Below are 57,671 nucleotides of genomic sequence, written 5' to 3'. Positions count from 1 at the left end.
TTCGGCGATGGCGGCAACGCCGTCACCGGATACCCGAACGTCGAGTACCTTGCCGACCCGGCTGCCACGGAACGTGACGTCATTGTTCGGCGCGAGTCCGCCGGAACTCTTCAGCTCGACCCGGACCCGGTAGGTGCTCGGCAGTGGATTGATCCGCAGCACAGCCGCACCGAGATAAGACATGCCGAGAATCAGCACGACGATCAGACCGATATTCGCCACCGCGATCCGATGTCGAACCAGCCAGTGCCACAGTGGAATATTCATCGCCCACCGCCCTGCAACCGCCCGATGACCTTCTGGATCACCTCGGCCAGACTGCCGATGAATGCCGGTACATCGCCGATTTCCGGCCAGCGGCTACCCCCCGGATCGGTGAGCGCACCGATATCGAGATAAGAAACCGTGGCGGCGACCGCGAGCACCGGTCCGTCATAGCTGGCCATGACGTTGGGATAGATGGCGTGCAGCCCGTCCAGCGTCCCCGCCAGATTGTCGCCCATCTGGGTGAACCCGGACATCAGCCGCTGGATACTGTCGAACAGGCTCAGGAACTCCGGGCCGGTGGTGTCGGTGAAATCGCCGAGCGCGGACATGGTGACCGAGACCTTGGCGACGAGTTCGGCAATACTCCTGTTATTTTCGGCGACCAGTCCGATCAACGGTGGGAAAGTATCGGCAGCCGCACCCAATTCCGCCTTGCGTCTTGCCAGTTCGCCAGTGAGCACATTCAGTCCGGAGAGCAGGCTGTCGACGTCGGCGGTGCGTGCGTTGAGTGCCGCGAGCACATCGATCATTTCGGTGATCAGATGTGCCAGCTGTGGTGCGCGCCCGGCGAACATCGAATTCATCTCGGTGGTTATCCGGGCCACCTGATTGAGCCCACCGCCGTTGAGCAGCATGGAGATCGACATCATCAACTGTTCGACCGATGCGCCGGTACCGGTGTGGTCGGGGGCGATGGTGTCGCCGGGACGCAGCATTTCGGCGCTCTCCTGCTTGGCGGGCAGGGTCATGGCGACGAACATGTCACCGAGCGGAGTGGCCTGGCGCAGTTCGGCGGTGGTGCCGCGGGGCAGCTGAATATCTTGCCGAATCTGCATTTCCACATCGGCGAGAAAGTTCGTGGTGCTGATCTTGGAGACCATGCCGATTTCGGTGCCGCCTATCTTCACGTGTGCATTCGCGGGCAGGTTGAGTGCGTCCTTGAAAACGGCGTGCAACTCATAACCCGGTCCGCCGATGCCCGGCTTGGGCAGCGGCACATTGTCGACTGTCACGGCACACCCCGCCGAGGCGACAACAACGATGGCCGCGACGAACGCCGAACGCGCCGCCCTCATTTGGTGACCCCGAGCAGTGCGGCGGTCAACCCGAAGTCGGGGCCGAAGTCCTGGATCTTCCCGGTGCGGCAGCCGTCGAGGCGCAGCTGGATACGCTCGCAGAACAGCGAAAGCGCCTCGCCGTCCAGCACCGCTTTGTCCAGCAGACCGTGTAGGCGCAGTGCCCGGTTCTCGCGGCTCACGGCATTCGAGAAGTTTTCGAAGAAAAGCGGTGTCACATCGGTGATTTCGGTGAGCCCGCGGGCATTGGCCCGCATCTGCGCGGTCAATGTCGTGAATCGGGTGAGCGCACCGAGCAGTTGTTCGCGGTTCTGGCCGACCACGGTCGAGGTATTGGTGATGAAGTCGTTGAGCTGGGTGATCACCGCCTGCAAACCCGGCGCCTGCTCCCCCATCAGTTGCACGAGTTCGGTGAGCCGCCCGCTGAAATCCCTTACCGTCTGGTCGTTCTGGGCGATGATCTGGGTGATCTCATTGAGTTTGACGATGGTATTGGAGATCTGATCGCCATTGGCGAGAGTGACCTCGAATGCCGACGACAGATCGTCCAGCGTTTCGCGCAGCTTGTCGCCATTGCCGTTCAACAGCGGGAACAACACCCGGCTCGCCATCGGGCCGGTTTCGTTGTCGCCCTTCAAGGCCGCGCCGAGTTGATCGAAGGTTTCGAGAATGCGGTCGAGTTCGACCGGGGTACGGGTCCGGGCGAGCGGGATGTGCTGTCCGTCGGTCAGCACCGGACCATTGCCTTCGTATGCCGGGGCGAGTTCCACATGCCGATTGGTGATCAGCTGTGGTGAGACCAGCGCCGCCATGGCGTCGGCCGGAATGCGCACGCCCTTATCGATGGACATGGTGACTTCGACGTAACTGCCCTTGGGTGTCACGGTATCGACCCGGCCGACCGGAACACCGAGCACCGCAACGTCATTGCCCGCGTATAGACCGGCGACATTCTCGAAATCGGCACTGATCTGCAGATGTTCGCCGAGATAGTGATCGGGCAGTGCGGTGAGGCTGTCGGGTAGGAGCGAACAACCGGTCGCCGCCGTTACAGCGAGGCCGAGCACCATCGATTTCAGCAAGGTACCCATCTTCATCAATTGCACCCCTGTACGGCTTGGGCGAAGCACAGCCAGTTGTCCGGGAATACCCATGGCGCCCACACATCGCCGTACGGGCCATTGCCGAGGGCATTGTTGAACTGCCGCAGTGCGACCGGCATGATCTCGTAGAGCGAATCGAGGTTGTCCCGGTTCTTTTCCAAGCCCTCGGACATGGTGTTCAGACTCTGGATCAGCGGACCGAGCTGATTCTGGTTCTCCAGGCCCATGTCCTGCAGCAGCCGCGACAGGCTCGCGACATTGTCGAGCAATTGTTTCAGCAGGTTCTGCCGCAGTGCGACGGCATTTCCGATGGCCTCGCCGCGGGTCAGAAGCAGCAGCACGCTATTGCGGTTGTCGGAGGCCAGCTCGGCCACCTGATCCATGCTCTTCAGCAGTGTGTCCACCTCGTCGCGGCGATCATTGATCACCTTGGCCAGCGCGCCGATGCTGTTCAGCGCCTCGACGGTGAGCTGCGGAGAGTCGCCCATCTGCTGGCTGAGCACATCCAGTGACTGCCGCAGTTTCGCCGGATCCAGGCGTTCGATGCGCTCGAAGGACGATTTGTAGTTCGGATCCCGGATGACCTTGCCGAGGTTGTAGGGCACCGAGGTCTGCTGCAGCGGAATTCGGTTGTCCGGCAGTCCTTTTCCATTGCCCGGCACCAACTCGACGTGCAGCTTGCCGAGGATGGTCGTCATCTTGATGGCGGCCGAGGCATCCGGACCGAGTCGAAGATCCTTGCGCACCTTCAGATCCACGACGACCTTCGCACCGTCGAGTCGCACGGCACTCACCGAGCCGACCTCGATGCCGGAGACATCCACCGATGCTCCCGATCGCAGACCCGCCGCTTGCGCGAATTCGGCACGAATCGTCTTATCGCCGAGATGCGCCTGCGATAACGCACTCGAGCCGACCAGCAGCACGACGACCGAACCCGCCGCGAGCAGTCCCAGCCACAACAAGCGATTGCGCACCCGACCCACTGATGCCGTCATCGGCAGACCTCCGAATGAGAATTGCCGCCCACCTGCGAGAACAACCCGGGTGGCAGCAGCACGCCCCACAGCGAGACGTCCAGCGAGCAGATGTAGGCGTTGGCATATGCGCCGTAGCTGGTGAACCGGGCGAGACCATTGAGGACGGTCGGCAGCTCTACCGCCGCCTGATCCAAGGACGCACCATTGAGGGTCAGTAGGGCGACACCGCTGGTCGCATCGTTCTGTGCCCGAGCCAGATTCGGCTTCACCTGACCGATCAGGGTCGCCAGCGAATCCGTGGACTTTGCGACCGTATCAACCGAAGACTTCAGCGATTCACCCTGTGCGTAAAGAGATTCCACCAGCGAACGCGCCTGCGTGATCAGGGTTTCCAATTCGCCGCTGCGATTGGCCAGGCCCGCGATCACACTGCTGAGATTGCCGATGACATCGCCGAGAATCTTGTCGCGCTGACCGAAGGTGCCCGCGAGTTCGGCAGCCTGGGTAATCAGCGCACTGAGCGAGACGTTGTTGCCTTGCAGGGCCTGGATCAAGGTCTCCGACAGCGAATTGACCTGATCAGGTTGCAGCACACTGAACAGCGGTTCGAAACCCGACAGCAGCGATGACACATCGAATGACGGTTCGGTGCGCTCGACCGGAATCGCGGATCCGGCGGTCAGCACCGCGCCCTCGTCCTTGCCCGGAACCAGCGCGATATAGCGTTGGCCGATCAGATTCTGGTACCGCACCAGGGCTTTCGTCGTCGTGGTCAGCCGCTGATTGTTCTGGATACGGAAGTCCACGCGCGCCTTGTAGTCGCCGTCGAAATCGATGGCGTCGACCCGTCCGACCCGCACACCCGCCATCCGGATGTCATCGCCGACGCGCAGTCCGAGCACGTCGGTGAAAGTGGCCGAGTACGAGTCGGTATCGCCGGTCACCGAACGTTGCAGCGTCGACCAGATCGTGTACGTCAACAGCACCGCGACCACGGCGAACAGACTGAATCCGGCCAGTGCCTTCCCTGATTTCATGTACTCACCGCCCTTCATCCGGTGCGGTGTCGTACACGGTCACCGAACCACCGGCCAGTACCGGAGCCAAGAGCAGGTACTGCGCGGTGGTCGGCCGACCACCGACGATCGCCGCCGCGGCATCGAGTCCGCGCAGATCCGAATTCGGCTGGTCGGGTTGATCCGTGGCAGCGGCTGGCGCGGTGATACCCGGAATCATCGGCAGCCCCGGAATACTCGGCAGTCCGGGAATACTCGGTAGCCCCTGTGCCGGAGCAATGGGCGTCGGTCCCGCGGCGGCCAACCGCTGCGGCATCAGCTGCGGCGGAAACTCCTGCGGTGGTGCGACATCCGGCACCGTAGTGCCCCCACACCGCGGACCGGCCATGGTGCCGTAGTGCGGACAGTCCTTGGCCGTGTACTGCTGGAACGGTGTGAAGCTGACATCCATCTTCCACACCATCTGCCGGCTCGGTCCGAATCCGAAGGTCGTGCGCACTCGTTGCAGCGCGGCATTGAAGTTGGCGGCGGTATCCGGGATGGCCTGCGGATCCCTGGCCAGACCGCCGAACAGGCCGTCGAGTCCGACGACCAAGTCCTTCCCGGCGTCCGGATTACGTGCGAAAAGTGAATTGAGCGAGTCGACCGCGCCGCCGGCATTGGTCAGTAGCGCGACGAGGTTGTCGCGCCGCTCGGTGAGCGTGCGTGCGGTGGTCACCGAATCCGACAGCACGCCGACCAACTCCGGCGCCGAAACGCTCAGCGCCGTCGCGGCCCGGCCGAGGTTGCCGAGCAGATCGCCGATGCCGGGAGTCGCGTGTACCTGGGTGAGCCAGGTATCGAGACGTTCGATGGTGGAACCCGGCACGCGCGCGGTGGGATCGAGTGCGTCGGCGAGTGTCGCGAGCACCCGGCCCAGCTTCTCCGGCTGGATATGATCGAGCACATCGCGCAGCACGCTGAGCGTGGTCTGCAACTGCACGGTGCCTTCGCTGGTGTCCTCGGGAATCCGGGCCCCCGCCCGCAGGGTTTCGCTGGCGCGCCCGTTGTCGACGAGTTCGATGGCGGTCACGCCGAAGATATTGTTGGGGATCACCCGGGCTGTGACATTCGCCGGAATAAGGCTCGCCACAGCCGGTTTCAGATCCAGGGCCGCATCCTGACGTTCACCCTTGGCGACGACATCGACACCGGCCACGGTACCGACGACCATGCCGCGGAACTTCACATCCGCATGCGTCGGCAGCCCGTCACCGGAACTGGTGAGCACCGCGACAACCGAGATCTTGTCCTGGAAATAGCCGGTATAGCGCAGGCCGAGCAGGTACAGCAGCAATGCGGCCGCCGTGGTCATGGCTATTCCAGCGAGCGTGAGTTGCCGTGCGGTGGGTCCGCGCCCACTTGGATCGAGCAGCATCGCCACCTACCCCGAAATCCGGAATCCGGGGTCGATGCCCCAGATCGCAAGGGTCAGAAACAGATTCACGAACACCATGACGACAATCACCATCTTGATCGCGCGGCCGGCCGCATGGCCGACGCCTTCCGGACCACCGGTGGCGATGTAGCCGTAGTAGCACTGGATGAAGGTCGAAATGAGTACGAACACCACGACTTTGACGACCGAGAACAAGACATCGATACCGTTGAGGAACTGGAAGAAGTAGTGGTCGTAGGTCCCGGCGGAGGTGCCGCCGAGGAACAGCACGGACAGCTTCGTCATCAGATACGCAACGGCGAGACCGACGCTATAGAGCGGGACGATGGTCAATGTCGCGGCGATCATCCGCGTGGTCACCAGATACGGAAGTGGCCGGATGGCAATGGATTCCAGCGCATCGATCTCCTCGGAGATCCGCATCGCACCCAATTGCGCGGTGAATCGGCAGCCCGCCTGGATGGCGAAGGCCAAAGTCGCCAGGATCGGTCCGATTTCGCGCGTCGTCGCGAAACCGGAGATCGCGCCGGTCAGCGGATTCATGGTGAGCAGATTCAGCGCGGTGTAGGACTCCATGCCGACGGTGATCCCGCCGAATCCACACAGGATGATGACCACACCGACCGTGCCGCCGCCGACAATGAGCGAACCGTTGCCCCAGCCGACATCGGCGGTCAGCCGTAGCACTTCCTTGCGATAGTGCCTGAGCACGAAAGGAATTGCCGCCACCGCTTGGCAGAAGGTGATCGCCTGGTGGCCGAGCCGTCGGTTGGCCTGGACCGGCAAGCTGGTGACCGCGCCGACCGCGCGAAACGGCTTCAGCGCGGGCGGGGTGTATCGGGTGCCCATCTCAGATCACCTTCGCCGGGAAGAGCGTGTTGTAGATCTGGGTGATGATGATGTTCGTCGCGAACAGCATCAGCGCCGAATTGACCACCGCGGCGTTCACCGAGTTGGCGACCCCACCCGGACCGCCCTTGGTGTGCAGTCCGATATCGCAGGCGATGATCGCGGTCAGCGCACCGAAGATGGCCGCCTTGACCAGGGCGATCACCAGATCGTTCGCCACCGCGAAGGAGGCGAAAGTGCTGATGAACGAGCCTGCCGTACCGCCCTGGGCGTACACGTTGAACATATAGCCGGTGGCGAAGCCGACGAACACCACGAATCCGCACAGCAGGATGCTGACCAGTATCGCGGCCAGCAGTCGCGGCGCGACCAGTCTGCGCACCGGATCGACGCCCATCACCATCATCGCGTCGATCTCCTCGCGAATGGTGCGGGAGCCGAGATCGGCACAGATGGCCGAACCGACCGCGCCCGCGATCATCAGCGAAGTGACCAGCGGCGCACCCTGCCGAACGATGCCGAGACCGCTGACCGCGCCGATAAAGGTCGTCGCACCAACCTGATTCACCAGCGCGCCGACCTGGATCGACACGACAACGGCCACCGGGATCGCGACGAATACGGTCGGTGCGGCGGAAACGCTCGCCATGAACGCGCACTGCTTGATGAACTCGTGGAATGGGAAGCGGCGCACGAACATCGCGCGCAGCATCTCGATGAAGGCATCGCGCATGAGCCGAACCTGGCGCCCCAAGGTCTCCAGCGACCGCTGCGGATGCCGTTGCCACAGGCCCTTCAGATCTTCGACGGCCCGTTCCAGATCTGTTGGCTCAGTCGGTCTTTCGGAGAGTCGAGTACTCATGCCGACTCGCCGAGTTGATGCTGCAGCAGGACGAGGAGATAGCCGACCACGGCGATACCGGCGACGGCGGTGCTGAGCACGGCAAGCCAGAGCCCGAACCGCAGCACCGGATTGACTTTCATACGGCCCCCGAGGATCTTGACGCCGATCACCAAGATGTCGATGAGCCAAACCAAGATCATCATCAGGTCATGCACACATTCGAGAAGGTGAGCACCGGCCAGCACACGATCGAGCCGAGGAAGGATATGACCACGTCGATGCCGTGCATGCGGTGCAGATGACTGGTGTGGGTCAGCGTCCAGATGAGGCCGACGAGCCCGTATGGAATGGCGAGAATGATGATGGTGCCGAGGAATTCGGAGACCTTCATCTCGTAGCTGAATATTCGATCCAGCTTCTTGAGCATGCGCCTGTGTCCTTTCCCCCGCCGCCTGAGCGGCACAGCCGGACACCCGCCGGGGGCGAGGCATCGCTGCGGCGCGAGTGCGGCCGATCACGCTGCGATCGGTCGGGTATGGGTGCGTATGTTACGCATGATTCCGTTGGTTGCGGAAGAACTTTGCAACACTTAGGGCAAAGATTTCCGCTTAGCACGCTGTACAGCGCGCTACATATGGCTGATATACCATAGAATCTTCAGTAACATACTCCTCAACCCTTGGTATGCGCGCCTACACGTGGGGGCGCCGACGGTAGTCAAATGGCGGCGCACATTGCTGGCCTAGGCCGCCATTTGACTACGTTCGGCGAACAGCGGCCCGGCGGATTGCGTGACGGATGGGTTCGGTGAAGTGGGTGGGGTGGTGGTAGACGTCGGGGGCGGCGGCGTAGTAGATGGTCCAGCCGTCGGTGGTCAGCCAGTTGTGGCGGGGGTTGTCACGCAGTGCCGCCTCTTCGCCGGAATGCCAAGTAGCGCTGTCATATTCGAGGCCAATGCGCCACGGCCGCCAACCCAGGTCCAGGCGGCGTACGCCGTCCCGGGTCCACACCTCCACCTGCGGCTCGGGATGCGGCAGGCCCGCGTCGATGCACCGCAGTCGGGTGCGCGACTCCATCGGGGATTCGGCTCGGCAATCGGCCAGCTCGATCAATTCGGCTGCATGCCTGCAGCCGCGCCTGCCTGCGTGCTTTCCGATCTCATTCGCGAGTTCGGTCCGCGAAAGTCCATGACGCAGTGCCGTATCCAGGGTCGCCAAGGCATCCAGCCGCCGCAAAGTCCGAGCCAGATCGACCGCCGTCCGAGCTGCGTTCGTGGTCATCGTGCCTTCGATAGACACCAACAGGGCAGGGTCAGCCCGGTCACGGTGCACGATCAACTGCCGTGACCGCGACTCTTGTATGCCGAGCACGTGCGTAGGCTGATCATCGAGCACCGAAAACCCGTGCAGTTCCGCAGCGGTGTGATACGAGGCCGCGATGAAGGTCAAGCCCATCGAAAGCCGAGCCGCCTCCACCCGCAGCGCCGCCGACGGCGGGGTGACGGCCTCGCGGTACACGCCCTGGAAGACGCGCACCCACTCGCCGCGCTCCAGTCGAGCGCGGATTTCGGCGCGCGTGTACTCCGAGCAGGCCTGTCGCACAGTGAACACGCCGAACTGCCTACCCCGAAAGACCTCCACCCCTGACCGCATCCACCAAGCATTGACCAGCCGGTCCATGGCTCCCCCGCCCGAACCAGCACCTTTGCCAGCCCTGTGGACAACCTGCCCCCTGTGGATAGTTTTCGACGGTAGTCAAATGGCGGTTCGAATGCAGCCATGGGGCCACCATTTGACTGCGCTCGGCGGATCCGGCTACCGGATCGGGTAGCGACGGTCGATGATGTCGAACATGTTGGGTTGGGATGCTCGGTAGAGTTCGCGGTCGAGGAGTTTGAGTGGTTCCCAGAGGGGCATGGTGAAGCGGGGGGTGACGGTGGCCGGTCCGGCCGGCGAGCCGGAGGCGTGCAGGATGGCATTGGCGGCGAGGCGGCCGCCTTCGTTCGCGCCCTCCATACAGGCGACGTTCATGCCGGTCTTGATCCAGTCGCCTGCGAGGAAGAGGTTATCGATCGCGGTAGCGGCGTCGGGGCGGTCGGACCATGAGCCCGGATTTTGGATGAAAATGGAGTCGTCGTAGGCGATTTCGGCCGTGCCGGCGTCGGTGAGGGCCGGGTCGATCATCCAGGAGTGCAACATATCGTCGGCGAGCTGGATTTCGCCGTCGTCATTGATGTGCGCCTTGATCTGCGCCCAGGTTTCGCGGGCGATCTCCTCGGGGGTGCACTGCTTGGCGGTCTTGCGGTTGAAGGTGCCCGGCTCCTCCCATTCGGAAATGATGGCGGACAACACATCCTGGACACTGCCGTCGCCGTAGGTGGTCACTGGACGTCGCCAGAACTGGGCCTCGCTGATCGAGGTCAAGCCCCAGGGCGCATCGTTGTAGCCGACGTGCCCGTTGGCCAGATCGACACGTTTACGCAGGAAGAACTGGATGCCGACCATCCAGGCGGCCTGCAGGTTCCGGATGCGCTCGAGATTCGGATCGGCCGCCGCCATATCGTCGGTGAGTACGTCGGGGAACTTGTCGAGCGGGATTGCGGAGAGGTAGTAGTCGGCTTCCACCCGATGGCGCACACCGCCCTGGTCGGTCACGGTCGCCGAGGTGAGGTGCGAGCCATCGCTGTCGAAACCCGAAAGGCGCTGGCCGAGTTCGAAAGTCACGCCGATCGAGCGCAGATAGTCGATCCACGGATTGATCCACACCTCGCTGGTCGGGCCGTTGAGCACGCGGTCGTTGCCCTTGCCGTCGCTGTCGTTGTTCAGGTTCAACACCGACCACACGTACTCCTCACCGACCAGCCCGATCGAATGTGCGCTGCAGTTACGGGATTTGGTGGCGACGAGCTCGCGGATGAAGCCGTCGCCGAGGAAACGGTTGTATTCCGGGGACGAGTTGTCCAGGCGCGCGAAATCGGTCCAGGTCATCCGCTCCCACTGCCCCAACTTGCGCTCGGTGCTGCTGGAGACGTAGACGGCCAAGCGCTCCGCGGCGAAGACGGCTTCGTGCAGCGGCAGCCGGAACAGCGATTCGAAGACCGATGCGACGGAGTCGATGAATCCCTTGGGAGTCATCGGGAATTGCGAGAACGGCAGCGGGAACGGCAGGGGGACGGTGAGATTGCGCCGGTCCATGCCCGCGATCATGGCCGCATCGAGTCGGACCAGGTTGTCCCACACGCCGTTCGCATTGCCGGGGAAGGGGATTCGGCGCAGCGTATCGGGCAGATTGTGATAGAAGCCGAAGAAGCTGCGGAATCCGTGTTCGCCGGGTAGGTCGTCGGCGTAGATGCTGCGGGTCTTGCCGCCGAAAGCACCGAGCTTCTCGTACACCGTGACCGCGAAACCGCGTTCGGCTAGTTCGTGCGCGGCGGTCAGACCCGCCGGACCCGCACCGAAGATCGCCACGGACCGGCCCGGCTGGGCGCTCGCCCGACCGCCGGTGGGCGCCAATGTCATGGCGGCGGCGACACCACCGGCCACGGCGGCGTTCCTCATGAATGTTCGTCGCGACTGCTTGGTTCGCATGCTGAATCTCCCGACCATCCGGCCTGCCACGTCCATGTGGCCGCGCACAGGCGCCTGCGATGTCGCACGATGTTACTCATAATTCTTCACACAGGTGGGCAATTTCGGCGATGTGGTGGAAGACAGAAAATGGTGCATAGTATTCCAAGATCATCTCCCCACGACAGTTGCAGCGCCCCATGATGTTTCTACTGATTCTCCACAGGTGCGTAGGCCCGCGTGTAGATCCGCCCCCCAAGATTCACCTGATTTCGATGCGGCGAATCCAGGGCTTGCGTTGGAGTGTGCTCCAACTTTTAGAGTCGAGACATGGCTAAGACAGAGACCTCTACCAGCAATGATCGGTTCGAGCGCGGGTTGGCGCTGCTGCAGAAGATCGGCGGGCAGGAACGGCCCGCGGTATTGGACAGTCTGGCCGATATCGCGCCGGACCTGGGGCGGCTGACCGTCGAGTTCGGGTATGGCGACATTCTCTCGCGGCCGGGGTTGACGTTGCGGCAGCGGCAGCTGGCGACGGTGTCGGCGCTGGCTGCGATGGGAAATGCCGCGCCGCAGTTGCGATTCCACATCGACGGGGCGCTGAATGTGGGATGCACGCGGGAGGAAATCGTAGAGACGCTGATCCATGTCAGCGTGTATGCGGGGTTCCCTGCCGCGCTGAACGGACTGGGTGCGGCGCGCGAAGTGTTCGACGCCCGTACCGATCTCCCCGCACCGGCCGAACCGGCACCGGCACCGACCGGTGACCGGTTCGAGCGTGGGAGCGCCAAGCTCGCCGAGATCGACGGGCACGCAGGCGAACAGGTCATCGCCTCGCTGCGTGATATCGCACCGGATCTGGGGCGCTACATCATCGAGTACAGCTTCGGCGATATCTACTCGCGTGCCGGTCTCGATCTGAAGACCCGTGAGATGGTCACCGTGGCCGTGTGCACCGCGCTGGGCACGGCGGCACCGCAACTGGGCGTGCACATTCACGGCCTGCTGAATGTCGGCGGCACCGAGACCGAGGTCGTCGAAATCATCACGCAGATGGCGGGTTACGCCGGATTCCCGGCCGCACTCAACGGAATCACAGTGGCACGCACGGTTTTCGCGGAGCGCTCGGGCGACTGACCAAGGCCTTTCGGCCCATCCCGGTGCGGCGCTCTCTGCGGATAAGCGCCGCACCGGAACCCCCATCAGGGCCGCGGGTTACCTCTCGGCAGTGCGCCGGAAGCAGTGCGCGGAGGCGGCCAGATATTGGCGGCAGCGGGCACCGTGTCCAGCATGAACGGAGAGGATGAAACGAGCCCGGTCGTCACTGAGACCCACCGGCTCTTGATTGCAATCGCGGCTCTGCACCAGCCACAATTCCCGGATATCCGAATGCAAGACGTCCATTGTTCACCTCCGCCGAAGAGTTAAGTGCACCCGGCACCGGCAGCGCCACCGGAACCCGCCGTCGACACTGTGGATCGGAACAGCGTCGGGACCGTGCGTCGGGTTCCGGAGAGCCGGCACCCCCGAAAGGGTTTGGGGTACAAACCCGGTGCCGGGTACCGCTTCAGCGTGCACGTTGCGATTCGGTGCATAACAGAGCCGAATGCGATAAATGCGAGTAATTTCCGATTGAATCAGCCTGGTACGAGGGAGCGGGACCTATGGTTGAGGTCGACTGGACCGGCGAAGACGTACTCGCTCTTCGCGTGGCGATGAAGCGAAGTCGCTATGAGTTCGCACGCCTGGTGGGCGTCACCCCGCGCACCGTGATCTTGTGGGAGAACGGCCGGACAACCCGGATGCATGCCGCAAGCAGGCGTTTGCTCGATCGAGTGCTCTCGGAGGCCGATTCGGTCGTCGCTGCGCGATTCGAGCGCGCGATCGCGGGCCCGACTGCCGCCCGCGATACCGAAGACACGAGCGCGGCGCTCGATCGGATACAGCTCGGTAGGGACATCGGGCTCGACAAGGAAGTCGAGGATGACGACGTGAGAAGGCGATTGCTATTGGCCTGCATCGGCGCGGGCCTGGCCGGTCAGGCGGCCGATATGGTCGCGAGCGAACCGGAGAAGATGCTCGCCACCCTGGACGCGGGCTCGATGAGCGAACGGCGGCTCGGCCTGCTCGAGCAATCCGTCGAGGCCCTCGGCACCCGCGTCGTGCAGGTGCCGCCGCACGAGTTGCTGCAGGCCACGCTCGACCAATTCCGCGCGGTCCGCGGCTGTCTCGCGGAGCGGCAGGCGACCCATCATCAAATCCGACTGGTCCGTACGGCGGGTCGCCTGGCGAATGTCGTCGGCGAAATTCTGTTCAATGAGGGCCATTTCGGTCAGGCCCGATTGTGGTACACCACCGCAATTCACGCCGCCCAGGACATCGGCGATCGCTTTTCCGAGGACATCGCACTGGCTGGATTGTCGTATTTACCAACCTATAGCGATAATCCGAAGGAAGTTTTGAACCTGCTCAGCCCGCGCCTCGAAGAAAATCCGGGCAACGGTCCGGCGGCGGCCTGGTTGTGGGGAATGGCGGCCCGCGCGCACGCGAGCCTCGGCAATTTCGACGGCTTCGCCCGCTGCATCTCGAGGTCGGAGCAGGCGCTGGAAAATGTTCCCGCGGAACAACTCTCGATCGGCATCTTTTCCTTCCGCCCGGAGAAGCTCGCCTTCTATCAAGCCATCGGCTACTCGCGATTGGGCCGCACCGAGCAGACCGCCCTGGCATCCGAGCGAGCTATCGGGCTCTACGACCCGAGCGAGACCATGGAACCCGCACTGGTCCGGTTCGAACACGCCACCGCGTTGCTGGCCTCGGGTGAAGTGGACGAGGCCTGCGCGGTGGCGACCCGCGCGATCACCAATGGCCACACCTACGTCGGCCTCACCGTCACCAAACGCGCCAAACAATTCGATACCGCGCTGTCGGGGTTCCAGGGTCGCGCGGTCGCCGACTGGCGCGAGCAGGCCCGGATGGTCGTCGATACTCCGCGCACCCGGGCTTGAGGGAGTAGGGCGCACCGGTCGGCAGGGGGGATTACGGACCGGCGCGCCCCACCCATTCAGTTGGCCTCGGGCTGCATCGCGGCGATCAGCGAATTGGGACGCATATCCAGCCAGTGGGATTCGACGTACTTCAGGCAGGAGCGACGCGCGGCCGCGCCGTAGGCGATGGTCCAACCGCCGGGGACGGCGGCGAAGATCGGCCACAGGGAGTGCTGCCCCTCGGCATTGGTCAGGACGTAGAACTGGGCGTCATCGTCGTCGAATGGGTTGGTCATCTGGTCGGCCTTCCTGGTGGGAGAGTTCAGGCCCGGTCGGCGTGCGCCAAGACATTCGTCAGGACGTGGCCGATGCGGGCGAGGGCGGATTCGGAGGTCATGCGCCAGTGCGTGGCCTGGACGGCGTGGTTGTGCACAGTGCCGTCGACGGCGTCGGACCAGCCGGCCGCGCCGGTGGCCCCGGTGGGGTCGTCGAGTGCGGCGGTGAAGTAGACGAGATTGCCCTTGTAGGGCCGTGGGCGGTAGCGGGTGATGAGCTCCAGTGAGTGCGTGCCCGCGTCGAGGAGTCGGCCGAGCCGGTCGATTCCGAAGGATGCGAACGGCTCCGGAAGTTCGGCGATGCGCCGGGCGAGCCGGGTGCGATCGAGTTCGGTATCGGTGTCGTCGGCCTGTTCGCCGAGTAGTCCGCCGAGCAGATCGGCCACCGGCACCCTGGCCGTCTCGTCCACCGTGATGTGCAGCGGGCTGTCCATCATGGCCAGCAGCGCGACATGTTGGCCTTGGTCCTGTAATTGGTTCGCGACGGCGTGCGCGAGTACACCGCCGAGCGACCAGCCGAGCAGATGGTAAGGGCCCTCGGGTTGTACCGCGCGGATTTCGCGGACGTAGTGACCGGCCCAGTTCTCGATGGAATCCGGCAGCGCCGCATCCGAATTCAGTACCGGGGACTGGATGCCGTAGATGCCGCGTTCCGCATCGATATGTGCGGCCAGACCCGCGAACGACCAGGCGACACCGCCGACGGGATGGATGCAGAACAGCGGTTCGCGAGAACCTCCGGGGCGCAACGGCAGTAGGACATCGAAGGCCGCTTGCTCGTCGACGCGGCCGCGGCCGCAGCGGTGCAGTTCCAGTTGCGTGATCAGATCCGCGGGTGTCGGCGCGGCGAACAGCCATACCACCGGGACCTGTTCGGCGAGTGCGGTACTCAGCTCGGCTGCCAGCCGGGTAGCCAATAGTGAATTGCCGCCACGTTCGAAGAAGTTGTCGTCCAAGCCGATTCGCTCGACCTCCAGCGACTCGGCGAAGACGGTGCAGACCAGCAGCTCCAACTCGGTTTCCGGAGCACGGAATTCTCGGGTGCCCAACTCGGGTTCGGGGAGTGCGGTCCGGTCGACTTTTCCGTTGGCGTTGAGCGGCAAGGCATTCAGTTGGATCAGCACGGTCGGAACCAGGTAGCTCGGCAGGGTTTCGGTCAGTGCGGATTTCAGCGCGTTCGGGTCGATCGGCTCGGTGGCGGTGAAATACCCGACCAGCAGGTCACCACGATGGGCGATGGCGACGGCCTCGGCGACCGTCGGACGTGAGCGCAGGGCGTGCTCGATTTCGGCGAGTTCGATGCGGTAGCCGCGTACCTTCACCTGGAAGTCGCGGCGCTCCACATATTCGAGGTTGCCGTCCGCACCCCAGCGGACCATATCGCCGGTTCGATACATCCGGGTGCCGGGTACGCCGAATGGGTTGGCCACGAACCGTTCCGCGCTCAGGTCGGGCCTGCCGTGATAGCCGCGAGCCAGCTGCGCGCCGCCCAGGTACAGCTCACCGGTCACACCCGTCGGCACCGGATGCAGCCGGTCGTCGAGTACGTAGACCTGGTTTCCGGATTCCGGTGTGCCGATCGGGACGACCGTCTGGCGGATACCGCCGCCGGTGCGGAACCGGGCCACCGAGACCGCTGCCTCGGTGGGGCCGTATAGGTTATCGATCCTGGCGGCGGTGCGTGCGCCGATCCGGTCGACGGTCGCGGCGGGCAATGCCTCGCCGATGACGAGCAATCGCCGCAGCGATCTCGGCAGTCGCTGATCGCCGCGGACCTCGGCCAGCATGGCCAGCAGCGATGGCACCAGCGTCACCGTGGTGACCGACGCGCGTCGGATCAGATCCAGTACGCTCGCCGGATCACGTTGTGCGCCTTGTGGTGCCAGTACTACTCGGGCACCGGTGCGCAAGGCCCACCAGAACTCCCAGACCGAGAGATCGAAGGCGGCCGAGGTCATCAGCAACGTGGCGTCGTCGGCTTCGAGCGCGTATTCCGTTTGCAGCCAGGTCAATTGGTGTGCAACCGCAGCGTGCGGGACGGCGACGCCCTTCGGGGTTCCGGTCGATCCCGAGGTGAAGATGACATAGGCGGTGTGTGCGGGAGTCAGCGTGGACGGCCGCTCCTCAGCACGAATCGGACTGCTGTCGAGTACACCGGCGGCAACCGAGATATCCAGCACCACATCGTGATCCGCCACCGACTCGGGCAGCATCGGCCGATCGGCCGAGGTCAGCACCAGTGCCGGGTCGGCGGCGGCGAGTACGCTCGTGGTCCGGTCGAGCGGGTGGGCCGGATCGAGCGGGACATACGCGCCGCCCGCGGTCACCACCGCGTACATTGCGACCAGCAGGTCGACACTGCGCGGAATGGCCAGGGCCACCAGCGATTCCGGGCCGATGCCGCGGCCGATCAGCGCGCGGGCGAGGCGGTTCACCCGCGAGGCGAACTGGCCGTAGGTGACCGTTACGGCGTCATCGACAATCGCTACCGCATCGGGCGTCTCGACGACCTGTTTTTCGAAGGCGGCGATGAGGGTGGCGGGGGTGAATTCGTGTTCGGCCCGATTCCAGGACACCAGCATCCGGTCGCGTTCGGCGGTGTCCAGTAGCGCCAGATCTCCGACCGGCAACTGCGGTTCGGCGCAGATGGCGGCCAGCAGGCGCTGCAGTCGTCCGGCGAGACCGGCGACCGTGGCTTCATCGAACAGTGCGGTGGCATAGGTGATCGCTGCGGCCACGCCTGCCGCATTTCCATCCGGGCCGTAGCGATCGGTGACGACCAGATGCAGGTCGAATTGCGATACCTCGGAATCGAAATCGACTGCGATGGCGGTCGATCCGTCCAGTGCGAATTCCGCCTCGGCCTGGTTGTGGAAGGAGAAACCGACCTGGAACAGCGGATGCCGCGCGGTCGAGCGCTCCGGATTCAGCACCTCGACCAGCCGCTCGAACGGTACGTCGGCATTGGAGAAGGCGGCGACATCCGCGGCGCGCACCCGATCCAGGAGTTCGGCGAAGCCGGTAGCCGCGTCCACCTGGGTACGGAGCACGAGCGTATTGACGAACATGCCGACCACATCGTCGAGTTCGGCCGCACCACGGCCCGCGACGGGAGTACCGACGGCGATATCGGCGCTGCCGGACAGGCGGGCCAGCAGTACCGCGAAGGCGGCGTGCAGGACCATGAACAGTGTCGCCCCGGTGTTCCGGCCCAAATCCACCAATCGCGCCTGCATGTCGGCGTCGATGGTGAAATCGACATGCCGGCCGCGGGTGGAGACGATGGCGGGTCGGGGGCGATCGGTGGGGAGGGTGAGTTGTGCGGGCAGTCCGGTGAGGGTTTGGGTCCAGAACCCGAGTTGCTGGGAGATCAGCGAATCCGGATCGTCCTCGCTGCCGAGCAGATCCCGTTGCCAGCGGCTGAAATCCGCGTATTGCACCGGTAGTGGGATCCACTCCGGCGGGATGCCGTGCTTACGTGCGGCGTAGGCGGTCATCACGTCACGTGCCAGCGGTGCGAGTGACGAGCCGTCCGCGGCGATGTGGTGTACGACCACGACCAGCACGTGCTCACCGAGAGCTGTCGAGCCTGCCACCGGACGGAACAGCCTGGCGCGCAATGGAACCGAGTCGGTGACATCGAATCCGCCGCCGACGAAATCCGCCACCGCGGACGTCAGATCGTCGACGGGCACCGGAATCGGGGCCAGCACCGGCACTCCCGCATCGGCCATCGGCAGAACAACCTGTACCGGGCCGCTTTCGTGCTGCGGGTAGACGGTGCGCAGCACCTCGTGGCGTTCGACCACGTCGGTGATGGCGGCATCGAGTGCTGTGATGTCGAGATCGCCGATGAGCCGCACTGCCAGTGGGATGTTGTAGGCGGTGGACTGGCGGTCGAGGCGGTTGAGGAACCACATGCGCTGCTGTGCCAGCGAAAGCGGGATCGGATCGGTGTCGGTGCGCCGGGTCAGTGCCGGACGGGCACACGTCGCAGCGGTGTCGAGAGCGGCGGCCAAGGCCGATACGGTCGGGTTCTCGAAGACAAGTCGCACGCCGACCGAGGTGTCCGATCGAGCGCCCAGTCGTGCGGCCAATTGTGTTGCGGTCAGGGAGTTTCCGCCGACGGCAAAGAAGTCGTCATCGAGGCCGACCGCTGCCAGGCCGAGTACCTCGGCGAAGATCTCGGCCACGATCCGCTCGGCGGCCGTCTCCGGTGCGCGGAAGGTCGCGGTACGGAACTCGGGTGCGGGCAGTGCCTTGCGGTCCAGCTTGCCGACCGGGGTCAGCGGGAGATCGTCGAGGACCATGATGGCGGCGGGCACCATATAGGCGGCCAGCGAGCGCGCGGCGAAAGCGGTGAGCTCGGCGGTGTCGATCGCTCGGTCGGCTACCACATACGCGACCAGCGAAACCGAACCTACGGCGTCGGTGTGCCCGATCGTCACCGCGAATTCGACGCTCTCATGGGCCGAGAGCACCGCGTCGATCTCACCGAGTTCGATGCGCAGACCGCGCACCTTCACCTGATGGTCGGCACGTCCGACGTACTGGATAGCGGCGGATGCGGTCCAGCGCACCAGATCACCGGTACGGTACAGCCGCCCGCCCGCTGGACCATAGGGATCGGCGACAAAACGTTCCGCCGTAAGTCCCGGCCGCGCGTGATATCCGCGAGCCAGACCCGGCCCGCGCAAGTACAGTTCGCCGGTCACCCCATCCGGGACGGGTTGCAATCGAGTATCGAGCACAACCGCGGACATGCCGTGAATGGTGGTGCCCAGATCGAATTCGCCGGGCCGCAGCGGCGCGCTGATATTGGTGATGATCGTGGTCTCGGTCGGGCCGTAAGTGTTGTGGAACGCCCGCCCGGTTCCCCAGCGTCGCACCACATCCGGGCCGTACGATTCGCCGCCGACAGTCAGGTGGGTGAGTTCGGGAAGTTCGTTCGGATCCAGTGTTTGCAGCACGGCCGGGGTGATGAAGGCGTGGGTCACCCGTTGATCCCGGATGAGCGCGGTCAACTCCGAGCCGCCGTAGACACCGGCGGGAGAGATCACCAGTGCGGCGCCGGCGGGCAGGGCCAGCAAGAGTTCGAGCATGGAGGCGTCGAAGCTGGGCGATGCCACGTGCAGGACGCGGGATGTCGCGGTGACCTGGTAGCGATCCCGCTGTGCACGCGCCACTCCCGCGAGGCCGCCGTGGGTGGCGATTACGCCCTTCGGGGTGCCGGTCGAACCCGAGGTGTAGATCATCCACGCGGGATCGGCCACGCGCACCGGACGGATCAGCTCATCGGGGGCAATGGGTGCCGCGCTCGAATGCCGCATGCGGGCCGCCGTGGCCGGTGCGTCGAGTACCAGCCATTCAGCGGTGCCGGGCAGCGCCGGGCGACACGCGGTGAGCGTAAGGCCCACGGCAGCAACAGAATCCGACAGCATGTGTGCGATTCGATCTGCCGGGTACGTCGGGTCGACGGGGACGAAGGCCGCTCCGGTCTTCGCCACCGCCCAGACGGCGAGGATGGATTCTACGGAGCGCGGGATGGCTACCGCGACGAAGTCCTCGGTGCCGATGCCGTGTCCGATCAGCATTCTGGCCAGGCGGGAGGAGTGCTCGTCCAGTGCGCGGTAGGTCAGCTCACGGTCGTCCGAAATCAGCGCGAGGGCATCGGGATTCATCCCCACGGCCGCGGCCATCAGTTCGGCGAGGGTATGCGGCTGCACCGGTTCATCGCCCCGTCTGGACAGCAGTTCGGTGCGTTCGGCCGGAGTGAGCACATCGACGGTGCCGATCGGCGCGGACGGATTCGCGGTGAGTGCGCCGATTACCCGACCGAACCGTCGAAGCAGTCCAGTGGCTGTGGTTTCGTCGAAAAGGTCTGTCGCGTAGTCGAGTTCGACTGCCAGGTGACCTTCGATGTCGAGTTCTGCCGCGACGGTGAACTGGAGATCGAATCGTGCGACCGGTTGATCGAATTCGACAGCCGTCAACTCCAGGCCGGGCAGCGTGAATTCCTCCGTGCCTGCATTCAGATAGCTCAGCGCCACGGTGAACAGCGGATGCTCGGACTGTGAGCGCTCGATGGCGAGTTCATCGACGACGCGCTCGAACGGCACGGTCGCATGGGCGAACGCGGCCAGATCGTTTGTTCTGGTCTCGTCGAGCAAATCGGTGAACGAACTGGCCGGGTCCGGATATGTGCGCAGCACCAGGGTGTTCACGAACATGCCGACCAGGTCGTCCAGCGCCGCCGCGCCGCGGCCCGCGACCGGGGTGCCGATGGTGATATCGCCTGAGCCCGACAGCCGGGCCAGCAATACGGCAAGTGCGGCGTGCACCACCATGAACGGTGTCGCGTTGTGCCGCGCGGCAAGTTCGTTGACGCGGGCGCCGACACCACCGCCGATGCGGGCGCGCACCGTGCCGCCACGCTTGGACGCGACAGCCGGGCGTGGCCGATCGGTGGACAATGCCAGTTCTTCCGGCAGATCCCGCAGCGCTTCGGTCCAGTAGGTGAGTTGTTCGGCGGCAACCGAATCCAGCTCGGCCGTCTGCCAGAGCGCGTAGTCGGCGTACTGTGCGGCGAGCTCCGGCCAGACCGGAGTCCCGCCGACGACTCGGGACAAATAGGCCGACAACAGGTCTCGCAGCAGTGGGCCCATCGAATAGCCGTCCGCCGCGATGTGGTGCAGCACGGCGACGAGCACATGGCTGGTCGCGTGCTCCCGCAGCAGTATCGCGCGCACCGGTGCCTCGGCGGTGATATCGAAGCCGGTGCCGAGGAACTCGGCGATGCGCTCGTCCACCGAGCCGGGGGTCTCGACCACGAGGGATACCGGGGCCGGTTCGGCGGGCAGGATCACCTGGTGTCCGATGCCGTTCGCATCGGCCGGAAATACCGTGCGCAGTGCCTCGTGGCGGGTGATCACATCCGTGAACGCGGCACACAGCGCCGCCTCGTCCAACTCGCCTGCGATGCGCACCGCGACCGGGATATTGTGGGCGGCCGAGTCCGGGTCGAGCCGGTTGAGGAACCACATGCCGCGCTGTACCGGCGCGAGCGGAATGCGCTCGGGGCGTGGCCCCGCGATGAGCGGTACGACCCGGTCATGTGCGTGCGCGGCCAGGCGTGCCGCGAAGGCGTGCACGGTAGGCGCCTCGAACAGCAACCGCACGGGCACCCGGCCGAGTCGCTCGCCGAGCCTGGCCAGGACCCGGGTGGCGATGAGTGAGTTGCCGCCGAGGTCGAAGAAGTTGTCGTCGGCACCGATCGGCGACCGCGCGAGTACGGCCTCGAATGCCTCGGCCACCAACCGTTCGGCCGGGGTGACCGGCGCACGGTAGGCGATACCGTCGAATACTGGCTCCGGCAGTGCCTTTCGATCCAATTTGCCGGAGGCGTTGAGCGGGAAGGCATCCAGTACGACGATCGCCGATGGGACCATGTACGACGGCAACGCATCCAATGCGGCCGCCAGAACTGCCGCGCGCACATCTTGTGCATCACTCACCACATAGCCGACGAGCCGGTCACCGACCACGTCGGCCGCGGCCTGCGAAACACCGGGCACCGCCGCGAGTACGGCCTCGATCTCGCCGAGCTCGATGCGCTGGCCACGGAACTTCACTTGGAAGTCGGTGCGGCCCAGGTACACGAGTTCCGGGGTGACGCCACTCGTGTCCCAGCGCACCAAGTCGCCGGTGCGGTACATGCGTTCGCCCGCAGGTCCGAATGGGTTCGCTACGAAGCGGTCCGCCGTCAGATCAGGCCTGCCGTGATAGCCGCGGGCGAGTTGAGTGCCCGCGAGATACAACTCCCCCGCGACCCCGGGCAGCGTCGGTCGCAGCCGGGAATCCAGCACGTACACGCGGCTGTTCCATTCCGGAGTGCCGATCGGCATGACGGTGCGTTCGATTTCACCGGTGACGTCGCGGTAGGTGATGCTCACCGCGGCCTCGGTCGGCCCGTACAGGTTGTGCAGGCGCGCGGAACTCACCGCACCGAAGGCACGGACGGTCTCGGCGGGCAGTGCTTCGCCGATCACGAATACCGTGCGCAATGTGTCGAGGTCGGCGGCGGTTTCGACATGTCTCGCGAACTCGCTCAACATCGATGGCACGAAATCGGTGACAGTTACGCCGTATTCGGCGATTGCTCCGGCGAGGTACCGAGGATCGCGGTGGCCGTCCGGAGCGGCCAGCACCAGCGTTGCGCCGATGCGCAGCGGCAGGAAGTAACCCCACAGTGAGACATCGAAGCTGGTCGCCGTCTTTTGCAGGTATACGTCTTCGGCGGCCAGCCGGTACTCGGACTGCATCCACGTCATCTGGTTGACGATCGCGGCGTGGGATACGCTGACGCCCTTGGGTTTTCCGGTCGAACCGGAGGTGAAGATCACGTAGGCCGGGTTTCGGGGGTGAATCGGCGCGGTCCGCTCGTTCACCGCGATCGGGTCGTCGGCGCAGTCGTCGAGCGGAACGGTATCGACACACACTGTCGCCCCGGCATATCCGAAGTCCTGACGATCACTCTCGGTGGTGAGCAGTGCGATAGGTGCGGCGGTGTCGATGATGTGGGCCATGCGCTGGGCAGGATGGTCCGGGTCGATCGGTACATAGGCGCCGCCCGCCTTGAGCACCGCATACATGGCGACCACGAGATCGGACGAACGCCGAATCGCCAATGCCACCAACGACTCCGGCCCGACACCGGTCGCGATCAGATATCGGGCCAGCTGGTTGGTCCTGCGATCCAACTCACCGTAAGTCATGGTGGTTTCGTCGAAGATCAAAGCCATATCGTCCGGTGTCGCGGCGGCCTGTTGCTCGAATTCGTCGAGCAGCATTTCCGCGACGAATGCGGTGTGCGCGGAGTCGTTCCACGCGGTCACCACCCGTTCCAGCTCACCGGTCTCGAACAGATCGATATCGCCGACCACCTGTTCCGGATGGTCGATCACCGCGCCGAGCAGGCGAATGAAGCGTGCGGCGAACGTCGCGACGGTCGACTCGTCGAACAGGTCGGTGGCGTAGGTGAAGCGCAGCGCATCGTCGGTGACGGTCAGTTGCAGATCGAATCGTGTTGTCTCGTAGTCGATTTCGCATTCGGCGACGGTGATGCCCGCCAGCTCCACCGATACGGGAGCGAGATTCTGGAAGAACAGCGCGACCTGGAACAGCGGATGCCGTGCCTCCGAGCGCGGCGGATCCAACACCTCGACCAGCCGCTCGAACGGCACATCGGCATTGGCGAAGGCATCCAGGTCACCGTCGCGGACGCGGCGCAGTGCGGCGGCGAAGGAGTCCGAGCCCGCCACCTCGGTACGCAGCACCAATGTGTTGACGAACATGCCGGCGAGGTCGTCGAGGGCGGCGGCACCGCGGCCCGCGATCGGCGCGCCGATGGCGATGTCATCCATGCCGGACAGTCGCGCGAGCAAGGTAGCCAGCGCGGCATGGACGACCATGAACGGGCTGACGTCGTATCGTCCGGCGATGGCGGCTATGCCGTCGCGGATCGCGGTATCGAGCCCGATGGTGGTGCTCGCGGCGGCATGGCCGGCAATGGCGGGACGTGGCCGATCCGAGGGCAGATCGAGCTGAGCGGGCAACCCGCCGAGTACGCGGCTCCAGTAGCGCAGTTGCTGTGCGGCTACCGATTCCGGATCGTCCTCGGCTCCGAGGATGTCGCGTTGCCAAAGGGCGTAATCCGCGTACTGCACACGCAGGTCTGTCCACGTCGGTGCGGTGCCGGTGGCCCGTGCCGCGTAAGCGGTGGCGATATCGCGCGCCAGCGGAGCCATCGAGAAGCCGTCCGCCGCAATGTGATGCACCACGATGGCGAGTAGGTGTTCGCGATCCGACAGGGTGACCAGCCCGATGCGCAGCGGTATTTCAGTAGTGACGTCGAAGGGTGTGGCAACCAGGTCCACCAGTGCCGACGAATCCAGCTCGAGGATTTCGGGCGTCGCGTCCAGAATCCGCTGGTAGCCGGTGCCGCCGACATCCGGATATACGGTGCGCAGGGTTTCATGGCGGGCGACGACATCGGCCAGCGCGGCGGCGAGCGCATCGGTGTCGAGATCTCCGGTGAGCCGGATCGCGGCCGGAATATTGTTCACCGTCTCGCCGGGATCGAAACGGTTGAGGAACCACATCCGCTGCTGTGCGGGCGAGAGCGGAATCAAGTCGGGGCGTGGGCGCGCGGTGAGCTCCGGACGACCGCCAGTGCCGGTGAGCGGGGCGGCTCGGGTGGCTATTCCGGCAACGGTCGGTGCCTCGAACACCATCCGCACGGGGACTTCGGCATCCAGCGCGGCACCGATCCGGGCGGCCAGCTGGGTGGCGATCAGTGAATTGCCGCCGAGGGCGAAGAAGTTGTCGTCGGCGCCGATTCGCTCGATGCCGAGCAGTTCGCCCATGATCTCGGCGACGGTCTGTTCGGTCGCCGTCGCGGGAGCTCGGTAGGTGGCGGTCTCGAATACGGGAGCGGGCAGCGCGGCGCGATCGAGCTTGCCGGAGGTATTGAGCGGGAGAGCATCGAGCACGACGAAGGCCGACGGAACCATATAGGCGGGCAGCGCGGCGTCCAGTTCCGCGCGCACGTCGTCGATATCGACCGCGGGATCGGCCACCAGGTAGGCGACCAACTGATCGCCGGCTCGCTCGTCGCTACGCACCACGACGACGGCCTGGCCGATGACATCCAGTGCGGTGAGCGCGGATTCGATCTCACCGAGCTCGATGCGCAACCCGCGCAGTTTCACCTGGAAGTCGGTGCGGCCCAGGTACTCCAGCTCGCCGCTCGCAGTCCACCGGACGAGGTCACCGGTGCGATACATCCGCTCCCCCACGCCGCCGAGGGGATTCGCGACGAAACGTTCAGCGGTCATTTGCGGCCGGCGTACATAGCCGAGCGCCAACTGCTCACCCGCGAGGTACAACTCACCGGGCACACCCACCGGCACCAGCCGCATCCGTGCATCCAGCACCAGCAATCGGGTGTTGAATACCGGCTTGCCGATCGGCACCGACTCCGCATCGGCATCGGTCACCTCGTGGAAGGTGACATCGACCGCGGCTTCGGTCGGCCCGTACAGATTGTGCACGCGGGCACCGGTCAGCTCACGGGCCCGCTGCGCGGTCGGTGCGGACAGCGCCTCACCTGAGGCGAATAGCGCTCGCAGCGTGACGCATTCGCGCGCACGGGGTTCCGCTAGGAATACCGCGAGCATCGAAGGCACGAAATGCGCGACGGTGATTCTTTCATCGCTGATCAACCGCGCCAGATAGGCCGGATCCCGGTGACCGTCCGGCCGCGCGAGCACCAATCGCGCTCCGATCTGCAACGGCCAGAAGAACTCCCAGACCGAGACATCGAAAGTCGCCGGGGTCTTCTGCAATACCGCGTCGTCGACGTGGAGCCCATACTCGGATTGCATCCACACCAGGCGGTTGACAATCGCGCCATGTGATACCGCGACGCCCTTGGGACGGCCGGTCGAACCAGAGGTGAAGATGACATACGCGGGGTGGTCCGGCAACAGCACGCCGAGACGATCCTTTGCGGTCAGCGGCGCGGGTGAGTATCTCGTCAGTTCCAGGCGATCGATCCGAACCTGGCGTGCCGCGACAGCTTCCAGATCAGTACCCGAGGTGAGCACCCACACCGGACGCGCTGTCTCGAGCACATATACGATCCGGTCGGCCGGATGGTCGGGATCGAGCGGCAGGTACGCGCCACCGGCGACAGTGACCGCGTACATGCCGACCACCAAGTCGAGCGAGCGCCGCATGCCGAGCGCGACAACCGAATCCGGGCCTACGCCATGCCCGACCAGCCATCGCGCCAGCCGATGGACCCGGCCCGCGAACTGGGCGTAGGACAGACTGCGCCCCTCGAACGTCACCGCGGTCGCGTCGGGTGCCCGCAGTACCTGTTCCTCGAACTGCGACACCAGAGTCTGTGACCGGTTTTTCGCGAACGAAGTGTCGTTCCAACGATTGAGCAGGGACAGCTCGTTCCGGTCCAGTAGCTCGATATCGCCGACACGTATGGCGGAATCGGCGGCGACCGCCTCGAGTAGGCGCACGAAGCGGGCCGCGAACGATTCGACTGTCGCCCGTTCGAACAGATCCGTCGCGTAGCGCATCACGGCACGCAGCGCGCCGTCGCCCTCCGCGAGTTCGAGCGCGAGGTCGAACTGGGCGATCTGATTGTCGATGGGATACGCGGCGACCTCGAGCCCGGGTAGGCGCAGCACCGTATCGTCACGGTGCTCGAAGGTGAGCAACGTCTGCACGATCGGCGAATGTGCTTGCGAACGTACCGGATTCAGCTCGTCCACCAGTCGCTCGAACGGCAAATCGGCATGTGCGAATGCTCGGACATCGGTGGCACGCACCCGAGCGAGCAGTTCGGCGAAGGTTGCCCCGGCCGCGACCTCGGTGCGCAAGACCAGCGTGTTGACGAACATGCCGACCAGATCATCCAGCGCCGCCTCGGCCCGGCCCGCGACGGGGGTGCCGATCGCGATATCGTCCGCGCGGGCCAGTCGGGCCAGCAGTGCCGCATAAGCCGCGTGCACCACCATGAACGACGACACCCCGTGTTTGCGCGCCAGATCCGCGATCGCGGCGGTCAGTTCCGAAGTTATGGCGAACTCGACCGCTGCACCGCGACCGGAGGCCACGGCGGGGCGCGGCCGATCAGCGGGCAATTCCAGCACCGGGGCGAGTCCGTCGAGTTCGGTGCGCCAATGCGCGATCTGGCGGGCCAGTACGGAGTCCGGATCGTCGGCCGAGCCGAGCACTTCGTGCTGCCACAGTGTGAAATCCGCGTACTGGACCGGCAGCGGCTGCCACTGCGGTGCCACACCTTCGGTGCGAGCGCTGTATGCCACCATCAGATCGCGCGCCAGGGGGGCAGTGGAGACACCGTCGGCGGCGATGTGGTGCACCACCACGACGAGCACATGATCGTCGGATGCGACCCGGAACAGCGTGGCACGCACCGGTATCCGGGTACGCAGATCGAACCCGATCCCGGCGACGCCGACAACCGCCGCGATTAGGTCGGATTCGCCGATATCGACCCGCCGCAGCTCCGAAGTCGATTCAGTCACCAGCTGCGCGGGACCGATGCTGTCCGCAGGAAACACGGTGCGCAGCGACTCGTGCCGGGTGACAACATCGCCCAGCGCGGCACGCAGCGCTGCTTCGTCCAACGCACCGGTCAGGCGGATGGTGATCGGAATGTTGTAGACGGCCGATTCCGGATCGAGCCGGTTCAACAGCCACATCCGAGTTTGGGCCAGCGACAACGGAATACGCTCCGGACGATGCTGTGCCACCAGCGCGGGCCGCACGACATCGGCGCGGGTCACCCGCAGTGCCAATTCGGCCACGGTCGGTGCTTCGAAGATCTCGCGCACGGTCAGCGCGCTGCCGAAAGCCGCGTTCGCTCGTGCCACGAGGCGCATGGCCAATAGTGAATTGCCACCGCGCGCGAAGAAATCGTCATCCGCGCCGATCCGCACGCCACCGATCAGGTCGGCTATCAGTGCGGCGAGCACCGATTCGGTGCCTTCCCGTGGTGCGCGGAATTCCGTTGCGGCACCGGCGACTTCGACCGCTGGAAGCGCCGCGCGATCGAGTTTGCCGACCGTGGTGAGCGGCATCTCGTCGAGCACAACCAGCTGCGCGGGCACCATGTATGCGGGCAGATACTCACGCACCTGCGCGAGCACCGCATCTGAGGACAGTTCCGCCCCACTGATGTAGCCGACCAGGCAGTCATAGCCCGAGGTGTCGCGCGTCGATATGACCGCGGCATTCGTCACGCCCGCCACCCCGGCCAGCGCCGATTCGATCTCCCCGAGTTCGATTCGCTGACCGCGCAACTTGATCTGGAAATCATTGCGGCCCAGATAGATCAGGTCGCCGCCGCGGTTCCAGCGCACCAGATCGCCGGTGCGGTACATCAACCGCCCGGGCACACCGAACGGATCGGCCACGAAGCGCTCGGCGGTCAGTCCGGCGCGTCCGTGGTAACCGCGCGCCAGTTGGTCGCCGGCGAGATACAGCTCGCCCGTGACACCGACCGGGACCGGGCGCAATCGTGCGTCCAGCACATAGGCACGGGTGTTCCAGCACGGACGTCCGATGGCGACATCATGGCCGGAATCGTCGTCGGTGAATTCGTGATAGATCGCCGAGATCGCCGCCTCGGTCGGGCCGTACGCGTTGTGCACCGCGCCGCCGGCATGTACGCGAATCGCCGCGAGCAGGTCCGGGGTGAGCGCCTCACCGCCGCAGTGCAGATGGCGAAAGGAGCGCAGCGCATCGCCCATGCCCTCACCGATGAGCGCCGCGAGTACCGATGGCACGTATTCGGCGATGGTGATGCCGTGTTCGCGCAGCAGTCCGGCGAAATACGCCAGGTCGAGGTGGCCGCTCGGACGGGCGATCACCAGCGGTGCACCGACCGCGATCGGCAGGAAACACTCCCACACCGAGACATCGAAGGTGAGCGGGGCGCGTTGCAGAATGCGGTCGGCGGCGGTGACGCCGTAGCGGAATTCGAGCCAGCGCAGCTGGTTCATGATGGCGCGGTGGGTGACCGCGACGCCCTTCGGCCGACCGGTCGAGCCGGACGTGAACAGCACGTATGCCGTATTGTCGCGGCGCAGTGGCGCTCTGGGGCTCGGCGCGGCGTCCAAACCGCTGAGATCGGTGAGATCGACGACCCGGATGTCACCGAGGTCGGGCAGTTCCGCGCCGCCGACGGCCAACACCAGAGCCGGTGCGGCACTATCGATCACCTGCGCGATCCGGTCGGCCGGATGAGTCGGATCCAATGGCAGATAGGCACCGCCCGCACGCACGATCGCGAATATGGCCACGAGCATGTCGGCAGAGCGCAGCGCGGCGAGTCCGACGATCGTCTCCGGACCAACGCCTGCCGAATTGAGCCAGCGCGCAAGGCGATTCACCTTGGCTTCGAGTTGCGCATAGGTCACGGAGGTGTCCTCGAAGATCACCGCAACGGCATCGGGTGTCGCGGCCACGCGGGCCGTCAGCAGATCATCGAGGGTCTCGGAAGGCAGTATCCGCGCGGTGGCATTGCGATCCGAAAGCAGTAGTCCGCGTTCGGCCACCGACATCAACTCGACATTGCCGACGAGGGTTCGCGTCTCACGCACCATGGCGCGTACTACCCGCTCGAAACCTGCCAGGAACCCGTCAACGGTTGCTTTGTCGAAGATGTCCAGTGCGTAGTGCAGATGCACATCAATGCCGTCGGGTGTGCCATCGGAGTCGTAGCGGTCGGTCAGCGTCCAGTCCAGATCCAGCTGGATCGGCGCGGGTCCGATATCGAGCGCGGCAATATTCAAACGGTGCAGCCGGAAGTCCGGCTTGGACTGGTTCTGCAATGTCATCGCCACCTGATACAGCGGCGCATGTGCCTGCGAGCGAACGGGATTCACCACATCGACGAGCTGTTCGAAGGGCACGACGGCGTGATCGAAGGCCGCCAGATCCGCTGTGCGGACGGTCGCCAAGAGCTCACCGAGCGTTGCGTCGGCGCGCACCTCGGTACGCAGCACCAACGTATTGACGAACATGCCGACGAGCTCGTCCAGGGCTTCGTCACCGCGCCCGGCGACCGGCGTACCGATGACGATGTCGTCGGCAGCGCTCAGGCGGCTCAGTAGTACCGCGAGCGCGGCGTGCAGCACCATGAACGGGGTGACCCGATGGGCGGGCGCCACATCCTGGATGCCCTGGTGCAATACCCGATCGAGACGGCCGGTGATGGCACCGCCTCGGTTCGAGGCGACCGCAGGGCGCGGCCGGTCCGTGGGCAACGTCGATACCTCGGGAACGCCCGCGAGCCGACCGGTCCAGTACCGCAGCTGATGGGCCAGCGGCGAACCCTTGTCATCGGCCCGGCCCAGAGCAGCGCGCTGCCAGATCGCGAAGTCCGCGTACTGCACGGCGAGCGGACTCCAGGACGGTGCGACGTCCGCACAGCGAGCCACATAGGCGGTAGCCAGATCCCTGGTCAGCGGCGCGAAAGACCAGCCGTCGGCGGCGATATGATGCACGACGAACAGCAGTACGTACACCTGTTGGCGGGACCTGCTGTCACCGTCGTCGATTCGGAGTAGCCGGACGCGCAACGGAACTTCGGCAGTGACATCGAATCCGGTCTGGGCCGCGGTGGCGACGAGTTCGGGTAACTCGGCTGTCGACACCGCACGAGCGACGAGTTCCACCAACTTGGTCCCGGCGGGCAGCACCACCTGCGTTGCGGCGCCGTCGTGTTCGGGATAGATGGTGCGCAGTGTCTCGTGCTTGGCGATGACATCGGCAATCGCACGTTCCAGTGCGGGCACATTCAGCACACCGGTGAGGCGCAGCGCGAAGGGGATGTTGTATCCGCCACTCGCGGAGTCGAATCGGTTCAGGAACCACATGCGCTGCTGGGCGATCGACAGCGGAATCGGCTCATTGCGATCCTGAACCGTCAACGGCGGCAGGGCCGCAGGTGCCACCTCCGGCTCGACCGTGATCCGACGCGCCAGCTCGCGCACTGTAGCGGCGTCGAAGATGGTGCGCACGGGTACATCCGCGCCGGTCGCCTTGGTCAGCCGGGCCGCGAGTTGGGTGGCGATGAGCGAATTGCCGCCGAGGGCGAAAAAGTCGTCATCCGCACCGACGGGGTCGATGCCGAGCAGCGCGGTGAACGTCTCGGCGACAAGGGCTTCCGCGAGATCGCTCGGCGCGCGGAATTCGGCAGCGGCAAAAGCTGGGGCGGGCAATGCTTTTCGATCGAGCTTGCCCGATGTCGTGATCGGGAATTCATCCAAAATCACAAAAGCCGACGGGACCATGTAGGCGGGCAGCCGCCGCGCGACTTCGGCTCGAACGCTATCGATATCGAGTTCACCGTCCGCCACCAGGTAGGCAACCAGTTGGTCGCCGTGGTCGTCGCGAACCACGACGACTGCCTGCGCGATCGCGGCAACCGACAGCAATACCGACTCGATCTCACCGAGTTCGATCCGCAGGCCGCGGACCTTCACCTGGAAGTCGGTGCGTCCGAGGAATTCCAGCACACCCCGCTGATCGGACGCCCGCCAGACGACCAGATCGCCGGTGCGATACATCCGGGCACCGGCCGGACCGAACGGATCGGCCACGAACCGCTCACCGGTCAGATCGGCCCGACCGAGATAGCCGCGGGCCAGCTGAGCTCCGGCCAGATACAGCTCCCCGGGTACACCGGCAGGCACCCGACGCAACCGCGCATCGAGCACATACGCACGGGTATTCCAGATCGGCCCGCCCATCGGCAGCGCACCGCTATCGGCATCGGTCACCTCGTATGCGCTGACCTCGACCGCCGTCTCGGTGGGCCCGTACAAGTTGTGCACCCGCGCGCCGGTAACCGCGCGTGCCCGCTGCGCGATGGTGGCGGGCAGCGCCTCGCCTGAGCAGAACACGTGCCGCAGGGTCGGCACATCGATATCGTCCGCGACGAAGAACGCGAGCATGGACGGTACGAAATGCGCGACCGTAATCGACTCGCGCCGAATCAGATCCGCCAGATACACCGGATCCTGATGACCATCCGGACGAGCCAGAACCAGCCGGGCACCGACCTGCAGCGGCCAGAAGAACTCCGGCACCGAAACATCGAAGGTCACCGGCGTCTTCTGCAGCAGCGCATCGGTGCCATCGAGCGCGACATGCGCCGACTGCATCCACAGCAGCCGGTTCACGATGCCGCGGTGGGGCATCGCAACCCCCTTGGGCCGACCCGTTGAGCCCGAGGTGAAGATGACATAGGCGGTATTGGCGGCCCGCAGCGGCGCACGCCGATCCACATCGGTCACCGGCGCGGCCGAATACTCGGAAAGGTCGAGTCGATCGATACGGACCTGCGTGGCAGCGATATCCAGATCCATACCCGAGGTCAGCACGCAGAGCGGAGCGGCGGTATCGAGGATGTGGCCGGTGCGTTCGGCCGGATGGTCCGGATCCAGCGGCACGTAGCCACCGCCCGCCACGGTGATGGCATACACACTCACCACGAGTTCGATTGAGCGCCGCATACCCAGTGCGACAAGCGAATCCGGACCAACGCCCTGCTCGATGAGCCAGCGTGCCAGCCGGTTCACCCGTCCGGCGAATTCGGCATAGGACAGGGTTGTCCCCTCGAAGGTGAGCGCGGGTGCCCCTGGAGTGCGCACCACTTGCTCAGCGAATAGCGAAGCGAGCGTTTGGGTTTCGTCGACAACGTGCGTCGTGTCGGTCCAGCGGTCCAATAACGACCGCTCGTCGGCAGCCAACAGCTCGATCTCGCCGATCCGGGTCTGCGGCACATCCGCCACAGTGACGAGCACCCGCCGAAAGCGACGGACGAACCCAGCGACGGTCGCCGCATCGAACAGATCGGTGGCATAGCGCAGGCTGCCGCTGAGCCCGTGATCACCGGCGCGTTCGTGCACCACCAGGTGCAGATCGAATTTCGCGGTGGGATCGAGCGATTCGAGCGGTTCCACGGTAAGCCACGGGACTTCGAGCGCCCGGCTGCCCGCGACGATGCGCGGTGCCGTACCGAAGCTGAACAGCACCTGGAACAGCGGGTGCGCTCCTGTGCTCCGATCCACGGCCATGGCATCGACCAGCCGCTCGAACGGCAGATCGGCGTTCGCGAAGGCAGCGAGGTCGGCATCGCGCACGCCCGCAAGGAGTTCGGTGAAGGTGGCTGCCGCATCGACCGGGGTGCGCAGAACCAAGGTGTTCACGAACATGCCGATGAGCGCGTCGAGTTGGCGTTCGCCGCGACCGCTGACGGGTGAGCCGATAACCACATCATCGGTGCCGCTCGATCTCGCAATCGTCGCCGCGAAGGCCGCGTGCACCACCATGAACAGCGTCGCACCGCTGCGATGTGCGAGTACGCGCAGGGCGGCGGCCAACGCGGGTTCTATCTCGAAATTCACGGCGGCACCGCGATTCGATGGCAGCGCGGGGCGTGGCCGGTCGGTCGCCAGCGCGAGTTGGGCCGGCATGCCATCGAGAGCGGCGCGCCAGAATCGCAACTGCTGGTATGCCGGATCGCCCGGCTCGTCCTCGGAACCGAGCAGCTCGCGATGCCAGAGGCTGTAATCCGCGTACTGCACCGGCAGCTCGCGCCAATCCGGCTTCCGGCTCGGCCCACCCGTCGCCCGACCACCACCCCTCACGGAATCGCTGCGCGATGCAGTACCTAATCTGGCCAGGTAGGCGTGCACCAGATCGGTGATCAGCGGTGTCATCGAAAGTGCGTCGGCCGCGATGTGATGAACGACGAAGACCAGCACGTATTCGTCGCCAGAAATGCCGCGCCGGTCGTCCACCCGATCGACGATCAATAGCGCGACACGCGACGGCAGTTCGGTGGTCACATCGAACCCGGCGGTGGTGATCGCGGTAATGGCGGCCGTCAGATCGGCACGTTCGACAGGTACCGGATCGAGAGTCAGGCCGATGCCGGCCGGTGTCAGAATCGACTGGTACGGACCGGATTCGCTGTCCGGGTAGATGGTGCGCAGGGATTCGTGCCTGGACAGCACATCGAGCACCGCACGCTCCAGCGCGGTGACATCGAGCCTGCCGGTGAGCCGGAGCACGACCGGGAGGTTGTACACACTGGCGGCGCGGTCCTGGGTTTCGATCCGGTTGAGAAACCACAGCCGCTGCTGGGCGGGCGAAAGCGGAATGCGTGCCGGGCGCTCGCGGCGCACCAGCGGACGCACGGACGCACCCGCCCTGCTGAGCTCGTCGACGGCGGCCGCGAATCCCTCGACCGTCGAGGCATCGAAAAGGGCGCGCACCGGGATGCGCGTGCCGATGGCCTCCCCCGCCCGCGCGGTGACCTGGGTGGCATCCAGCGAACTGCCGCCGAGCGCGAAGAAATCGTCATCGAGGCCGACTCGTTCCACTCGCAGTACCTCGGCGAATACCGCGGCGACCAGACGCTGTGCCGCGTTGGTCGGCGCTCGGAAGCTCTGTTGCCGCAGCACCGGCACCGGCAGCGCCTTGCGGTCCAGCTTGCCGCTGCTGTTGAGCGGGAATTCGGACAGCTCGACCAGCGCGGTCGGCACCATATATCCAGGAAGACGCCGGGCCAGCCCCGCCTTGACAGCCTCGAGATCCAAAACGCTGCCCGGCGTGCGAATCACGTACCCCGCGAGATAGTCGCCATCGATCAGCCGTACCGCGGCCTGACTCACCTCCGGCGCCACGAGTAGTGCCGTCTCGATCTCGGCGAGCTCGATGCGCTGACCGCGGAACTTCACCTGGAAGTCCATCCGGCCGAGGTAGACGAGTTCCCCATCGGCACTCCAGCGCACCAGATCCCCGGTGCGATACATTCGCGCACCCGCTCGGCCGAAAGGGTTGGCCACGAAGCGATCCGCGGTCAGATCGACCCGGCCGTGATAACCACGGGCCAGCTGGTCACCGGCCAGATACAGTTCGCCGGGTACCCCGATCGGTACCGGATGCAGTCGCGCATCCAGCACATAGACCTGGGAATTCCACTCCGGCTCGCCGATCGGCACCAGCTCGTCGTCGACCGTGACCTCGCGATAGGTAATGGATACGGCTGCCTCGGTCGGACCGTACAGATTGTGCAGCGCGGCATCGCTCACCGCGTGGAAGGCCGCGACGGTCTCCGGCGGCAAGGCCTCGCCGATGACGAAAACATCGCGCAGCGAATCGAGTTCGTTCGCTTGGGTATGGGCGGCGAAAACCGCGAGCATCGATGGCACGAAGTCGGTCAGTGTGACGCCGTGGCGGGCAATGGTTTCCGCGAGGTAGCGCGGATCGCGGTGGCCATCGGGCGTGGCGAGTAGCAGGGTCGCGCCCGCGCGCAGCGGCAGGAAGTATCCCCACAGCGAAACGTCGAAGGTGGTCGCGGTCTTCTGCAGATAGACATCGCCGACGCGCGGCCGATATTCGGCGTGCATCCAGGCGAGTTGGTTGGCGATGGCGCGGTGCTCGACCGATACGCCCTTCGGTCGACCCGTCGAGCCGGAGGTGAAGATTATGTAGGCGGGGTGTTCGGGCCGCAGCACCGCAAGGCGCTCGCGATCGGCGATGTTCGCCGCCGAGTACTCCGAAAGGTCAAGTTCGTCGATACGGTGCAGGTGCACGCTGGGCGGCACGGTCGCGGGGAGGGTGAAGCCGGTACCGCGCGTGGTGAGTACCGAATGCGGCCGGGCGGTATCGAGAATGTGCCAGATGCGTTCGGCCGGATGTCCGGGATCCACCGGCACATAGGCGCCACCGGCGCGCAGCACCGCATACATCGCGACGACCAGCTCGATCGAGCGCGGCATCGCGAGCACCACCGCCGATTCCGGGCCGACGCCGGTGCTGATCAGCATGCGCGCGAGGCGATTGGCCCGCTCGGACAGTTCGGTGTAGGTGAGTTCGGCGGTATCGGACACCAGGGCAACGGCCTTCGGCGTGCGACGAACCTGGCTGTCGAACCCTTCGTGCAGAAATTGATCGGCGACCTTGTGCCCGCTGGCATTCCAGCTCGCGGTGACGTAATCGAGTTCACCCGCGTCGAGAAGTTCGATATCGCCGACCGTGACATCCGGATCGGCGGCCGCCGCGCGCAGCAGCCGGAGAAATTTGATACCGAACTCGCGCACGGTCGCGGCATCGAACAGGTCTGTGGCATAGGTGAATTCGGCGCGGTAGCCGGACTCGGTATCGGAAAGAGTCAGCTGCAGATCGAATTTGGCGAAGCCGGGATCGAAATCGACCAGCTCCGCATCCAGGCCTGGCATCGTCAATGCGATCGGCCCGATGTTCTGCATGAACAGCGCGACCTGGAACAGCGGATGCCTGCCCCGGGAACGCGCCGGGTTCACCACCTCGACCAGACGCTCGAAGGGAACATCGCTGTGCGCGAAGGCATTCAGATCGCGCTCGCGCGCATGGGCGACGAGGTCGGCGAAGCTCAGGTCGGCCCGTACTTCGGTACGCAGCACGAGCGTATTGACGAACATGCCGACGAGGTCGTCCAGGGCGCGATCGCCGCGCCCCGCGACCGGTGTGCCGATGGCGATATCGGCGGTGCCGGACAGGCGCGCGAGCAGGACGGCGAGCGCCGCATGGACCACCACGAAGGGCGTGGCTCGACTGCGGGCGGCAATCCGGTCGATCGCATGGCGTAGCTCCGCGTCGATCGCGAACTCGTGGGTCGCCCCGCGGTAGGACGCGACGGCGGGGCGGGGCCGATCAGTGGGCAGATCCAGCTGTGCGGGCAGGTCGGCCAATTCGGCGTCCCAGAATCCGAGTTGGCGCGCGGCCACCGATTCCGGATCGTGCTCGCTGCCGAGCACATCCTGCTGCCACAGCGCGTAGTCCGCGTACTGCACGGGCAGCGGCGCCCAGTCCGGTCGGCGCCCGGCACGACGGGCCGCATAGGCGGTGACGAGATCGCGCATCAGCGGCCCCATCGAGACTCCGTCGGCGGCGATGTGATGCACCACCAAGACCAATGTGTGGTCCTCGGGTCCGCTGCGCAGCAACCGCACCCGGACCGGAATCTCCTCGGTGACATCGAATCCCTGTACCGCGCTGGCCAATACCGCCGCGGCGAGTTCGACCTCGGGAATATAGCTCGGCGAAAGGTCGAACGTGGCGTGCACCGGTCGCACCACCTGAGCCGGACCATCGGCGGTCTGCGGATAGACGGTGCGCAGGATCTCGTGCCTGGCAACGAGGTCGGTGATCGCCGCGGACAGGGCGGTGACCTCGAGTGCACCGCGTAGCCGCAGTGCGACCGGAATATTGTCCACCGCTGCGGTATCGAAGACGTAGGCGGATTCGGTGTGCGTGCCGAACCGGTTGAGAAACCACATGCGCCGCTGCGCCGGGGACAGTGGAATGTGCTGCGGCCGCGCGGCTGCGATGAGCGCCGGTCGTGCGGCTCCGGTCCGTGCCAGCCCGGCCAGCGCCGCTACCGTCGGGCGGTCGAAAAAATCGCGGACATCGACGGTAATGCCGAGCGCGGCCCCGATTCGGGCAATGGCGCGGGTGGCGATGAGCGAGTTACCACCGAGCGCGAAGAAGTCGTCGTCCGCACCGACCCGATCCGTCTCCAGCAGCCGGCCGAAGATCTCGGCGACGGCCACCTCTGCCTCGGTCGATGGTTCCCGGTATGCGGCCGTTCCGAATACCGGATCCGGCAGTGCGCGCCGATCGAGCTTGCCATTGGCATTGACCGGCATTTCGTCGAGGACAACCACCAGCGATGGCACCATGTAGTCCGGTAGGTCCCGGCGCGTGGATTCCAGCACCGCGGCCGGATCGACGATGACGCCACCGTCGGCCACCACGTAACCGACCAGATGATCGCCGCCCGCATGCCGATGCAGCCGCACCGCGGCCTGCGCGACCTGTTCATTGCGCAGCAGCGCCGCCTCGACCTCGCCGAGTTCGATCCGCAGCCCGCGCAGTTTGACCTGGAAGTCGATGCGACCCAGATATTCCAGTTCGTCCGGGCCGCCGCCGCCATCGGTGCGCCAGCGGACCAGGTCGCCGGTGCGGTACATCCGGTCACCAGGCGCACCTTCCGGATTGGCCACGAACCGGTCGGCCGTCAGTCCCGGACGGGCCACATAGCCGCGGGCCAGCTGCACCCCCGCGAGATAGAGCTCACCGACGACCCCACTGGCCACCGGCCGCAGATTGTCGTCGAGCACCAGCAATTCGGTGTCGTCGGCAGGCGCACCGATGGGCACGGTCGCGCTGTCGGCGGCGGTGACCTCGTGCGCGGTGACATCGACGGCGGCCTCGGTGGGGCCGTACAGGTTGTGCAGTGTCGCGCCGCTGATATCGCGGAAGGCGGCCGCGGTGGCGGCCGGCAGCGCCTCGCCGGAGGCGAATACCAGGCGCAAGGTCCGTGCCGCACTTTCGATCTGCGGTTCGGCCACGAATACCGCGAGCATGGAAGGTACGAAATGCGCGACGGTGACGCCACGCTCGGCGATCGTGCGCGCCAGATATGCCGGATCGCGATGACCATCCGGCGCCGCGATCACCAGTCGCGCACCGACCTGCAACGGCCAGAGGAATTCCCATACCGAGACGTCGAAGGTGAACGGCGTCTTCTGCAGCACCACATCGTCGCCGCGTAGTCGATACAGACGCTGTCGCCACCGCAGGTTGGCCAGAATCGAACGGTGCGATACCGCAACACCTTTCGGGCGTCCGGTCGATCCTGAGGTGAAGATGACGTAGGCCGCATTGTCCGCCGACGGACGCGGGCGGTCATCGATCGACGCCGCTGCCTCGGCGGTGTCGAATTCGTCGATCCGCAGTACCGGGATACCCGGTCCGAGCTCGGGCTGGTCGTGGGCCGTGGTGAGTACCAGGACCGGTGCGGTGACCTCGAGCACGTAGCCGATGCGTTCGGCCGGATGTTCCGGATCGATCGGCACATACGCGCCGCCCGCCTTCAGGATCGCGTACATGCCGACCAGCAGGTCGAACGAGCGTCGGACGGCAAGCCCCACCAGGCTGTCCGGGCCGACACCCAGGTCGATCAAGCGCAGCGCGAGGGCGTTCACCCGGCCGTCGAACTCCGCGTAGGTGAGTGTTGCACCAGCGAATTCCAGAGCTACCGCGTCCGGTGTCCGGCGCACCTGCTCCTCGAATTCACTGACCAGGGTCTCGATCGGCGCGAATATCGACGGCAGCACGTGCGCCGCCGCCGTCAGGGCGTCATCGAGCAGTCGCTCCAGCACAGTGCCGAGTGCACCGTCCCCGGACTCCAGCAGGGCGGGCAGTTGGCTGGAGACCACGACCGATACCAGTGCGTCGGCACCGAGACCCCCACCCATCGCCTCGTCCAGCACCATGATCTCGGTGGCCAGCACACCGTAGGTGATGGTGGTCCCGTCGTGCCGCAGGGCGACCCGCTCCGGATCCAATTCGGCGACCTTGTCGATCAGGATGGGGAGATCGTCGAGTCCGTACGCCCGGCGCAGTGCCGAATGATCGTATGCGGCAATACAATTGCCGAGTTTGCTGGATGCGACCGATTCTGCCTTGGCCATCAGTTGATTCCTTCCGAATCGACTTCCGAATCCGAGTTGGAGAGCACGGCCCGCGCCTCGGTGCGCAGGGACCGCAGGACCGCGGCGAGACCACTGCCACCGAGAGCGGCCAGGAGGCCGGGCACCAGCCCGGCAAGGGCGACATTGATGAGCGCTTCCGGTTTCGCGGTCGCCCCCATGGCCTTGGCGACCGTCGCGAGCTTCGCGGCCAGCTCGCCGAAGGTCACCGCGCGCGTGTCATGAGTGAAAGCAACGGCGCCGGAATTGATTTCGGCGGCAGCGGAAATCAGCGCGGGCAGGTCGGCCGCAACCGCAGGACTTTCCGGCTGTTCGGCGGCATCGCGAATGTCGATGGCGCGGATCGCGATAGCCGGGTCTTCCACGATTACCTCGAATATGCGAAGCAGCCGCTCGGCGAACAGCCGGACCGTTGCGGCGTCGAAAATGTCGGTCGCGTAACCGAATCGCATATCCAATCCGGTCCGGTCACCGGCCGCATCGAACAACTCGATGCCGGTGAGCTGCAGGTCGTATTTGGCGTCCGCCAGCACGAGATCGAGCACCTCGACCTCGAGTCCGGGCAGCGCGATACGGCCGGACGGCATGTTCTGGAAGGCGAACATCACCTGGAAAATCGGGGTGTAGGCACTGGACCTGGTCCGGCCCACAGCATCGACCACCCGCTCGAACGGCACGTCGGCATGTGACAGCGCCGCGATATCGCGATCCCTGGCCTGCCGAAGCAGATCCGCGAAGCCGGTGCGCGCGTCGACCTCCGTCCGCAGTACGACGGTATTCACGAACATGCCGATCAGATCGTCGAGTGCACGCTCGCCACGCCCCGCGACCGGTGCGCCGATGGCAATATCCGTGGTGCCGGACAGTTTCGCGAGCAGGACCGCGAACGCACTGTGGATCAGGGTGAACAGCGTTGTGCCGTGCGCACGGGCAACCGTGTCCAACCGCGCGGTGAATACCGCGTCGATCTCGAAACCGATTGTGGCACCGCGCATATCCCGGCGCGCCGGGCGCGGTCTATCGGTCGGCAATGGAAGTACCTCGGGCAAGCCCGCCAATTCCGTTGTCCAATAGCCGAGTTGCCGGGACAGCAGGCTGTCCGGATCGCGGTCGGAGCCGAGCACCGCGCGTTGCCAGACGCTGTAATCGACGTACTGGATCGGCAGTGGCTCCCAGTCGGGCGCAGTGCCCGCGATCCGGCTGAGGTAAGCACGCATGAGATCCCGCGTCATCGGGGCGACGGAATAGCCGTCGGCGCTGATGTGGTGCAGCACCACGACGAGCACATGCTCATCGACATCGGTGCGGAACAATGCCGCGCGGACCGGTGGTGCCGAGGTGATATCGAAACCGGAGGCGACGAATTCGGCGATGCGCGCGTCGATATCGTTCTGTGCCGACAGGATCGGTGCCAGATCGACCTCGGCAGCGTCCAGTACTTGCTGCACCGGTTCGGGTTCGGCATCCGGATATCGGGTGCGCAGGGTTTCGTGGCGTCGGATCACGTCCAGGATCGCTGCGCCAAGGGCAGCGATATCCAGTGCGCCGGTCAGACGCAGCGCCGCGGGGATGTTGTAGGCCGAGGAGTTCGGGGCCAGCCGGTTGACCACCCACATCCGCTGCTGTGCCAGCGAAAGCGGGGCAGGTGCGCTGCCCGAACGTCGCGTCAGCGCGGGCCTGGCATCGGCATCCCCGAGTCCGGCCAGTCGCGCGGCGAGCAGCCCGACGGTCGGTGCGTCGAATACCGCGGCCACCGGGACCCGCACTCCGAGTGTCGAGCCCAGCTGCGCCGCAAGCCGGGTCGCCAGCAGCGAATTGCCCCCGAACGCGAAGAAGTCGGTATCCAGCCCGACCGTTTCCTCGGCTGCGATCACCTCGGCGAAGGTGGCCGCGACCAAGCGCTCCAGCTCACTGGTCGGTGCGCGGAAAGCAGCCGCGGTGAACACCGGGTCGGGCAGTGCGGCCCGATCGACTTTGCCATTGGCATTGAGCGGTAACGACTCCAGCACAACGATCGCGGCGGGCACCATGTAGGTGGGCAGCTCTGTCGCCACGGCCGCACGCAACGCACCGGCCAATTCAGCGGCAGCCGTCGAGTCCGGCATCGCAACATAGGCGATGAGCCGAGCTCCAGCGTGCGCCACCGCGACCGCGGCGCGCACGTCGGGCAGCCGCAGCAGCGCGGCCTCCACCTCGCCGAGCTCGATCCGGAAGCCGCCGATCTTGACCTGGAAGTCGGCGCGCTCCAGATATTCCAGCGTGCCCTCCGGACGCCAGCGGACGATATCGCCGGTCCGGTACATCGTCGTGCCGACGGCGCTCGCGAAGGGATCCGCGACGAAACGGTCGGCCGTCAGCGCGGGCCTGCGTTGATAGCCGCGCGCCAATTGCGCGCCGGCCAAATACAACTCGCCGGTCACACCCACCGGGACCGGCTGCAGCCGTGCATCGAGCACGTAGAGCCGACTATTCCAGGCGGGCGCGCCGATCGGCACGATATGGGCCGGGTCCGCATCGACTTCGAAGGCGGTGATCGACACGGCTGCCTCGGTCGGGCCGTACAGGTTGAACAGTCGCGTGCCGGCATGTCCGGCCCGACGGCGGAATTCGATCGCGGTGGCGGGCGGCAGCGCCTCACCGATGGCGAGCACCTGCCGCAGCGAATTCGGCAGCGGCGCATCCGATACCGCGAGCAGCATGCCGACGAGCGAAGGTACGGCGTGCAACACCGTCACCGCATGTCGTTCGATCAGGGCCAGCAGCCGATCCGGATCGCGTTCGGTACCGGGCTCGGTCACCACCAGGCGACCACCCGTCGTCAGGACCGACCAGAACTCCCACACCGACAAGTCGAACGTCGCCGGAGTCTTGAGCAACGCACTCCCGTGTGGCCCGAGTGCGAATCGGTCACGCAGCCAGGCCAATTGGTTGACGATCGCCGCGTGCGAAATGGTGACGCCCTTGGGCAGTCCGGTCGAACCGGATGTGAAGATCACATATGCCGGGTGCTCGGGCCGCAAGGGTCGCACCCGTTCGTCATCCGTAATCGGAGTCGCCGCGTAGTCAGCCAACTCGAGTCGATCCACTTCCACTGCGGGAAGGGATGTTTCGATGGGTGCACCATCGCGTGACGTGGTGAGCACACACACGGGCGCGGCCGTCTCGATGACGTATGCGATGCGGTCGACCGGATGATCCGGATCGATGGGCACATACGCACCACCGGCTCGCACCACCGCGTACATGGCGACAACCAACTCGACCGAGCGCCGCATGGCGAGCACTACGGTCGCCTCCGTGCCGACGCCGTCGGCAATCAACTTGCGCGCCAATCTGTTGACCGCAGCGTCGAATTCGGCGTAGGTAAGCACTGATTCGGAGCTCGCATCGATCAACGCCACACCCTCAGGTGTCCGCGCGACCTGAGCATCGATGAGATCCGCCAAGGTCGCCGAGGCCACCGGATGCGTGGTCCGATTCCATTCGCCGAGCAACCGCGCACGCTCTGCCGAACCCAGCAGATCCAACTCACCGACAGCCGTATCCGACTGGACAACAATCGATTCGAACACTCGCCGCAGCTGCTCACTGAACCGTTGCGCACTAGCGGGCTCGAACAAGTCCGTCGCGAACCCGAGCGCAAGATCGATGCCCTCAGGCACGCCGTCCGCACTGTAGTGATCGACAGCGAACAAGTGCAGATCGAATTGCGCGACCCCACTATCGAATTCGAGCTCTTGCACTTCGATCCCGGGTAGCCGTAGTTCACCGCGCTCGTGATTCTGGAACGAAAGCCCGACCTGGAACAGCGGATGCCGGGCCGTCGATCGCTCCGGATTCAGCACCTCCACCAGGCGCTCGAACGGCACATCCGCGTGCGAGAAGGCGGCAATATCGGCTGCCCTGACCCGCTCCAACAGTGCATCGAAGCTTTCGTCGCCATCGACCCGAGTACGCAGCACCAGCGTGTTCACGAACATGCCGATGACATCGTCGAGTTCCGCATCACCCCGGCCCGCGATCGGCGTACCGACCGCGATATCCGAACTGCCCGAGAGCCGAGCGAGCAGTGCGGAGAATGCCGCGTGTACAACCATGAACAGCGTTGCGCCGCTGCGTCGTCCGAGTGCGACGAGCGCGCTGTGCAACCGCGCGTCGATCGCGAACTCCACCTTCGCGCCGCGCAAACTCTGCCGCGCGGGCCGCGGATGATCGGTCGGCAGCGCCAGCTGATCCGGCAGTCCGTCCAGGGTCCGGGTCCAGTACGCGATCTGTTGTGCCGAGAGCGATTCGGGCTCGTCCTCGCTGCCGAGCAGTTGCCGCTGCCACAGTGCGTAATCCGCATACTGCATGGCGGGCGGTGTCCAGCCGGGTGCACTGTCATCCAGGCGTGCGCTGTAGGCATGCATCAGGTCACGGACGAATGGCGCGAGCGAGGATCCGTCCGCCGCAATGTGATGCAGCACCGCCGCCATTACGAACTCCGCGCGCCCCGCCATCCGGAACAGCCGCATCCGCACCGGGATATCGACGGTCACATCGAACGTGGTGGCGGCCAGCTCCCGAATTCGGCCCGGCAGTTCGGCTTCAGAGATATCAATCGGATACAGCGACGGGATCGCCTGCACGACCGGCACGATCAGCTGAGTCGCCGCACCGTCCACTTCTGGATACCGCGTCCGCAGCGATTCATGTCGGCCGATCAGATCCGCGACCGCGGCTCGTAGCGCCGCGATATCCAATGCGCCGGTGAGCCGCAGCGCCAACGGAATGTTGTACGCAATGGAGTGCAGGTCGAACCGGTTGAGGAACCACATCCGCTGCTGTGCGGGGGAGAGCGGAATCCGGTCCGGACGGGCGCCGGCCACCAGCGCGGGCCTGGTCGCAGCCGTATCGCTCGCGCTGACCGCTGCGGCGAGGTCGGCGACCCGCGGCGATTCGAACAATGCGCGGACTCCGACGGTGCGCCCGAGCGCGGCCCCGATGCGGGCCGCGGCCTTCGCGGCCAGCAGGGAGGAACCGCCGAGGGCGAAGAAGTCGTCATCCGCACCGATCAGACCGTCTATTCCGAGCACATCCGCGAAGGCCCCGGCGACAATCCCCTCGACGACAGTCCCGGGCTTGCGATAGGTCGTCGCCTCGAACTCCGGCGCGGGCAACGCCGCCCGATCCAGCTTCCCGTTGACGGTCAAAGGAATTCGATCCACCACCATGATCGCGGCGGGCACCATGTGCTCGGGCAACCGGCGCGCGAGCTGTTGTCGCAGCTCTGCCCGATCGACCGCGTCGAAGCCGACCACGTACGCGACAATGCGCGGCTCATCCACCAGATCGCTGCGCACGACCACCGCCACCTCGCGCACCGCTGTGCTCGCATCCAGCAGCGCCGCCTCGATCTCCCCCAGCTCGATGCGGAACCCACGCAGGTTCACCTGCTGGTCGGCCCGGCCCAGATACTCCAACTCGCCGTCGGCCGTCCACCGTGCGAGGTCACCGGACCGATAGGCCAGCGCACCTTCCCCCGCGTACGGATCGGCGACGAACCGGCTCGCGGTGAGCGCGGGCCGTCCGAGATAGCCACGCGCCAACTGACCACCGGAGACGTAGATCTCGCCGGGTACCCCGACCGGCACCGGCCGCAGCCGCGCATCGAGCACGCGCACGACCAATCCGGGTATGGCCCCACCGATCACGCTCGCCGAGCCGGTACCCGCCTCGATCGGCCGGTAGGACACATGCACGGTGGTCTCGGTGATGCCGTACATATTTACCAGTCGCGGCGACCGCTGATGCCGGGCGAACCAGCCGGCCAGCCGCTGCGGTTCCAATGCCTCGCCACCGAAAATCACATAGCGCAGTGCGAGTTCGGCAGGCTCCGCGGCAATCAGTTGATAGAAGGCCGACGGCGTCTGATTCAGCACTGTCACCCGTTCCGCGGCAAGCAGTTCCAGGAACTGCTGCGGTGATCGCGAGGTGTAGTAGTCGACCACCACGAGCGTGCCGCCGTGCAGCAGCGCACCCCAGAGCTCCCAGACCGAGAAGTCGAAGGCGTAGGAGTGGAACAGGGTCCAGACATCCGAAGGCCCGAACTCGAAGTGGCACCGGGTGTTATCGAGCAGGCGCAGCACATTGCGGTGTGGGATGGCCACACCCTTCGGATTCCCGGTGGATCCGGAGGTGTAGATGACGTAAGCCGTATGCGCCGGATTCAGCGACCTGCGTCGCTCCGCCTGGGAGATGGCGGTCGAACACTGATTCGCGGCCGCGATATCGATCACCGGCCCGCCGAACCAGCCGGGTGCCAATTCGGTTCCGGCGCTGGTTATCGCACAGATCGGACGCGCGTCATCGAGTACGTATTCGATCCGATCCGCCGGATAATTCGGATCGATCGGCAGATAACCGCCGCCCGCCTTGATCACCGCGACCAATGCGACGACCAGTTCCACCGACCGCGGCAGTGCCACCGCCACCAGCGCTTCCGGTCCGACCCCGGCCGCGATCAGCCGCCGGGCCAGCCGGTTCGACCAGGCGTCGAGTTCGGCATAGGTCAGCGATCGCATCCCGGCGCGGACGGCGACGGCTGTCGGATCGATCGCGGCGGCCTGGGCGAACCGGTCGGCCAGCGTGGCCGTTTCGGTGACATAAGTCCTTGTCGGAGTCGACCATTCATACAGTGCGCGATGCTGTTCCTCGGCGCTGAGCAATTGAATATCCCCGACCACGACCGTGGCGTCGGCGGCGATGGCGGCCAGCACTTGGGTGAACCGGCGACCGAGCACCGCGATCGTGTCCGCATCGAAAAGGTCGGTCGCATAGGTGATCTCGATATCCATGCCATCCGCACGGCCATCGGCGTCATCGGATTCGACCACCGTGAACTGCAAATCGAATTTGGCCGCCGCCGCGTCGAATTCGACCGGACGCACCACGAGATCGGCGAGTTCGAGCGGCGGCAGCGTGAAGTTCTGGAAAGTCAACGCCACCTGGAACAGCGGATTCCGATTCTGTACTCGTGTCGGCGCGATAACCTCGACGACCCGCTCGAACGGCAACTCCGCATGCGACAGCGCCTCGATATCCTGTGCGCGCACGGTATCGAGCACCGACTCGAAGCGCGCCCTGGTATCGACATGGGTGCGCAATACCAGGGTGTTGACGAACATCCCGACGAGCCCGTCCAGCGCGGCAGCACCGCGACCCGCGACCGGCGTGCCGATCGCGATGTCCTCACTCACCGACAAGCGGGACAACAAGACGGCCAGCGCCGCATGCACCGTGCTGAACAGTGTGGTTTCCCGCTTGCGGGCCAGTTCGCGCAGTTCACTGTGTAAATCGGAGTCGATACGGAGCCGGTGGGTGGCACCGCGATACGACGAGACGGCCGGTCGCGGCCGGTCCGCGGGGAGCTCCAGCTGTCCGGGCAGACCCGCCAGCGCGCGCCGCCAGTAGGCGAGCTGCCGGTGCGCCTGCGACTCTGGATCCGCATCGTCACCGAGTGTTTCGGCCTGCCAGAGCGTGTAGTCGGCGTACTGCACGGGCAGTGTCGCCCATGCGGGCGCGGTGCCATCTCGACGTGCGACATAGGCGGTCATGAGATCGTGCGCGAGCGGTCCGAGCGAGAATCCGTCGGCCGAAATATGGTGCAGCACAAGCGCTAGCACGTGTTCGTGGCCATCAGTGAACAGTCGGGCCCGCAGTGGCATGTCTGTGGTCAGATCGAACGTCGTCGCCGCGAATGCGGACAGGTGCGGCTCGAGTTCCGCTTCGGTGACCAGCTCCGGTCGCAACGACGGAACCGCCGCAGCGATGATCACCTGCTCCGCACCATCGGTTCCGTCGGGATAGACCGTGCGCAGTGTCTCGTGCCGAGCGACCACATCCGCCAGCGCTGCCGACAATGCCGCCACATCCAGATCGCCGGTGAGCCGCAGCGCCACCGGAATGTTGTCCACGGCATCCCCCGGACCGGCCGAATCGTCGGCGAGGAACCGATTGAGAAACCACATGCGCTGCTGAGCCGGTGAAAGCGGAATCCGCGCCGGGCGCGTGCGCGCGCTCAACGCGATATAGCCGCGTCCCTCATGCGCCTGCGTCGCGGCCGCCAATGCCGCGACCGTGGGCGCCTCGAACAGCACCCGCACCGGCAGCCGCATATCCAGCGCCGCCCCCAACCTGGCCACGACCTGGCTGGCGTTGAGTGAGTTTCCACCGAGTGCGAAGAAATCATCGTCGAGGCCGACCAGCTCGACATTCAGCACCTCGGCAAAGGTCCGCGCAACGATTTCCTGGGTCGCCGTCACGGGAGCCCGGAAAGCGGCAGCCTCGAATACGGGCGCCGGCAAGGCCTTCCGATCCAGCTTGCCGGAAGCATTGAGCGGAAATTCATCGAGCACGACGAACGCGGACGGCACCATATACGCGGGCAGTTGCCTGCTCAGAGCGGATTTCAGGGCATCGGTATCGACCCCGGCCACCGCGATGACATAAGCGACCAGTTGCTGCCCGTCCAGCAGCACCACCACCGCCTGCGCAATCGAATCCAAGCCGGTGATCGCGGTTTCGATATCACCGAGCTCGATCCGCAGACCACGCAGCTTGACCTGGAAATCGGTGCGCCCCGAATACTCGAGCGCCCCATCCGCACGCCAGGTCACGAGATCCCCGGTCCGATACATCCGCGCACCATCGCCGAACGGATTCGCGACAAACCGGTCACTCGTCAGATCCGGCCGCCCGATATATCCACGCGCCAATTGCGCACCGGCCAAATACAACTCGCCGGCAACCCCCACCGGCACCGGTCGCAACCGCGCATCGAGCACATAGACCTGGGTGTTGAATACCGGCCCGCCGATCGGCACGGTATCCACATCGGCATCGGTGACCTCGTGGCTGGTCACATCCACCGCCGCCTCGGTCGGGCCGTACAGATTGTGCACCGCCGCACCGGTCAGCTCACGCAACCGATGCGCAGGCTTCGGCGCCAACGACTCCCCCGACGCGAATACCATCCGCAGCGAATCACAGTCAGCCGCTGCCGGTTCCGCGACGAACACCACCAACATCGACGGCACGAAATGCGCGACGCTGACGCGCTCGCGACGAATAGCCCGCGCCAAATACGCCGGATCACGATGCCCATCCGGCCGCGCCACCACCAAACGCGCCCCGACCTGCAACGGCCAGAAGAACTCCCACACCGACACATCGAAGGTGGCGGGCGTCTTCTGCAGCACCACATCATCAGCGGTGAGCGCGTAGGTCTCCTGCATCCACACCAGACGATTGACGATCGCCGCGTGCGAAACCGCGACACCCTTCGGCCGCCCCGTCGAGCCGGAAGTGAAGATCACGTACGCGGCATTGCCCGGCACCAAGGAGCCGAGCCGATCGCCATCGGTGACCGGGGCGTCCGAATAGTCGCAGGTGTCGAACAGATCCACATCGAGCACCGCCCACGCGCACGAGTGCTCGTCGGTGTCGAGATCCAGCCCATCCTCCGAGCGGGTGAGCACGCACACCGGACGCGCCAGCCGCAGCGCCTGGGTGATCCGCTCGGCCGGATGCTCCGGATCCACCGGGACATACGCACCGCCCGCCGTGAGTACGGCGTACATGGCCACGACCAGATCCACCGATCGCCGCATGCCGATGGCCACCGTGGTATCCGGACGAACCCCGATCGACACCAGCAGCCGCGCGAGCCTGTTCACCCGACCGGCGAATTCCGCGTAAGCCAGCGACTCGCCCTCGAAGGTGACCGCGATGGCATCCGGAGTCCGCGCGACCTGCGCCTCGAACAGCGATACCAGCGTCGCGTCGGCATCCACCGGATACGCTGTCGCATTGCAGGTGTCGAGGATAAGTGCCCGCTCGTCATCGGCGAGCAGATCGATATCACCGATCCGCACGTGCGGATCGGCGACCGCATCGAGTACGCGCTGCAGCCGAGTCGCGAACGAAGCGATCGTCCGCGCATCGAACAGGTCGGTGGCGTACTCGAAGGTCGCTGCCATACCGGCCGCGCCGACAGACTCGGTCAGCGTCAATTGCAGATCGAATTTCGCTGTCCGCGTGTCGATATCGAGCATCGAGGCCGCGAGCTCGGCCAACTCCAGGCTGGTCTGCGCGGTGTTCTGGAAGTCGAGCATGACCTGGAACAGCGGATGCCTGGCCGCGGAGCGCTCCGGATTCAATACCTCGACCAGCCGCTCGAACGGCACATCGGCATGTGCGAGGGCACGCAGATCACCGTCGCGGGCCGCCGCGATCAAGTCGGCAAAAGTCAGTTCGGGCCGCACATCGGTCCGCAGCACCAGGGTGTTGACGAACATCCCGACGAGCCCGTCCAGCTCGGCAGTACCGCGACCGGCGACGGGCGTCCCGATCGCAATATCCTGCTGCCCAGCGAGTTTCGCCAGCAACGTGGCGAATGCCGCGTGCAGCACCATGAACAGGGAGGCGTTCGCGCCCTCCGCCACATCACACAGCCGACGATGGGTCGCGGCATCGATGGTGAAGGCATGACGCGCACCACGGCCCGACGCGACCGCCGGACGCGGCCGATCCCCCGGCAGTGCCAGCACATCCGGCAGATCGGCCAATTCGGTCGACCAATAGCGGATCTGCGCGGCGATCAGCGATTCCGGATCATCCTCCGCACCGAGCGCTTCCCGCTGCCACAGCGTGTAGTCGGCGTACTGCACCGGCAGCGGCACCCAGTTCGGCTCCGCGCCCACGCAACGTGCGGCGTAAGCGACCATCAGATCCCGGGTAAGCGGCGCGATGGACCAACCGTCCGCACTGATGTGATGAATCGAAACTACAAGTACATGCTCGGTCCCAGTGCACAGCAATGTGAGTCGAACCGGTGCCTCCCGGTCCACCGCGAAAGGCATGGCCGCCAGCGCTCGAACCCGATCAGCCAACTCCGTAGCATCGACCGGCTCCGGCACCAGCGATACCGCATCCAGCGGCAGCACTTCCTGCTGCGGCACACCGTCGACCGCCGGATATCTGGTGCGCAGCGCCTCATGCCTGCTGATGACATCGGCGACCGCGTCCGTCAGCGCGCCGAGCTCGAGCGCGCCGACCAGTCGCACTGCGGCCGTCAGATTATTCGCGACGGAGGCGGCATCGAACTGATTGAGGAACCACATCCGCTGCTGCGCATAGGAAAGCGGCACCACATCGGGCCGAGCTTGCGCGACCAACGCCCGTCGCGCCGTCCCGGAACCGGGCAGATGCGCGGCCAATGCGGCCACCGTCGAATGCTCGAACAACAGCCGCACCGGAATATCAGCGTCGACGACCGCGCCGATTCGCGCGGCAATCTGCGTGGCCACCAGAGAGTTTCCGCCGAGTGCGAAGAAGTCGTCGTCCAGCCCGACCCGATCGAGACCGAGCACCGCCGCGAACACCTCGGCAACCGCATGCTCGGCAGACGTGACCGGTGCACGAAACGTCTTCGCGGTCAGCACCGGATCGGGCAATGCCTTGCGATCCAGCTTGCCCGAGCTGGTCAGCGGCATTTCCGCCAATCCGGCATAGGCCGTCGGCACCATGTACGAAGGCAGTACGGCGCGCAACCGCTGCCCCAGCACCTCGGCCAGCTTGGCCTCCGGCATGTCGGCGACGACATAGGCGACCAGCAGCTCACCCGCCGCGTGCGCGAACACCCGGACAGCCGCGGCACGCACATCGTCGGCAGCGACCAGTGCCGCCTCGATCTCACCGAGCTCGATTCGCTGCCCCCGCAGCTTGACCTGAAAGTCGCTGCGCCCCAGGTACTCCAGATCACCGGACCGATTGCGCCGCACCAGGTCTCCGGTCCGATACATCCGGGCTCCGGCCGGTCCGTACGGATTGGCCACGAACCGCTCGGCCGTCAATTCCGTCCGCCCGTGGTAACCACGCGCCGTCTGAACGCCGGAAAGATACAGCTCACCAACGACCAGGTCCGGTACCGGCCGCAACCGAGCGTCGAGCACCAGCAACTGACTCGAACGCACCGGCCGACCGATCGGCACCGCCCCCGGCACCATCGGATCGACAGGCGCATAGGTGGCGTGCACCGTGAATTCCGTTGGGCCGTACAGATTGTGCAGCTCGGCTCGGCACACGGCAGCGAAGCGGGCCGCAGCCTCACCGGTCATCGCTTCACCCGCCACGAAAACCATACGCAGCGAGGCGATCTCGGCAATGCCGGTGGCATCGGCGAACACCGTCAGCATCGACGGCACGAACGAGGTCATCGTCACCCGGTGCGCCGCAATGGTCGCGGCCAGATAGGCGCTGTCCCGATGCCCGTCATGCTCGGCGACCACCATGCGCGCACCCCGCGCCAATGGCGCGAGCAGCTCCCACACCGACACGTCGAAGGTCGCCGGAGTCTTGAACAGAACCACATCGTCGGCCCCGATGCCGTATTCGTCGGCAATCCAGTCGATCTGATTCACCACCGAGAGATGCTGTACCGCGACACCTTTCGGCACGCCAGTAGATCCGGAGGTGAAGATGACATACGCCGTATTGGTCGCCCGCAACGGACTCAGCCGATCCGAATCCCACACCGGCGCATCCGAATAACCGGAGCAGTCCAGTGCATCGACCACCAGGACCGAGGGGCTGGCCGACCACCCGTCACCCGTCCGAGTCAGCACACACACCGGCCGAGCCGAAGCAACAACCTGCGCACGCCGCGCCGCCGGTTGATCCGGATCCACCGGCACATACCCGCCACCCGCGGTCAATACGGCATAGGCCGCGACAACGAACTCGACCGACCGCCGCATTCCCAGCACGACCAGCGTCTCGGGCCCGACACCGGCGGCGATCAGCCGACGAGCAAGCCGATTCACCCGCCCCGAGAACTCCGCATACGTCAGCGCACCGTGCTCATCGACCAGTGCGACAGCATCGGGCGTCCGCCGCACCTGCGTCTCGAATGCGGCAGGCAGCGTCGCTACACGGCTCGACGACTCCGCGATTCCGCACTCGATCGCACGCTGGCGACCCGCCACATCCAGCAGCGGCAGATCGCCCACCGCCAGTTCGGCATCGACCACGATCGCGCGCAGCAACCGAACCAACCATTCCGCATAGTCCGCGATGGTGGATTCGTCGAATAGATCTGTGGCGTACGTGAAGTCCGCACAGACCCCCGCCGGTGCCGAACCTTCCCTGAGTCCGGCACCGGCGAAGCCTTCGGTGACCGTGAGCTGGAGATCGAACTTGGTCACTCCGGTGTCCAGGGTACTGGTGCAGACCGACAAATCGGGGAGTTCGAAGGCGATGTCCGCAGCATTGTCGAAAGCGAGCAATACCTGGAACAGTGGATGTCGTGCCTGCGAGCGCGGCGGGTTGATGGCATCGACCAGCTGCTCGAATGGCAATTCGGCATGGCCGAAGGCGGCGAGATCGGTCTCGCGCACCCGTGCCAGCAGCGACGAGAAGGGGGCGGCGGCATCGATCACGGTCCGCAACACCAGCGTGTTGACGAACATGCCGACGAGATCGTCCAGCGCCCGTTCACCACGGCCGGCCACCGGCGTGCCGATCACGATGTCGTCGCTACCCGACAGCCGCGACAGCAGCACGGCGAGTGCGGCATGCAACACCATGAAGTTCGAAACACCCTGGGCACGCGCAAGTTTCACGACCTCGGCGTGCACGTCGCCCGGAATTTCGAAACCGAGCACCGCACCCCGGCCGGATGCGACCGGGGGCCGGGACCGATCGGCGGGCAGCTCGATCAGATCGGGTGCACCGGCAAGCGTGGCCGTCCAGAACTCCAGCTGCCGGGCCGACGCGGCATCGGGATCCTCGGCTGAGCCGAGCAATTCATGCTGCCAGAGGCTGTAATCCGCGTACTGCACCGACAGCGGCAGCCAATCCGGCACGTCACACGCATGCCGAGATCCATACGCGGACATCACATCTCGTGCTAACACCCGCAACGACACGCCATCGGCGGCAATATGGTGCAGCACCAGCGCCAGCGCACAGCTCTCGTCATCGACCAGGAAAATCCGCGCCCGAATGGGTATTTCACGCTCCAGGTCGAATCCGAGCGCCGCGAACCGAGTCAGCTCGTCGTCCAGTTCGTCCGCACCGATCGATTCCGGCTCGCCCACGACGACAACCTCGTCGGCGGACAACACGACCTGCTGGGCCGCCACTGGAGCCGATACCGCGGGAAAGATCGTGCGCAGCACCTCATGCCGATCGACCAGATCGGCCAAGGCCAGCCGCAGCGCGGAAATATCTACCGCACCGCGCAACCGCACCACGAACGGCATGTTGTATCCGGCGCTGGAAGTCTCGAACCGGTTGAGGAACCAGATCCGCTGCTGCGCCGGAGATAGCGGAACCAGTGGCGGCCGGTGCCGCGCCCGCAGCTGCGCGAGCACCGGCACGCCACTGGATCCACCCGCCCGCTCGATGAGTTCGGCGAGTGCGGACACCGTGGTAGCGGTGAACAATTCGCGAACCCCGAGCCGACAGCCCAGTTCGGCGCCCAACCGCGCCGCGACCTGGGTGGCCACCAAACTATTGCCGCCGAGCGCGAAGAAATCGTCGTCGCGCCCGACCCGATCATGTCCGAGCACCGCACCGAACACCCGCGCGACCGTGGCCTGCACCGGCGTCGCGACCTCGGCGTAGTCGGTCGCGATCCGCTCGGGTGCGGGCAACGCGGCACGATCCAATTTGCCGGAGGCATTCACCGGCAGCGCATCCAACATCACGAATGCGGCGGGAACCATATACGCGGGCAGCGCGCGCAGCGCCGCAGTACGCAGTTCGGCGGGAGACACCGCGCCGCTCTCGGCTTCGACCACATAGGCGACCAACTGCTCGCCCACCCCGGCGTCATCGCGCACCACGACCACCGCGCGCACCACCGAATCGACGACACCGAGGACGGCCTCGATCTCACCGAGCTCGATCCGCAGCCCACGCAACTTCACCTGGAAATCGGTGCGGCCCAGGTACTCCAGCTCACCGTGGGTGGTCCAGCGCACCAGATCACCGGTGCGATACATCCGGGTGGCCGACCCGAACGGGTCCGCGACGAACCGATCGGCGGTGAGACCGGGGCGGCCGACATAACCACGGGCGAGCTGTACCCCCGACAGATACAGCTCGCCCGCAGCCCCGACCGGTACCGGCCGCAGCCGCGAATCGAGCACGTAGAGCCGGGTGTTGAAGACCGGCGCGCCGATCGGCACCGAGAGGGTATCGGTATCGGTCACTTCATGAAAGGTGACGTCCACCGCCGCCTCCGTGGGACCGTACAGGTTGTGCAGCCGCGCACCGGTCAGCGCCCGCAGCCGCTGCGCCAGCGCCGCGGGCAGCGCCTCGCCGGACGCGAAGACCATACGCAGCGCAGTGCGACCGGCGAATTCTGACTGTGCCAGAAAGACTTCCAGCATCGGTGGCACGAAATGTGCTGTTGTCACGCCATATTCGTCGATCACGGCCCGCAGGTAGGCCGGATCGCGATGACCGTCGTGCTCGGCGAGCACCAGCCGCGCGCCGATCTGCAACGGCCAGAAGAACTCCCACACCGACACATCGAAGGTGGCGGGCGTCTTCTGCAGTACGACATCATCCGCCGACAGCCGATACTGCTGCTGCATCCACACCAGCCGATTCACGATCGCCTCGTGCGTGACGGCCACCCCCTTCGGCAGCCCGGTCGACCCCGAAGTGAAGATCACGTACGCGGGCTGCCCCGGCCGCAGCGCGGCGGTGCGTTCCCGATCCCAGACCGGACCATCCGGATATTCCGCGAGATCCCGCTCATCGAGACGGATCACGGTCACTCCGGAAAACTCCGTGGCTTCAGTTGTCAGTACACATGCCGGTCGCGCGGTGGCCAGAATGTGCGCCGTGCGCTCGGCCGGATGATCCGGATCCAGCGGCACATACGCCGCCCCCGCAGCGAGCACGGCGTACATGGCGATTACCAGCTCCGGTGACCGACGGATGTCAAGTGCGATCAGCGTCTCCGGCCCGACGCCGAGTCCGATCAAATGCCGCGCCAGCCGATTGCTGCGCGCCGCGAGCTCCCGATAGGTCAGGTCCGGCACACCCGTGAACCGCACCGCAACCGCATTCGGCGTCCGCGCGACCTGCGCCTCGAACAGCGAAACCAGCGTCGGCGCACCGGCGACCGCCGCGGGCACATCGAATCCGGTCGCATTCCAGATCCGGGTGCTGACCTCGAGTTCCAGTTCGGTCGCCACCGCTACCGCCGCCATCGGCGTATCGACCTCGATGGCCACCAACCGCTCCAGATATCGCACGAACCGCGTCTGATGGCGCGCAATGTCGTCGGCGGTATAGAGATTCGGATTCGCCTCGAAATCGACGTGCACGCTGTCGCGCTCGCCGTAATAGACATTGAGGCTCAGGTCCTCTACCGGCCCGGTGGACAACAAGTGGTAGCGGCCGACCGTTTCGCCCAGCGTCAGCTCGCTGCCGAAAAGCATGATGTTGGCCAGCGGTCCGAACAGCGCACGGCGCGCCGGATGCCCGTCGTGCTCGGCATCGCGGCGGATGTCCTCGTGCCGATACCGCTGGTGCCGCAGCGCACCCGCCACCTCGACGCGCGCCGCCCGCAGCAGATCCCCCCAGGTGCCGTCGACCGCGAGCCGCAGCGGCACGATATTCGACAGCATTCCGGCCGACCGCCGCATGAGCGCGGTGGTGCGTGCCGTCACCGGCAGACTCAGCACCGCCTCGTCCCGATCGGTGAGCCGCCCGAGATATCCGGCGAAGGCAGCGAGCAGTACCACCGCGAGTGTCGAATCCTGGTTCGCCGCAAGCGTATTCATCCGATCGATGAGCGCATCCGGCAATACCCGCCCCACCACCAGATTGGTCGCCGCGCGCGGTGCGGTCCGCCCGTCCAGACTGGCCGCGCCGTCGAGCCCCGCGATCCGCTCGGCCCAATGCGCCCGGTCGGTCTCGAAACGCGAACTCTCCCGGTAGGCGAACTCACCGTCGACCAATTCGGTCATCGCCCCCGGCTGGACCGCCTGCGGCTCGGTGCCGAGCACCCTGGCGGTATACAACTGCGCCACCCGCTGCGTATTGGTCAGCGCGCCGAACCCGTCGAGCACGATGTGATGCGCCCGCAGATACCAGAAGCACCGCTGGTCCGCGACCCGCAGCACGGCACCGGCGAACAGCCGATCGGTCAGCATGTCGACCGGCGCGCTCGCATCCGCCCGCATCCATTCGTGCGCCGCGGCCACCGGATCGGCGTACTCGCGCAGGTCGATTGCCTGGATATCGACCGAATTCGCCGGATCTACGCACTGATTCGGCACACCGCCGGATTCGCCGAGGCGCACCAGCACCGATTCGTATTCCCGCGCCGCAATGACCGAAACCTCCTGCAGGATCGCGGGATCCAGCACGCCGGGCACGTCGACGTATTGGGCCACATTGATCGGCACGTCGGGATCGAGCAACTGCGCGTACCAGACCCCCAGCTGCGCCGGTGCGAGCGGAAACGGCTGGTTGTCCGGAGCGTCCGGTAAGCAGTCACTCGCCAGGCGCGCGGCCCCGTCCGGTCGCGCCCCACCCAACTCCGTACCGTGCACCAGAGCCTCCTTGTTCGGCGTAAAAAAGCACGCCGAACGCATTCGGGCAGCACGAATAAGCCGCTGCGGCAACGCTGTTCAGCGTTGACACATGGCTTCGACGCCACCACAAGAAGATTCGGCGAATGCGCGGGGCATGACGACACCCGCGCGGGATCGAAACAGATTGCGCCCCGCGTGCGCCTAGCTCTCGAGCACTCCTCCAACGTCGCTGCCGCGGTGCGGGCTCCGCGGCGGTGTCAGCTACATCACACGGATGTGATCCGCATTGCGAACACTAGGCGCTTCGTTAATAAAAAGGAACTTTTTGCACTAAAAAAAGTTGGTCGGCCGTCCAGCGTGCTCAGCTGGGCCGACACAGCTGGGCAAAACTGTGTTCGCGACCACAATTCGATCGCGGATGTGAGCCACAGCACTTTCGGATGTGCAGACTATGAG

The 57,671-nt window shown here is 65.5% G+C and carries 18 protein-coding genes (2 of these 18 only partly in view); 2 read left to right on the top strand and 16 right to left on the bottom strand.

The genetic code is table 11. The features are described 5' to 3' along the window. The 12 genes from ACZ60G_RS18960 to ACZ60G_RS18905 form a co-directional block, all read right to left on the bottom strand. Nucleotides 1–267: the 5' end (the start) of an MCE family protein gene (locus ACZ60G_RS18960; RefSeq protein WP_465811355.1), read on the bottom strand. Its footprint begins 912 nt before the window's first position; 267 of the gene's 1,179 nt are visible here — the first part of the coding sequence; its start codon is at nt 265–267; its stop codon lies beyond the left edge, outside the window. Further along, entirely contained in the window at nt 264–1,343 is a 1,080-nt protein-coding gene (locus tag ACZ60G_RS18955) for an MCE family protein (protein ID WP_465811354.1), read from the bottom strand. Before ACZ60G_RS18955 ends, ACZ60G_RS18960 begins: the two co-directional genes overlap by 4 nt. After that, nucleotides 1,340–2,440 carry an MCE family protein gene (locus ACZ60G_RS18950; protein ID WP_465811353.1) on the bottom strand — a complete coding sequence of 367 codons (1,101 nt, stop codon included), beginning with the start codon at nt 2,438–2,440 and terminating at the stop codon, nt 1,340–1,342. The genes ACZ60G_RS18955 and ACZ60G_RS18950 overlap by 4 nt, the downstream gene beginning before the upstream one ends. After that, nucleotides 2,440–3,444: an MCE family protein gene (locus tag ACZ60G_RS18945; protein ID WP_465811352.1), complete on the bottom strand. Its 1,005-nt coding sequence runs from the start codon at nt 3,442–3,444 to the stop codon at nt 2,440–2,442. Before ACZ60G_RS18945 ends, ACZ60G_RS18950 begins: the two co-directional genes overlap by 1 nt. Beyond that, a complete protein-coding gene (locus ACZ60G_RS18940; protein WP_465811351.1) occupies nt 3,441–4,463 on the bottom strand; it encodes an MCE family protein in 1,023 nt (340 codons plus the stop codon). Before ACZ60G_RS18940 ends, ACZ60G_RS18945 begins: the two co-directional genes overlap by 4 nt. A 4-nt stretch (nt 4,464–4,467) precedes the next feature. After that, nucleotides 4,468–5,859 (bottom strand): MlaD family protein, encoded by a 1,392-nt coding sequence (locus ACZ60G_RS18935; RefSeq protein ID WP_465811350.1) that lies wholly within the window; start codon nt 5,857–5,859, stop codon nt 4,468–4,470. A 6-nt stretch (nt 5,860–5,865) separates the two neighbouring features. Next, a complete protein-coding gene (locus ACZ60G_RS18930; RefSeq protein ID WP_465811349.1) occupies nt 5,866–6,729 on the bottom strand; it encodes an ABC transporter permease in 864 nt (287 codons plus the stop codon). Nucleotide 6,730: 1 nt separating this feature from the next. After that, a complete protein-coding gene (locus ACZ60G_RS18925) occupies nt 6,731–7,591 on the bottom strand; it encodes an MlaE family ABC transporter permease (protein ID WP_465811348.1) in 861 nt (286 codons plus the stop codon). Further along, a complete protein-coding gene (locus tag ACZ60G_RS18920; RefSeq protein ID WP_397050698.1) occupies nt 7,588–7,776 on the bottom strand; it encodes a hypothetical protein in 189 nt (62 codons plus the stop codon). The genes ACZ60G_RS18925 and ACZ60G_RS18920 overlap by 4 nt, the downstream gene beginning before the upstream one ends. Next, a complete protein-coding gene (locus ACZ60G_RS18915; RefSeq protein ID WP_040695729.1) occupies nt 7,776–8,000 on the bottom strand; it encodes a hypothetical protein in 225 nt (74 codons plus the stop codon). Before ACZ60G_RS18915 ends, ACZ60G_RS18920 begins: the two co-directional genes overlap by 1 nt. A gap of 331 nt (nt 8,001–8,331) precedes the next feature. Further along, nucleotides 8,332–9,183, bottom strand: a complete 852-nt coding sequence (locus tag ACZ60G_RS18910) for a hypothetical protein (RefSeq protein WP_465811347.1) — start codon at nt 9,181–9,183, stop codon at nt 8,332–8,334. A 204-nt stretch (nt 9,184–9,387) separates the two neighbouring features. Then, nucleotides 9,388–11,130: a hydroxysqualene dehydroxylase gene (locus ACZ60G_RS18905; protein ID WP_465811346.1), complete on the bottom strand. Its 1,743-nt coding sequence runs from the start codon at nt 11,128–11,130 to the stop codon at nt 9,388–9,390. 339 nt (nt 11,131–11,469) lie between these two features. Between ACZ60G_RS18905 and ACZ60G_RS18900 the strand changes: the two genes are divergently transcribed. Further along, the gene (locus ACZ60G_RS18900; protein WP_465811345.1) at nt 11,470–12,276 is read left to right on the top strand and encodes a carboxymuconolactone decarboxylase family protein; all 807 of its coding nucleotides are present in this window, start codon (nt 11,470–11,472) and stop codon (nt 12,274–12,276) included. A gap of 527 nt (nt 12,277–12,803) precedes the next feature. Next, a complete protein-coding gene (locus ACZ60G_RS18895; RefSeq protein WP_465811344.1) occupies nt 12,804–14,144 on the top strand; it encodes a helix-turn-helix domain-containing protein in 1,341 nt (446 codons plus the stop codon). Between the two features lie 56 nt (nt 14,145–14,200). On the opposite strand, the gene ACZ60G_RS18890 is transcribed toward ACZ60G_RS18895, so the two are convergent. The 4 genes from ACZ60G_RS18890 to ACZ60G_RS18875 all read right to left on the bottom strand — a co-directional run. After that, on the bottom strand, nt 14,201–14,419 hold the full coding sequence (locus tag ACZ60G_RS18890) for an MbtH family protein (RefSeq protein ID WP_465811343.1): 219 nt from the start codon (nt 14,417–14,419) through the stop codon (nt 14,201–14,203). 26 nt (nt 14,420–14,445) lie between these two features. Further along, a complete protein-coding gene (locus tag ACZ60G_RS18885) occupies nt 14,446–39,597 on the bottom strand; it encodes a non-ribosomal peptide synthase/polyketide synthase (protein ID WP_465811342.1) in 25,152 nt (8,383 codons plus the stop codon). Next, nucleotides 39,597–57,233 carry a non-ribosomal peptide synthase/polyketide synthase gene (locus tag ACZ60G_RS18880; protein ID WP_465811341.1) on the bottom strand — a complete coding sequence of 5,879 codons (17,637 nt, stop codon included), beginning with the start codon at nt 57,231–57,233 and terminating at the stop codon, nt 39,597–39,599. Before ACZ60G_RS18880 ends, ACZ60G_RS18885 begins: the two co-directional genes overlap by 1 nt. Nucleotides 57,234–57,664: 431 nt before the next feature. Next, on the bottom strand, nt 57,665–57,671 hold the end of the coding sequence (locus tag ACZ60G_RS18875; protein ID WP_465811340.1) for a GAF domain-containing protein. 1,349 nt of this gene lie beyond the right edge of the window; 7 of the gene's 1,356 nt are visible here — the last part of the coding sequence; the start codon falls outside the window, past its right edge; the stop codon is at nt 57,665–57,667.

This window comes from Nocardia sp. NPDC102475 (assembly GCF_055584605.1).
This window is presented reverse-complemented; position numbering and strand designations above follow the sequence as displayed.

Bases quoted from the DNA above. Each gene is read 5' to 3' on its own strand.
- ACZ60G_RS18955 (WP_465811354.1), bottom strand. From the start codon at position 1,343: ATGAGGGCGGCGCGTTCGGCGTTCGTCGCGGCCATCGTTGTTGTCGCC.
- ACZ60G_RS18950 (WP_465811353.1), bottom strand. From the start codon at position 2,440: ATGAAGATGGGTACCTTGCTGAAATCGATGGTGCTCGGCCTCGCTGTA.
- ACZ60G_RS18945 (WP_465811352.1), bottom strand. From the start codon at position 3,444: ATGACGGCATCAGTGGGTCGGGTGCGCAATCGCTTGTTGTGGCTGGGA.
- ACZ60G_RS18940 (WP_465811351.1), bottom strand. From the start codon at position 4,463: ATGAAATCAGGGAAGGCACTGGCCGGATTCAGTCTGTTCGCCGTGGTC.
- ACZ60G_RS18935 (WP_465811350.1), bottom strand. From the start codon at position 5,859: ATGCTGCTCGATCCAAGTGGGCGCGGACCCACCGCACGGCAACTCACG.
- ACZ60G_RS18930 (WP_465811349.1), bottom strand. From the start codon at position 6,729: ATGGGCACCCGATACACCCCGCCCGCGCTGAAGCCGTTTCGCGCGGTC.
- ACZ60G_RS18925 (WP_465811348.1), bottom strand. From the start codon at position 7,591: ATGAGTACTCGACTCTCCGAAAGACCGACTGAGCCAACAGATCTGGAA.
- ACZ60G_RS18920 (WP_397050698.1), bottom strand. From the start codon at position 7,776: ATGATGATCTTGGTTTGGCTCATCGACATCTTGGTGATCGGCGTCAAG.
- ACZ60G_RS18915 (WP_040695729.1), bottom strand. From the start codon at position 8,000: ATGCTCAAGAAGCTGGATCGAATATTCAGCTACGAGATGAAGGTCTCC.
- ACZ60G_RS18905 (WP_465811346.1), bottom strand. From the start codon at position 11,130: ATGAGGAACGCCGCCGTGGCCGGTGGTGTCGCCGCCGCCATGACATTG.
- ACZ60G_RS18900 (WP_465811345.1), top strand. From the start codon at position 11,470: ATGGCTAAGACAGAGACCTCTACCAGCAATGATCGGTTCGAGCGCGGG.
- ACZ60G_RS18895 (WP_465811344.1), top strand. From the start codon at position 12,804: ATGGTTGAGGTCGACTGGACCGGCGAAGACGTACTCGCTCTTCGCGTG.
- ACZ60G_RS18890 (WP_465811343.1), bottom strand. From the start codon at position 14,419: ATGACCAACCCATTCGACGACGATGACGCCCAGTTCTACGTCCTGACC.
- ACZ60G_RS18885 (WP_465811342.1), bottom strand. From the start codon at position 39,597: ATGGCCAAGGCAGAATCGGTCGCATCCAGCAAACTCGGCAATTGTATT.